The sequence below is a fragment of the Pseudoflavonifractor sp. An85 genome (assembly GCF_002161235.1).
Lineage (GTDB): Bacteria > Bacillota > Clostridia > Oscillospirales > Oscillospiraceae > Enterenecus.
In genome coordinates, this window is sequence record NZ_NFHE01000008.1 from 1 (window position 1) to 57671 (window position 57671).

The 57671-nt window shown below is 59.5% G+C and carries 56 protein-coding genes; 45 read left to right on the top strand and 11 right to left on the bottom strand.

Annotated elements, in window-relative coordinates:
• The 5 genes from B5G37_RS05465 to B5G37_RS05485 form a co-directional block, all read left to right on the top strand.
• Positions 1-264: sigma factor-like helix-turn-helix DNA-binding protein (locus tag B5G37_RS05465; RefSeq protein ID WP_204217864.1), on the top strand; the 264-nt coding region annotated here is incomplete at its 5' end.
• Positions 261-467: a helix-turn-helix domain-containing protein gene (locus tag B5G37_RS05470; protein ID WP_087255129.1), complete on the top strand. Its 207-nt coding sequence runs from the start codon at positions 261-263 to the stop codon at positions 465-467. The genes B5G37_RS05465 and B5G37_RS05470, both read left to right, overlap by 4 nt.
• Positions 468-508: 41 nt before the next feature.
• Positions 509-712, top strand: coding sequence for an excisionase (locus B5G37_RS05475; RefSeq protein ID WP_087255132.1), 204 nt, complete (start codon positions 509-511; stop codon positions 710-712).
• A 73-nt stretch (positions 713-785) separates the two neighbouring features.
• On the top strand, positions 786-1943 hold the full coding sequence (locus tag B5G37_RS05480; protein WP_087255135.1) for a tyrosine-type recombinase/integrase: 1158 nt from the start codon (positions 786-788) through the stop codon (positions 1941-1943).
• Positions 1944-2297: 354 nt separating this feature from the next.
• Complete coding sequence (locus tag B5G37_RS05485; RefSeq protein WP_158099354.1) at positions 2298-3050, top strand: helix-turn-helix transcriptional regulator; 753 nt, start codon at positions 2298-2300, stop codon at positions 3048-3050.
• 49 nt (positions 3051-3099) lie between these two features.
• Here the strand turns inward: B5G37_RS05485 and rpiB are convergent, their stop codons facing one another.
• The 3 genes from rpiB to B5G37_RS05500 form a co-directional block, all read right to left on the bottom strand.
• A complete protein-coding gene (gene rpiB / locus B5G37_RS05490; protein ID WP_087255141.1) occupies positions 3100-3540 on the bottom strand; it encodes a ribose 5-phosphate isomerase B in 441 nt (146 codons plus the stop codon).
• 18 nt (positions 3541-3558) lie between these two features.
• Complete coding sequence (locus tag B5G37_RS05495) at positions 3559-4368, bottom strand: PHP domain-containing protein (RefSeq protein WP_143482876.1); 810 nt, start codon at positions 4366-4368, stop codon at positions 3559-3561.
• Positions 4369-4538: 170 nt separating this feature from the next.
• Positions 4539-6524 (bottom strand): phospholipid carrier-dependent glycosyltransferase, encoded by a 1986-nt coding sequence (locus B5G37_RS05500; protein ID WP_087255147.1) that lies wholly within the window; start codon positions 6522-6524, stop codon positions 4539-4541.
• Between the two features lie 290 nt (positions 6525-6814).
• Between B5G37_RS05500 and hrcA the strand changes: the two genes are divergently transcribed.
• The 4 genes from hrcA (at position 6815) to dnaJ (ending at position 11575) form a co-directional block, all read left to right on the top strand.
• Positions 6815-7879: a heat-inducible transcriptional repressor HrcA gene (gene hrcA, locus B5G37_RS05505; RefSeq protein WP_087255150.1), complete on the top strand. Its 1065-nt coding sequence runs from the start codon at positions 6815-6817 to the stop codon at positions 7877-7879.
• 5 nt (positions 7880-7884) lie between these two features.
• Complete coding sequence (gene grpE / locus B5G37_RS05510; protein WP_087255153.1) at positions 7885-8415, top strand: nucleotide exchange factor GrpE; 531 nt, start codon at positions 7885-7887, stop codon at positions 8413-8415.
• Positions 8416-8467: 52 nt separating this feature from the next.
• Positions 8468-10318: a molecular chaperone DnaK gene (dnaK, locus tag B5G37_RS05515; RefSeq protein ID WP_087255156.1), complete on the top strand. Its 1851-nt coding sequence runs from the start codon at positions 8468-8470 to the stop codon at positions 10316-10318.
• An 87-nt stretch (positions 10319-10405) separates the two neighbouring features.
• Positions 10406-11575, top strand: a complete 1170-nt coding sequence (gene dnaJ, locus B5G37_RS05520) for a molecular chaperone DnaJ (RefSeq protein ID WP_087255159.1) — start codon at positions 10406-10408, stop codon at positions 11573-11575.
• A gap of 372 nt (positions 11576-11947) precedes the next feature.
• On the opposite strand, the gene B5G37_RS05525 is transcribed toward dnaJ, so the two are convergent.
• The 3 genes from B5G37_RS05525 to B5G37_RS05530 all read right to left on the bottom strand — a co-directional run bounded on the left by B5G37_RS05525 (position 11948) and on the right by B5G37_RS05530 (position 13812).
• On the bottom strand, positions 11948-12856 hold the full coding sequence (locus B5G37_RS05525; protein ID WP_158099355.1) for a type II CAAX endopeptidase family protein: 909 nt from the start codon (positions 12854-12856) through the stop codon (positions 11948-11950).
• 47 nt (positions 12857-12903) lie between these two features.
• A complete protein-coding gene (locus B5G37_RS15180) occupies positions 12904-13326 on the bottom strand; it encodes a hypothetical protein (RefSeq protein ID WP_158099356.1) in 423 nt (140 codons plus the stop codon).
• 78 nt (positions 13327-13404) lie between these two features.
• On the bottom strand, positions 13405-13812 hold the full coding sequence (locus tag B5G37_RS05530) for a hypothetical protein (RefSeq protein WP_087255167.1): 408 nt from the start codon (positions 13810-13812) through the stop codon (positions 13405-13407).
• A 136-nt stretch (positions 13813-13948) separates the two neighbouring features.
• On the opposite strand from B5G37_RS05530, the gene B5G37_RS05535 reads away from it, so the two are divergent.
• Positions 13949-14566, top strand: coding sequence for a single-stranded DNA-binding protein (locus B5G37_RS05535; RefSeq protein WP_087255170.1), 618 nt, complete (start codon positions 13949-13951; stop codon positions 14564-14566).
• Here B5G37_RS05535 and B5G37_RS05540 read toward each other — a convergent pair.
• Positions 14545-15129: a uracil-DNA glycosylase gene (locus B5G37_RS05540; RefSeq protein WP_087255173.1), complete on the bottom strand. Its 585-nt coding sequence runs from the start codon at positions 15127-15129 to the stop codon at positions 14545-14547. The genes B5G37_RS05535 and B5G37_RS05540 overlap by 22 nt on opposite strands.
• Positions 15130-15243: 114 nt before the next feature.
• The gene (locus B5G37_RS05545; protein WP_087255176.1) at positions 15244-16143 is read right to left on the bottom strand and encodes an RluA family pseudouridine synthase; all 900 of its coding nucleotides are present in this window, start codon (positions 16141-16143) and stop codon (positions 15244-15246) included.
• Between the two features lie 130 nt (positions 16144-16273).
• Between B5G37_RS05545 and B5G37_RS05550 the strand changes: the two genes are divergently transcribed.
• The 34 genes from B5G37_RS05550 (at position 16274) to B5G37_RS05715 (ending at position 54267) form a co-directional block, all read left to right on the top strand.
• Positions 16274-16549 carry a YabP/YqfC family sporulation protein gene (locus B5G37_RS05550; protein ID WP_087255383.1) on the top strand — a complete coding sequence of 92 codons (276 nt, stop codon included), beginning with the start codon at positions 16274-16276 and terminating at the stop codon, positions 16547-16549.
• 4 nt (positions 16550-16553) lie between these two features.
• Entirely contained in the window at positions 16554-17801 is a 1248-nt protein-coding gene (locus tag B5G37_RS05555; protein ID WP_087255179.1) for a sporulation protein YqfD, read from the top strand.
• 3 nt (positions 17802-17804) lie between these two features.
• Positions 17805-18815 carry a PhoH family protein gene (locus B5G37_RS05560; protein ID WP_087255182.1) on the top strand — a complete coding sequence of 337 codons (1011 nt, stop codon included), beginning with the start codon at positions 17805-17807 and terminating at the stop codon, positions 18813-18815.
• Complete coding sequence (gene ybeY, locus B5G37_RS05565) at positions 18808-19302, top strand: rRNA maturation RNase YbeY (RefSeq protein ID WP_242962771.1); 495 nt, start codon at positions 18808-18810, stop codon at positions 19300-19302. Before B5G37_RS05560 ends, ybeY begins: the two co-directional genes overlap by 8 nt.
• 27 nt (positions 19303-19329) lie before the next feature.
• Positions 19330-19881: a hypothetical protein gene (locus B5G37_RS05570; RefSeq protein ID WP_087255188.1), complete on the top strand. Its 552-nt coding sequence runs from the start codon at positions 19330-19332 to the stop codon at positions 19879-19881.
• Positions 19882-20153: 272 nt separating this feature from the next.
• Entirely contained in the window at positions 20154-21050 is an 897-nt protein-coding gene (gene era, locus B5G37_RS05575; RefSeq protein ID WP_087255190.1) for a GTPase Era, read from the top strand.
• A gap of 35 nt (positions 21051-21085) precedes the next feature.
• Positions 21086-21277, top strand: coding sequence for a hypothetical protein (locus B5G37_RS14945; protein ID WP_143482877.1), 192 nt, complete (start codon positions 21086-21088; stop codon positions 21275-21277).
• A 137-nt stretch (positions 21278-21414) separates the two neighbouring features.
• On the top strand, positions 21415-22191 hold the full coding sequence (recO, locus tag B5G37_RS05585; RefSeq protein ID WP_087255196.1) for a DNA repair protein RecO: 777 nt from the start codon (positions 21415-21417) through the stop codon (positions 22189-22191).
• Complete coding sequence (locus B5G37_RS05590; RefSeq protein ID WP_087255199.1) at positions 22175-24559, top strand: endonuclease MutS2; 2385 nt, start codon at positions 22175-22177, stop codon at positions 24557-24559. The genes recO and B5G37_RS05590 overlap by 17 nt, the downstream gene beginning before the upstream one ends.
• A 174-nt stretch (positions 24560-24733) precedes the next feature.
• Positions 24734-24997: an HPr family phosphocarrier protein gene (locus tag B5G37_RS05595; protein WP_087255202.1), complete on the top strand. Its 264-nt coding sequence runs from the start codon at positions 24734-24736 to the stop codon at positions 24995-24997.
• A gap of 60 nt (positions 24998-25057) precedes the next feature.
• Positions 25058-26878, top strand: a complete 1821-nt coding sequence (gene uvrC, locus B5G37_RS05600) for an excinuclease ABC subunit UvrC (protein WP_087255205.1) — start codon at positions 25058-25060, stop codon at positions 26876-26878.
• Positions 26879-26885: 7 nt separating this feature from the next.
• Positions 26886-27431 carry a 16S rRNA (guanine(966)-N(2))-methyltransferase RsmD gene (gene rsmD, locus B5G37_RS05605; protein WP_087255208.1) on the top strand — a complete coding sequence of 182 codons (546 nt, stop codon included), beginning with the start codon at positions 26886-26888 and terminating at the stop codon, positions 27429-27431.
• 3 nt (positions 27432-27434) lie between these two features.
• Positions 27435-27926, top strand: coding sequence for a pantetheine-phosphate adenylyltransferase (gene coaD / locus B5G37_RS05610; RefSeq protein ID WP_087255211.1), 492 nt, complete (start codon positions 27435-27437; stop codon positions 27924-27926).
• Positions 27927-27939: 13 nt separating this feature from the next.
• Positions 27940-28452 carry a hypothetical protein gene (locus B5G37_RS05615; protein WP_087255214.1) on the top strand — a complete coding sequence of 171 codons (513 nt, stop codon included), beginning with the start codon at positions 27940-27942 and terminating at the stop codon, positions 28450-28452.
• Positions 28453-28679: 227 nt separating this feature from the next.
• Complete coding sequence (locus B5G37_RS05620) at positions 28680-29126, top strand: division/cell wall cluster transcriptional repressor MraZ (RefSeq protein WP_242962772.1); 447 nt, start codon at positions 28680-28682, stop codon at positions 29124-29126.
• 3 nt (positions 29127-29129) lie between these two features.
• A complete protein-coding gene (gene rsmH / locus B5G37_RS05625; protein WP_087255221.1) occupies positions 29130-30062 on the top strand; it encodes a 16S rRNA (cytosine(1402)-N(4))-methyltransferase RsmH in 933 nt (310 codons plus the stop codon).
• Positions 30063-30088: 26 nt separating this feature from the next.
• Positions 30089-30622: a hypothetical protein gene (locus B5G37_RS05630; protein ID WP_087255224.1), complete on the top strand. Its 534-nt coding sequence runs from the start codon at positions 30089-30091 to the stop codon at positions 30620-30622.
• Between the two features lie 135 nt (positions 30623-30757).
• Positions 30758-33178, top strand: a complete 2421-nt coding sequence (locus B5G37_RS05635; RefSeq protein WP_087255228.1) for a penicillin-binding transpeptidase domain-containing protein — start codon at positions 30758-30760, stop codon at positions 33176-33178.
• Positions 33132-33686, top strand: a complete 555-nt coding sequence (locus tag B5G37_RS05640) for a hypothetical protein (RefSeq protein WP_143482878.1) — start codon at positions 33132-33134, stop codon at positions 33684-33686. The genes B5G37_RS05635 and B5G37_RS05640 overlap by 47 nt, the downstream gene beginning before the upstream one ends.
• Before the next feature lie 33 nt (positions 33687-33719).
• Positions 33720-34706 (top strand): phospho-N-acetylmuramoyl-pentapeptide-transferase, encoded by a 987-nt coding sequence (gene mraY / locus B5G37_RS05645; RefSeq protein ID WP_087255234.1) that lies wholly within the window; start codon positions 33720-33722, stop codon positions 34704-34706.
• Between the two features lie 32 nt (positions 34707-34738).
• The gene (gene ftsW, locus B5G37_RS05650; RefSeq protein WP_242962773.1) at positions 34739-35965 is read left to right on the top strand and encodes a putative lipid II flippase FtsW; all 1227 of its coding nucleotides are present in this window, start codon (positions 34739-34741) and stop codon (positions 35963-35965) included.
• A 10-nt stretch (positions 35966-35975) separates the two neighbouring features.
• Positions 35976-37085 (top strand): undecaprenyldiphospho-muramoylpentapeptide beta-N-acetylglucosaminyltransferase, encoded by a 1110-nt coding sequence (gene murG / locus B5G37_RS05655; protein ID WP_087255237.1) that lies wholly within the window; start codon positions 35976-35978, stop codon positions 37083-37085.
• 57 nt (positions 37086-37142) lie between these two features.
• Positions 37143-38396 carry a UDP-N-acetylglucosamine 1-carboxyvinyltransferase gene (gene murA, locus B5G37_RS05660; protein WP_087255240.1) on the top strand — a complete coding sequence of 418 codons (1254 nt, stop codon included), beginning with the start codon at positions 37143-37145 and terminating at the stop codon, positions 38394-38396.
• Between the two features lie 22 nt (positions 38397-38418).
• Positions 38419-39189, top strand: coding sequence for an FtsQ-type POTRA domain-containing protein (locus tag B5G37_RS05665; RefSeq protein ID WP_087255243.1), 771 nt, complete (start codon positions 38419-38421; stop codon positions 39187-39189).
• Between the two features lie 223 nt (positions 39190-39412).
• Entirely contained in the window at positions 39413-40468 is a 1056-nt protein-coding gene (ftsZ, locus tag B5G37_RS05670; protein ID WP_087255246.1) for a cell division protein FtsZ, read from the top strand.
• A gap of 58 nt (positions 40469-40526) precedes the next feature.
• Positions 40527-41453 (top strand): tRNA glutamyl-Q(34) synthetase GluQRS, encoded by a 927-nt coding sequence (gluQRS, locus tag B5G37_RS05675; protein ID WP_087255249.1) that lies wholly within the window; start codon positions 40527-40529, stop codon positions 41451-41453.
• 58 nt (positions 41454-41511) lie between these two features.
• On the top strand, positions 41512-42987 hold the full coding sequence (gene guaB / locus B5G37_RS05680; protein WP_087255252.1) for an IMP dehydrogenase: 1476 nt from the start codon (positions 41512-41514) through the stop codon (positions 42985-42987).
• Positions 42988-43279: 292 nt separating this feature from the next.
• Positions 43280-44278, top strand: coding sequence for a glycoside hydrolase family 25 protein (locus B5G37_RS05685; RefSeq protein WP_158099357.1), 999 nt, complete (start codon positions 43280-43282; stop codon positions 44276-44278).
• 96 nt (positions 44279-44374) lie between these two features.
• Complete coding sequence (locus B5G37_RS05690) at positions 44375-47656, top strand: PD-(D/E)XK nuclease family protein (protein WP_087255258.1); 3282 nt, start codon at positions 44375-44377, stop codon at positions 47654-47656.
• Positions 47646-51203 (top strand): helicase-exonuclease AddAB subunit AddA, encoded by a 3558-nt coding sequence (gene addA, locus B5G37_RS05695; RefSeq protein ID WP_087255261.1) that lies wholly within the window; start codon positions 47646-47648, stop codon positions 51201-51203. Before B5G37_RS05690 ends, addA begins: the two co-directional genes overlap by 11 nt.
• A 108-nt stretch (positions 51204-51311) precedes the next feature.
• The gene (gene rpmE / locus B5G37_RS05700) at positions 51312-51512 is read left to right on the top strand and encodes a 50S ribosomal protein L31 (protein WP_087255388.1); all 201 of its coding nucleotides are present in this window, start codon (positions 51312-51314) and stop codon (positions 51510-51512) included.
• A gap of 105 nt (positions 51513-51617) precedes the next feature.
• Entirely contained in the window at positions 51618-52121 is a 504-nt protein-coding gene (locus B5G37_RS05705) for a flavin reductase (protein ID WP_087255264.1), read from the top strand.
• A 222-nt stretch (positions 52122-52343) separates the two neighbouring features.
• Complete coding sequence (hflX, locus tag B5G37_RS05710) at positions 52344-53633, top strand: GTPase HflX (protein ID WP_087255267.1); 1290 nt, start codon at positions 52344-52346, stop codon at positions 53631-53633.
• A gap of 4 nt (positions 53634-53637) precedes the next feature.
• Positions 53638-54267 carry a YigZ family protein gene (locus B5G37_RS05715; RefSeq protein WP_087255270.1) on the top strand — a complete coding sequence of 210 codons (630 nt, stop codon included), beginning with the start codon at positions 53638-53640 and terminating at the stop codon, positions 54265-54267.
• On the opposite strand, the gene B5G37_RS05720 is transcribed toward B5G37_RS05715, so the two are convergent.
• Complete coding sequence (locus tag B5G37_RS05720) at positions 54242-54898, bottom strand: TIGR01906 family membrane protein (RefSeq protein WP_087255273.1); 657 nt, start codon at positions 54896-54898, stop codon at positions 54242-54244. The two genes, B5G37_RS05715 and B5G37_RS05720, sit on opposite strands and share 26 nt — an antisense overlap.
• Before the next feature lie 87 nt (positions 54899-54985).
• Here B5G37_RS05720 and B5G37_RS05725 point away from each other — a divergent pair, with 87 nt between their 5' ends.
• Complete coding sequence (locus tag B5G37_RS05725; protein ID WP_143482879.1) at positions 54986-56251, top strand: MFS transporter; 1266 nt, start codon at positions 54986-54988, stop codon at positions 56249-56251.
• A 58-nt stretch (positions 56252-56309) separates the two neighbouring features.
• Here B5G37_RS05725 and B5G37_RS05730 read toward each other — a convergent pair whose 3' ends face one another.
• Positions 56310-57026, bottom strand: a complete 717-nt coding sequence (locus B5G37_RS05730; protein ID WP_087255279.1) for a hypothetical protein — start codon at positions 57024-57026, stop codon at positions 56310-56312.
• Positions 57027-57110: 84 nt separating this feature from the next.
• Positions 57111-57530 (bottom strand): helix-turn-helix transcriptional regulator, encoded by a 420-nt coding sequence (locus B5G37_RS05735; protein ID WP_087255282.1) that lies wholly within the window; start codon positions 57528-57530, stop codon positions 57111-57113.
• Positions 57531-57671 lie beyond the last annotated feature (141 nt).

The window sequence follows — 57671 nt, forward strand, 5'->3', positions numbered from 1 at the left end:
ACATGCCCCGCCTGCGGGCACTGCTTCGAGTCGCTGTTCGACGTAGGCGGCGTGGGCGTGACGGTGGCCGATCCGGACATGGCCGACGCCATCCGGGCCTTGGACGCGGACGGACAGGCCATCGTCCTGCTCCATTACTTCGCCGAATGGCCTGACGGCAGGATCGGCACCCATCTCGGCATCCCCCGGTCCACGGTCCAGTTCCGCCGGAACGCCGCGCTGCGGCTCCTGCGCGGCCTGCTGGAAGGGAGGTGCGGGCAATGACCTACGAAACCGTGGTCGCCGCCACCCACGGGGACCCCGTTGCCGCCGAGGAGGTGCTGGAACACTTCGACTCCGCCATCGACGGGCTGTGCACCCACGCCTTCGTCGATGAGGGCGGGCACACCGAATACGGCGTGGACACGCAGATGAAGACCGAGATGCAAGGCAGGCTCCTCGCCGCCATGCTCCACTTCACCCCATAAACCCAGAAAAACAGTATGATAGCAATAGCGGGGGTAACTACATGGCCCGTTCTGATGTTGTTCCCATTTGGGAAAAGGCAAATTTAAGCATGGAGGAGGCCGCCGCCTATTTTGGAATTGGCATCAACAAACTGCGAGAAATGACCAATGAGGACAACTGCCCCTTTGTCCTTTGGAATGGCAGCAAGCGCATGATTAAGCGAAAAGCCTTTGAAAAATTTTTAGAGGCGGCCTACTCAATATAGTGGAAAGCGCAGGTTCGGTGTGGTATAATTAACCATACCCTATCTGCGCTTTTTTAGGAAGGAGAGATAGGTCTTGAGTGAAAAGCGCAGAGACAATAAGGGCCGTGTTCTGAAAGACGGCGAAAGCCAGCGGAAAAATGGCACCTATGATTACAGATATACAGACATTCATAAAAAGCGGCGTTGCATCTATGCAAAGACATTGGCCGAGTTGCGCCGGAAAGAGAGCGATATTCAGCGGGACTTGGCTGACGGTGTGGACTATGCAGCGGGAGAGATCACAGTTGCGGAATTAGTGGACCGTTACATCAAATTGAAACGGGGACTTAAACAAAATTCCATGCGGGCTTATAGCTCCGCCGTCAACCGCGTCCATGCCGCCCCATTTGGACAGCTCAAGATCAGGACAGTGAAGTTGTCTGACGCAAAAGGCTGGTTCGTGGACCTGCATGACAGTGGGATCAAGCAGAACACCATCAGTGTGTTGCAGAGCGTTGTCCGGCCAGCCTTTGAAATGGCTGTGGATGATGACATAATCCGCAAAAACCCGTTCAAATTTAAGTTGGCCGAAGTTGTTCCGAATGACGCTTTTGTTCGTGACGCTCTGACAAAAGAGCAGCAGAAAAAGTATTTGCAGTTCATCCGGGATTACGGCAACGACAATTACTATGACGATATTGTGATTCTGCTGGGAACTGGCCTACGAGTCAGTGAATTGTATGGCCTCACTCGTCCAGACATTGATTTTGAGAGGCGCTGTATCTATGTCAGGCACCAACTTTGCCGAACTGCCGAAAAACCGTACTTCATCACGGAACCCAAGACAAAGAGCGGCATTCGCTGTATTCCCATGACGGACAGCGTGTATATGGCGTTCCGTCGGGTACTGCGTGACAGGGGGTCTCCCAAGGTGGAAATGCTGGTTGACGGATACACCGGGTTTGTCTTTCTGGACAAAGATGGAAAGCCCAAAGTGGGTATGCACTTGCAGAACTACATGAGAGGCATGCAGAGAAAGTATGTCGAGCTATTTGGCAACACACTCCCCAAAGTAACGCCCCATGTTTTGCGGCACACCTTTTGCACCAACGCGCAGCAAGCCGGTTTGGATGTGAAAAGCCTGCAATACCTCATGGGACACTCTAACGCAAGCGTCACCTTGGATGTCTACACCCACAGCAACTATGAGTCCGTCGAAAAGGCGTTTGAACAGGTTGCGGCCAACCTCTGATATGGGCACAAAATTTACGCCACAACTTACGCCAAAAGGCCGTGAACTTGCGTAAAACTGCGTAAACAATCGGCGGATGTACTGACAATTTTTGGACAGCGGAAAAACGGCGTGAACCCTTGAAAAATCTACAAAAATTCACTTTTCTGTTTGCTTCCCGAAAAGGTGAAAATATTGAAGTCCTGAAGGGCGGCATGTACTAAGAATCAGCCTGAATACAGCTTGAAAAGGCCGGTGTCCATGGGACACCGGCCTTTTTTACCTAAATGAGGATGATTTCCCCAACTCTCTTGACGTTCGATTGACAATCCCAGCCTTGCAGGGTACCATGAGGCCCATGGAGGTGTGTGCGCCGTGTATGAATTGGACAAAAAGAAATTCGGCTCCTTTGTGGCCAGCCTGCGCCGGGAGAAGGGGCTGACCCAGAAGGAGTTGGCCCAACGGTTGTACCTTTCAGATAAGGCGGTGAGCAAGTGGGAGACTGGGGTGAGTATCCCGGACACCGCTCTGCTCATGCCTCTGGCCCAGGAACTGGGAGTGACGGTGACGGAGCTGCTCTCCTGCCAGAGGATGGAGCAGCAGACCATGGAGCCGGAGGAGGTGGAGAGTGTGGTGAAAACCGCCATCACCTATGCCCAGCAGCAGCCCCAGAGGGCCTATCAGGAAGCAGGTAGGTGGCCTGTCATCTATGTGCTATCTCTGGTGCTGGCTGGGTTGGGGGGGCTGGCCAATGTCCAGATGGGGCCGATGGTGGAGTCGCTGACGGTACCTGTGCTGTTGGGGGGCATCTTTGGGGTGTGCTTTATCTTTGCGGCCCACTTGCAGCTGCCGGGGTATTACGACCACAACCGCATTGGCGGGGTCGTGGACGGCCCCTTACGCCTGCATCTGCCCGGAGTGGCCTTCAACAACCGGAATTGGCCCTACATTCTGCGGGTGGGGCGTGTTTGGGCGTGCTACGTCTTGGCAGTGTGGCCGTGGGTGTACGCCCTGGGACAATGGTTGCAGCCTCTGGTGTGGCAGGATGTGGCCGAATACGTTGCGCTGGTGGCGTTGCTGGGTGGCCTGTTTGTCCCCTTGTACGTGACAGCAAAACGGCATGAATGAACAAGGAGGTGTGAGCCACGGCTCACACCTCCCTATGTTTTGTATGAGATTATGCGTTCTCGATGTCCATCATCAGGTCCACCCGGCGCTGGTGACGGCCGCCTTCAAACTCGGTGCTCAAAAACACCTCCACGATGCGGTCGGCCATGTTGCGGCCGATGAGAGCGGCGCCCATGGCCAGCATGTTGGCATCATTGTGGCGGCGGGTCATCTCAGCGGAGAGAGGCTCGCTGCACAAAGCGCAGCGCACACCCTTGACCTTGTTGGCGGAGATGGAGATGCCGATGCCGGTGGTGCACATGACAATGCCGCGCTCACACTCACCACTGGCCACCTTTTCCGCGGCGGCCTTGGCAAAGATGGGGTAGTCGCAGCTGTCGGTGGAGTAAGTACCACAGTCCACCACCTCGTGGCCCATCTGGGTGAGGTATTCTTTGAGGTGCTCTTTCAGATCGAAGGCACCGTGATCGCAGCCAAGAGAAATTTTCATGTTGAGGACTCCTTTTCCTTAAATTTTGTGGGGGACAGGGCGGCGGCCCTGGTACGTGGTGACGTAGGAGAAGCCGGCGATTTCCAGTAGCTCCAGGGCTTGGGTGAGGCCCAGAGCCATGTGCTCGGGCACATGGGCATCCGAGCCGATGGTGACGTACTCACCGCCACAAGCTTTGAACCAGCGGAGAATGGGCAGCCATTCGTCCAGAGAGCGACCCCGGCAGGTGTTGACCTCCAAGGCGTGACCGCTGGCGGCCACCTGGCGGAAAATCTCCATTACCTGCTCCTGGAAGGGCTCCAAGGTTAGGGATTCTCCATCCCGCTGCACATAGCGCAGGGGATAGATGATGTGGGCCAGGGCATCGTAGCAGTCACCGCACTGGGTGACCATGGTATAGGTGTGGGTGAGGGCGTTTTCCATGGCCTCACGGCACAGGGTCGGGTTTCCACCAAAGCGGGTGAAGTAGAAGTCCCGGTTTCCCTGGGCTCCAATCCAGTTGTGGAGAGAGCCCAGCACAAAGTCCAGCTCGTCCCCGGCCTGGGCCAGAATCTCCCGGGTGCCCTGGGGATTGTAGGGAATGGAGCCCAGCTCCAGGCCCAGACGCACCGGGAGGGGAGCGTGGAGCCCATAGGTGTGGTGCTGCTCCTTGGCTTGCTGCCAGGGAAAGTGGCAGGTGGGCACGCCGTCCCCGTCCAACAGGTCGCAGTGGTCGGTGACGCACAGTTCCTGAACCCCCGCCTTTTGGGCGGCGGCAATCATCACAGGTAGGGGAGATTCACTGTCATGGGACACCAAGGTGTGGGTATGAAAGTCACATAAGTACACAGTAGATCAGCCTCGCAGAGTTCCGCCGTTAGGCGGAAAATGTGTAATCCATTTTTTCCGGCGACATGTGCGGCGGAAAAAATACTTCTCAGCCCTCAAACGTGCGAGCATAGCGAGTGCGATGCAGAGGGCTGCAAATTTTCTCGGAAACGCTTGCGTTTTCGAGACGTTTAAAGTGGCCAGCTGGGGAACCAGCGCAGGAATACTTCGCTGTACCACAGGGGCATGTACAGACCCGTGAGAGCGGGGTAGAAGATGGCGTACAGGCCGGCCGTACACCCGGTCAGGCCATACACGGCCAGACGGGCGCCCCGGCGGTGGCGGTCCAACATGTCGTTCATCAGGTAGGCGATGGCAAAGACCAGGAACAAAATGGTGGGGAAATAATGATAGGCAAACAGGGTGCGGCCAATGGGCAGCCAGGGCAGGAACTGGGACAGAATGGCGATGAGGATGAACAGGCCCCGTCCGCACCGGCGGCGAATGGTCTGGATGAGCACAGCGAAGAAGGCCAGCAGGCCGGTCCAGGACACCAGGGGGTTATTGAAGGAGGCAAACAGGCTCTTGACCCCTTCGGTGTTGGCCAGATCCAGATCCCGGTAGTAGAGGATGGGGCGGGCATCGAAAATCCACTGGTACCAGTAACTCTCATAGGGGTGAGAGGAGTGGACACCCTGGTGGTAGGAGAGCATAAACTCCTGGTTGCTCCACATCACGTTCAGTAGGTTGTCCAGGGTCAAGCCACCCTGAGAGGTGGCATAGGGAATGTAGGACAGGGTATAGATGACCGAGGGAATGAGCACGAAGAAAATCACCGACAGAGAGGTGGTGCTGAGGAAGAAACTGATAAAGTCGAAGTTTCCAGGGTCGCGCTTCCACTCGCGGTAGCGCAGCCACATCCCCAGCGCCCACAGCACCGCCAGACCGGCCCCGGCGTAGATCACTGTCCACTTGCTGGCGCAGCCGATGCCCCAGAACACCCCGCACAAAAACAGAGGGATGGCCGTCTTGCGCAGGGAGGTGCCCACGGGATGGCACAGCCAGCGATACATAAAGTAGTAGGAGACCAGGATGAAGAACACTCCGTAGGTATCAATGGTGGCAATGCGAGTTTGCACTAGGTGCATGAAGTCAAAGGCGAACAGACAGGTGCCGCAGAAGGCCACCACCGTCTTGCCAAAGAAGTTTTTCAGGAACACATAGAGGATGGGGAGCATGAGCACGCCAAACAGGGTGCCCATAAACCGCCAGCCAAAGGGCACCATGCCAAAGATGGCAATGCCGATGGAGATGATGAGCTTACCCAGAGGAGGATGGGAGACCTCGTAGGGGTAGATGTTGTTCATGTGCTCCAGGGCGGTGCGGGGATGGTAGATCTCATCGAAGTAGGTGGAGTTCATGTAGGTCTGCTTGGTGGTCCATTCATCCGTCTCATCAAACAGAGCCTTGGCCCCCACGTCCACATAGTCGGGTACCAAAGCCTGACCGTTGCTCCACAGGGCCAGCTCCGCCAGCCACACGCCCTCGGTGCGATCGGCAGAGGTGGCGGTGATGCGGAAGGTGGTGGCCTCGATGACACCGGTGTCGATCTGGCTCAAATCCGCCAGTTCCCATTTAAATAAGGAAGCGTAGTTTTGATCCAGGTCCACCCCCTGCCAGTCCGAGCCGCTGTTGGTGTACTCCAGACGGTAGGTACCGGTACCCAGGGAGGTGTAGAAGGAGATTTGATCCACCCGCACCGGCTGGGCAAAGGAGAAGGTGTAGGAGTCCCCCTGCTGGAACTGGACGTAAGTTTCCGGGGCAGACATACTGCCCAGCTGGAAAAAGGCGGTGATGGCGTACACCACCGTCACCAGCACCATGGGAATCCAGTCACACCGCTCCATGGGGGTAAACGGCAGGGTGAGGCTCAGGGGCTTGGGACGGAATCTGGCCTCGGACATGGCGATCCACTCCAGAGAGTTGGGTCGGGGCTTGAGGCACTGCCAGTAGTACACGAAAAAGGCCACCACAATGGCCAGCCCAACCAGGGCGAAGAAAAAGGCGGGGGAGAGGTTGGAGAAGAACCAGTTGACCCCGTAGACCACGCTGTCCCAGGTTTGACTCAAGGTCAGGGCGGTGGTGGGCAATGGGGGAGCAGTGAGGGATAGTGGCATAGGTGATGACCTCCAAAATGTGAGCGTCGTCCAAAGGTGGACATAGATATACATATTTTACTACGAATGGGGTGGAAAGAAAAGAGCCAATTCGCAGACCAGTCCGCTGTTGGGGAATGAATTAGCAATTAACGAGACATACTGCAAAAAACGAGGGGCGTTTTTGCGGCCGCATCCATTCACATTTAATTTACAACTGGACTATTGACAATTCCCAGGGGCGGTGGTACAGTATCATTAGCACTCGGGGATAGTGAGTGCTAAAAGAGAAAACCAAAGGAGGGTGCCGTTTGGAACTGACAGAGCGAAAAAAGAAAATCCTGCGCGCTGTGGTGGAAAGCTACATCCGCACTGCAGAGCCGGTGGGTTCCAAGGCCATTTTGGAACTGGCAGAATTGAAGGTATCCTCCGCCACCATTCGAAATGAATTGGCAGACCTCACCGAGATGGGGTACTTGGAACAGCCCCACACCTCCGCCGGACGGGTGCCGTCCCCCAAGGGATACCGGCTGTACGTCAACGAGCTGATGGAGGAGCAGCGGCTGAGCCTGGACGAGACCCGGCAGATCAACGAGGCCCTGCACCTGAAGATGCAGGAGCTGGACAAGGTCATTGACCAGGCCGGACGCATGGTGTCCCAGCTGACCAACTATCCCGCCTTTGCTGTGGCGGGAGGGCGGCAGCGCACCACCATTCGCCGCTACGATCTCATCATGGTGGATGTCAACTCCTTCATTGTGGTGGTGATGACGGACAGCAACGTGGTGAAAAACAAGCTCATCCGCCTGCCCACCGATCTGTCCCAGCCCCAGCTGCAGCTGCTGACCACCTTGCTCAACACGTCCTTTGTGGGCAAGAGTTTGGAGGAGCTGACCCCGGAGCTGATGCGAGTGGCGGAACACGCCGCCGGCAGCGCCTACGGGCTCATCTCCCTGGTGGTGTCCTTTGCCATGGAAGTGCTGGACTCCCTGGAGCACAGCCCCGTGTACACCGCCGGAACCAGCCACATTTTGGACCACCCGGAGTACCGGGACGTGGACAAGGCCCAGAAGCTGATGTGTTACCTCAGCGAAGACCAGTCCCTGGCCAACGTGCTGGATCTGCCCGCCCTCAGCGGCGACAACACCAAGATACTCATCGGGCCCGAGAATGTGGCCGACGAACTAAAAGATACCAGCGTGGTGCTGGCCAGCTATGACATCGGAGACGGCATGAAAGGCGTGATCGGTGTGGTGGGCCCCACCCGTATGGATTACGCCAAGGTGGCCGCCAAGCTGTCCTATGTGGCAGACGGCCTGTCCAAGCTGTTTGGACAGGGAGAACTTCCCCCCGCCCTTGACGAAAAGGAGGAGTAGACCCCATGGATGAAAAGACCGTAAATACCGAGAACACCGAAAACCTGGAGCAAGAGGTGGAAGAGACCACCGCCGAGCCTCAGCAGGAGGCGCAGGCAGAAGCTGCCCCCCAGGTGGACGAGAAATTGGCCCAGGCCGAGGAGAAATACCTGCGTCTGGCTGCCGAGTACGACAACTATCGTAAGCGCACCGCCAAGGAAAAGGAGAGCGCCTGGACCAGCGCGAAAGCCCAGACCGTGGCCGCCTTCCTTCCCGTGTACGACAACCTGGAGCGGGCCTTGAAGCAGCAGACCACCGACGAGGCCTACGCCAAGGGCGTGGAGATGACCATGAAGGGTCTCCAGGATGCCCTCAATGGGTTGGGTGTGGAACAGATTCCCGCCTTGGGCGAGGTGTTCGACCCCAACCGCCACAATGCAGTGATGCATGTGGAGGATGAAACCGCCGGAGAAAACACGGTGGTGGAAGTGTTCCAGCAGGGCTTTACCTGCGGAGATAAGGTGATTCGTTTTGCCATGGTGAAAGTGGCAAACTGATCCATATATCACATTGTAAACACATATTTCTATATATTAGGAGGAATTCATTATGTCTAAGATTATTGGTATCGACCTTGGTACGACCAACTCTTGTGTATCCGTGATGGAGGGCGGCGAGGCCGTCGTCATCCCCAACGCTGAAGGCAACCGCACCACTCCCTCTGTGGTGGCGTTCTCCAAGGACGGCGAGCGTATGGTGGGCCAGGTGGCTAAGCGCCAGGCCATCACCAACCCCGACCGCACCATCATCTCCATCAAGCGTGAGATGGGTTCTGACTACAAGGTGGACGTGGACGGTAAGAAGTATACTCCCCAGGAGATCAGCGCCATGATTCTGCAGAAGCTGAAGGCTGACGCCGAGGCTTACCTGGGCCAGACCGTCTCCGAGGCTGTCATCACCGTGCCTGCTTACTTCACCGACGCTCAGCGTCAAGCCACCAAGGATGCCGGTAAGATCGCCGGTCTGGAAGTCAAGCGTATCATCAACGAGCCCACCGCCGCTGCTCTGGCTTACGGTGTGGACAAGGAGAGCGACCAGAAGATCATGGTCTACGACTTGGGCGGCGGCACCTTCGACGTGTCCGTGCTGGAGGTTGGCGACGGCGTCATCGAGGTGCTGGCCACCGCCGGTAACAACCGTTTGGGCGGCGACGACTTCGATAAGTGCGTCATGGACTGGATGGCCGCTGAGTTCAAGAAGGCCGAGGGCATCGACCTGACTGGCGACAAGGTTGCCATGCAGCGTCTGAAGGAGGCCGCCGAGAAGGCTAAGATCGAGCTGTCCGGCGTGACTTCCACTTCCATCAATCTGCCCTATATCACCGCTGACGCCACTGGCCCCAAGCACCTGGAGCTGACCCTGACCCGTGCCAAGTTCAACGAGCTGACTGCTCACCTGGTGGAGGCCACCACCGGCCCCGTGCGTCAGGCTATGAACGACGCCGGTCTGAAGTCCAGCGACCTGCACAAGGTGCTGCTGGTGGGCGGCTCCAGCCGTATCCCCGCTGTCCAGGAGGCCGTGAAGAAGATCACCGGTCTGGAAGGCTTCAAGGGCATCAACCCCGACGAGTGCGTGGCCATGGGCGCTGCCATCCAGGGCGGCGTGCTGGTGGGCGACGTCAAGGGCCTGCTGCTGCTGGACGTCACTCCCCTGTCTCTGGGCATTGAGACCATGGGCGGCGTGATGACCAAGCTCATCGAGCGCAACACCACCATCCCTGCCAAGAAGAGCCAGATCTTCACCACCGCCGCCGACAACCAGACCTCCGTGGAGGTCCACGTGCTCCAGGGCGAGCGTGAGATGGCTCAGTACAACAAGACTCTGGGCCGCTTCCACCTGGACGGCATCGCTCCCGCCCGCCGCGGCGTGCCTCAGATCGAGGTGACCTTCGACATCGACGCCAACGGCATTGTCAACGTCACCGCCAAGGATATGGGCACCGGCAAGGAGCAGAACATCACCATCACCTCTTCCACCAACATGTCCAAGGAGGACGTGGAGAAGGCCGTGCGTGAGGCTGAGCAGTTCGCCGCTGAGGACGCCCGCCGCAAGGAGGAAGTGGACACCCGTAACCAGGCCGACCAGATGGTCTACCAGACCGAGAAGACCCTGGAGGAGATGGGCGACAAGCTGGATGCTGGCGACAAGGCCAACATCGAGGGCGAGCTCAACAAGGTCAAGGAGGCCCTGAAGGGCACTGACACCCAGGCCATTAAGGATGCCACCGAGGGCCTGACCAAGGCGTTCTACGCCGTCAGCGAGAAGCTGTACAGCCAGGCTGGCGCTCAGCCCGGCCCTGACATGGGCGGTGCTGCTGGCGGTGCCACCGGCTCCACCAACGGCGGCGACGACAACGTCGTGGACGCCGACTACGAAGTGGTGGACGACAACAACAAGTAAGAACAAGACCGGGTTTCACAAGCGGGGTGTGCAAAACCACCCCGCTTGTGGCAGGTTTGATTATCCTGCCCAGTGAGGTGACATACAATGGCAGAACAAAAACGTGACTATTATGAGGTCCTGGGTGTGTCCAAAACCGCCTCGGACGATGAATTAAAAAAGGCCTACCGCAAGCTGGCCAAGCAGTATCACCCCGACCTGAACCCGGGCAACGCGGAAGCCGAACAGAAGTTCAAGGAGGTCAACGAGGCCTACGAGGTGCTCTCCGACAAGGATAAGCGGGCCAAGTACGACCAGTTTGGCCACGCCGGTGTGGACCCCAACTTCGGAGCGGGCGGCTTTGGCGGCGGCGGCTTCGGCGGGTTCGACATGGGCGATGTGGACCTGGGCGACATCTTCGGCTCCTTCTTTGGCGGCGGCTTTGGCGGCTTCGGCGGTCAGCGCCAGGCCAATCCCAACGCTCCCAAGCGGGGCGCTTCTCTGCGGGCCAACATGACCATCACCTTTGACGAGGCCATGCGGGGGGTGGAGAAGGAGATCAACCTCAACCGCACGGAGAACTGCACCACCTGCCACGGCTCGGGCTGTGCCAGCGGTACCACCGCGGAAATCTGTCCCGACTGCCACGGCACCGGCCAGGTGCGTATTCAGCGTGGAGCAGGCGGCTTTGCCTTCACCACCACCGCCCCCTGTTCCAAGTGCCACGGCACCGGTAAGATCATTCACCAGCCCTGTCCCGACTGTCATGGGGACGGCCAGGTGCGCCGTCAGCGCAAGATCAAGGTGAAGATCCCCGCCGGCATCGACGATGGTCAGTCCATCTCCATGCGTGGCCAGGGCAACGAGGGCCTCAACGGCGGCCCCGCCGGGGACCTGCTCATCAACATCTCCGTCATTCCTGACCCCCGCTTCCAGCGGGATGGGTACGATTTGTACCTGGAGCAGAAGGTGAGCTTCACCCAGGCGGCCCTGGGCGCAGAGCTGCAAATCGACACCATCGACGGCAAGGTCAAGTACAACCTGCCCGCCGGCACCCAGCCCGGCACCACCTTCCGTTTGCGGGGCAAGGGTGTGCCCAATGTCAACGGACGGGGCCGAGGCGACCAGTACGTGACCGTGAAGGTGCAAGTGCCCACCAACCTGACCAGTGAGCAGCGGGATGCTCTGAAGGAGTACGCCCGTGTCATGGGGGAAGGTACCCCCGCCCCGGCCACGCCGGTGCGGGACTTCTTTGAGAAGAAGCGGAAGAAGAAATAAAGAATGAAAACTCCCAGCCTGGGAACAGGCTGGGAGTTTTCAGCGTGTCGAAAAAGTTCGACACGCTTCTCAAAAATGCCAGCATTTTTTCGAGGAGATGCAGCCCGCTGCATGCACCCTTGGGGCAAAGGACGCCCCAAGGCCACACTGGCGGGCTGATAGGTGTTTTTTCCGATGCGCATGTCCCCGGAAAAAACAGATTTTAATTTATTTTCCCGCCCCCGGGCGGGAAAACTCTGCCGAGGGCGTTTTGATGATGCAAGAAAATATATCTTTCTTGCATGCACATGAGGTTTTTTGACAGTCTAAAAACTCCCAGCCTGGGAACAGGCTGGGAGTTTTGTTATGGTTGCCATTTGCGACAGACTTGGCTTATAGAGCCAATGCGAACATCACAGAGCAAAACAGGGCAAACAGAACGAAGCCTATGTTTCCATATACGGCCTTGGCCCGGCCTTCCCGGGGAAGCTCACAGGGAGCGGGAGAGAGGGGAAAGCGTTTCCGGTTGACGGCACCCACCACCAGACCAGCCACCGCCAAGCCCAGGTCGGCCGCCAGCAGATACACCTCCAGTCCGTGGGACATCATAAAGAGAGGTACCGCCGAACCCAGGAAATTGATGATCATGTGGATAAGGACGGGATAGCGGAGGCTGCCCGTGCGCAGATACACATAGGCCAGGATGAGCCCCACCCCGAAGGCATAGAAAAACTGGTAGAAATTCATGTGGAACAGCCCGAATGTCAGGGCGGAGAACACCATGGCGGTTTTCTCTCCATAGCGTCCACAGCGGTCCAGCAGCTGTTTGCGAAAGACAAATTCCTCCACCACGGGAGCCACGATGATGGTGGTAAATAGGGCCAAGAAGCCACCGTCGGTGATATAGGTCTCTATGCCATTCTGAGCCGTCCCCCCAGACAGTGCCGCAGACAGCAGGGAGCCGATGACGTTGCCCAGGTATGTCACCGGGAAACACACCAACAGAAGAACCAGGAAGCGAGAGGCGGGCAGCTTGCTCTGGGGTTGGGGGTGGATGGGGAGCGGTCGAATGATGAGAAGGCAGATTGGGACGCCCACGACATACATGGGGAGGGAACTGGCAGCCCAGAGAAACCACGGGTTGTTCAGCAGGTCTACCCCTAAGACGAACAGGACGCTTGCCACGATTCCCGTTAACAGTTGTATCACGATGGGGAAGAATGTCATGGCAAGCAGGGCTAGGCTCAATTTGCGAAAACAGGATTTTGCCTCTTGTATGGATACCAAATTCTCTTCGTTCATGTGGAACGTCCTCCAATTCTCTCTGGTTGTGATGCAGTTCTGAAGGGTTATAAGGGCCGTCCATGTTCCCGGCGGTGTCCGTCCCGCAGTGCAAAATAGAGACATGCAAAGCAGAGAAATACGTCTAAATAGATCAAACATTGATTGAATATATATTTGAAGTAAGTCAAATCTTCCTCAATGTTGGTGATAGGGAAAATTCCCAGGCAGGACAGAACATGGAGCAGAAACAGGGCCAGGGATAGAAAGTAGACAGCCAGGCGGAACCCCTGGTTCTGGATTTCCTCCCAGGTGAACCGGGCCTTGTTGTACCCCCAAAGGATGATAAGGGGGGCGTACATGCTGTAGAAGAGTAGTTTCACAGAATAGGACATGTCTAGAGTGCGTGGGAGAAGGATAGCAGCCGTAGCCAAGATAATCAGAACTAGGCCAATGTTGTTCTGGGAGAATATCCCATGACTTGATTTCATAAACGACCCTCCTTGATATGGATATTTGCATTGTGAAATAAAAACTTCCACAGTCCTGCGGGGGACTGTGGAAGTTTTTCAATGTTCAATGGTGATGTTTTCGGTGCCGTGGGCCTCAAATTCGTCGATATAGGCGTCCATGCGCTGGATGAGCTCCTGCTGGTTGCTCTCGTCGATGGGCACGTAGTTCATGTCCCGTCGGGCCAGATCTTCCGCCAGAATGTCGAAAAACACGTTGTTTTCATATTCCATGATGGCCTCATGGATGCCGCCCTCGGCAAAGGCTCTGGAGGGGATCACCTCGCCCTGGTACACCTCGGCCAAAGGCTCCATGCCCTCTCGGGCGGCCTGGGCAAAGAGCAAACTCTCCACCTGGTCGTAGTCTGCGAATCGGTCGTCGCCTCGGGTGGAATTGAGCACCCAGTTGCCGATATACACCATGTCCAGCAATCGCCGGAATTGCTTGCGCGTCAGTTGCACCTCCATATACAGCCCTCCTTTGCTTATGGCTATTCAAGGGGTACGCCCTATATTATACCGACGGGGAAAGGAATGTCAACGGTCATACTTGGCCACTTGGGCGCATAGAATCCAACAGATTTTACCCATGGAGTGTGATGTCATGAGCCAAGTAAAAGGAGAAAATCAGGGAATGCTGCGGGGGGAGGTGTTGGCCCTGCCCAAACTTTCCCACCACAACCACGGGGTGGACTACTATCTGGTGCCCTTCCGGGTACCCCGTCTGTCCGGGGCGGAGGACGTGGTGAATCTGGTGGTGTCCCAACCTCAGCTGGAGCTGTGGCAGCCGGGGAACTGGCTGGAGATCGGGGGCGAGGTGCGCTCCTACAACAACCGCTCGGGCCAGGGAAGCCGACTGGTGATCACCATGCTGGTGCGGGAGGCGCTGCCCGCCCACATCCGGGAAGGGGAAAACCACTTGCTGCTGGCCGGAGCGCTGTGCAAGCCACCGGTGGCTCGGCGTACCCCTCTTGGGCGGGATATCTGCGATCTGCTGTTGGCAGTCAACCGCCCCTACGGTCGGGCGGACTACTTACCCTGCATTGCCTGGGGGTCAGTGGCCAGCCGGTGCGCCCAGATGGCGGTGGGGGACCGGCTGCGGCTGGAGGGACGGCTGCAAAGCCGCCAATACCACAAGATGGTGGAGGGGGAGCGGCAGACCCGCACCGCCTATGAGATCTCCATTATGAATCTGCTGCCTCAAATGGAGGAGGATGCATAGACCTGGGGGCACAGCTCCCTGGCCTTGGCCCGGATGGAGCGCAAATCCCCAAAGGTGTCCGGTTTTTTGGAGGGGTCCCGCAGCAGAGCGGCGGGGTGGTAGATGGCGGTCATGGCCACACCCGCCTTTTCCACCCACTGTCCATGCTGCTGGGTGATTTTATAGTTGGGGTCAATGAGCCGCTGGGCGGCGATGCGGCCCAGACAGACGATGATCTTGGGGCGCAGCAGAGCCACCTGGTTGCGCAGATAGCCGATGCAGGCATCTTGCTCGGTATGCAGCGGGTCCCGGTTGTGGGGCGGGCGGCACTTGACGATGTTGGCGATGTATACGTTTTTCTCCCGGCTCAAATCAATGAGGGAGAGCATATCGTCCAGCAGCTGTCCCGCGGGGCCCACAAAGGGGATGCCCTGCAAGTCCTCCTGTTCCCCAGGACCCTCGCCCACCAGTAGAATGGGGGCGTTTTGGGGTCCGACCCCAAACACCACGTGGTGGCGGGTTTCCGCCAGGGGGCAGAGCTGGCAGGCTTGACAGGTCTCGTGGAGCTGTTCCCAAGATAGCATAGACATGGCACCTCTTTTGGTTGCTTTTTTCTCCATTGTATCATAAAGGGGAGGGCATGACCAGAGGGGGCAAAACAGGGATGCAGCCCATGGGCTGCATCCCTGTTGCTTGTCTTATCGGAATACTCGGTTGAAATCCCGGGGCATCTTGGCCTTGAAGGTGGTGGGCTGGCCGGTGACGGGGTGGACGAAGGACAACTCGTTGGCGTGCAGGCACAGCCGCCCAATGGGATTGGTGCGGGCGTCATACTGCTTGTCTCCGGCAATGGGACAGCCCCGCTCCTTCATGTGCACCCGGATCTGGTTTTTCCGGCCGGTGTCAATGGAGATATCCAGCAGGGAGTACCCGGCGCCGGACTTGATGATCTCGTAATTGGTGATGGCCTCTTTGGCCCCAGGGCCGGGGTCGCCGGAGAAGATCATGTGGGTCTTGGTCTCCACCAGGTAGGTGTGGATGGTGTCCCGCTCCGGGCGGGGGGTACCCTCCACCACGGCCAGGTAGCCCCGGCGGGTGATGATGTCGTTCCAACGGGACTGGAACAGCTCCTTGGTCTGCTCGTCCTTGGCAAACATCAGCACACCGGAAGTGTCCCGGTCCAGCCGGTGGATGACGAAGATCCGGTTGTCGATGTGCTGGTTTTTCACATAGTCGGTGACCATGTGGTAGGCGGTGCGCACCTTTTCCTTCTCGTTGCCCACGCTGAGGAGCTTGGCGGGCTTGTTGACCACAATGAGGTGCTCGTCCTCAAAGAGGATGGGGAAGGGAAGGGCGTCCTGCTTGGGGGCGGAGACGGACAAAATGGTCACCACCTGGCCGGGGGCCAGAGGGGTGTCGAATTGGGAGGTGGGACGGCCGTCCACCGTCACCAGCTTGCGGGAGAGCAGGGATTTGACGTTGTTCCGGCTCTTACCTTTGAGGGTGGCCAAAAGGAAGGGGAGCAGGGTGGTGGATTCTGCCACCGTGTAGCTGGGTTCCCGGCTCTTGTCCCGGTATTTGGGGCTCTGATATTGCATCAATGTTGTACCGCCTTTTCTTCACATTTTTCTATACTCTATCACAACCGGGGGCAAATGTCCACGGCAATCCCGGTGGGACAGGCAAGTGAGGGGGAGTTTTTTCATACAGTTTCCAGAGGTGATGGACATGGAGAAAAAGCAGAGCCTGTTGGAGCGGGCCTCCCGGCTGCTGGATGTACCGGGGGATGTGTTGGCGGGGCTGCCCCGGCTGGAACTGATTGGGGACGGGGAGCTGCGCATGGAGCCCCACCGGGGTATTCTGGCCTATGGCCCCGAGGAAATCCACATCTCGGCGGGAAAACTGCTGGTGATGGTGCGGGGGGAGGGGCTGGAACTGCGGGCCATGAATCCCGCCCAGCTGCTCATCACCGGGCGCATCACATCGGTGGAGCTGACGAGGTGAGGGCATGAAAAAATGGCTGAATTTGCTTCTGGGTTACGCCGTCATTCAGGTGACAGGGGCCTTTCCGGAACGATTTCTCAACCTGTGTGCCCAAAACCGGTGCGCCTTTTGGCGTCTGCACTGGCTGGACAACAACACCTTGCAGGTGCGGGTGTATTTGGCCGACCTGACCCAGCTGGAGGACCTGGCCCAGCGGGCGGGGTGTGAAATGGAGGTGCTCTCCCGCCGGGGAGGCACGGCCCAGGCCCGACGGCTGTCCAAGCGGTGGGGGTTTATGGCGGGGCTTGTGCTGTGCGTGCTGGCGGTGAGTATCCTCAGCCAGTTCGTGCTGGTGGTGGAGGTGGTGGGCAATGAAGAGGTGCCCTCCGCGGTGATTCTCACCCAGCTGGAGCGCCTGGGGGTGCACCCGGGGGTATACGCTCCCTCCATTGTCCAAAAGGAGGTGGCCAACGAGGCCCTCACGGCCATGCCTGAGCTGGCCTTTCTGGCCATCAACGTCTACGGCACCCGGGTGGTGGTGCAGGTGGAGGAGGCAGAGCGCAAGCCGGAGCTGCTGGATGAGTCCACCCCGGCGGACATTGTGGCCGCCGCCGACGGCATCATCGAGGACATCCAGACCTCCGCCGGAGAGCCCCTCTTTGCCGATGGAGACATTGTGGCCAAGGGAGAGGTGCTTATCAGCGGCACCATTCCCCTCTACGAGCAGAACATCGAAAAGCCCTACGCCGGGGACCTGGTGGTCCACGCCACCGGCACTGTCACCGCCCGTACCTGGCGCACCCTGGAGGAGCGCTTGCCCCTGACGGTGCCCACCAAGGTGTACGACGGGGAGAAGGAGACCAGCTATCAGGTAAAGCTTTTGGGTCTGGAGTTGGATTTTTTTGAAAAGAGTAGCATTTTCCCCGATGGATATGATAAAATAACCAACACAGAGTCCTTGGAGCTGGGTGGCTACACCTGGCCTGTGTCCCTGACCACCACCACCTACCGCAGTTACACCGTCCAGGAGCAGACGGTGGACCAAAAGCAAGGAGAAGAGTTACTGAAAAAGCTGCTGGTGCAGCGGCTGGAGCGGCTGTTGGACGTGGGGGAGGGGGAAATTCTCCAGCAGGATTTTGTCACCCGGGTGGAGGGGGACACGTTGGTGGTGTCCCTGGTGGCCGAGTGCCGGGAGCAGATCGGCCGCACCGTGGAACGCTCGGGAACCACCGGACATGTGGAACCAGAAACCCAAATCGGGGAGGAATCATAACCAATGACAGAGCAATCCATCAGCATTGAACGGATGGAAGAGGCCATCAATCTCTTCGGCCTCTTTGACGAGAATATTCGCATCATCGAGCAGGAGCTGGGGGTCACGGTGGTGAACCGGGAGTCCAGTTTGAAGATCTCCGGCGACGGAGAAGCGGTGATGTGGGCGGTAAAGGCGGTGCAGGGCCTTTTATCCCTGTCCGCCAAAGGCGAGGCCATCAACCAGCAGAATGTGCGCTACATCATTGAGCTGGTGCGGGCGGGCAACGAGGGCAAGATTGCCCAGCTGGCGGGGGACGTGGTGTGCGTCACCGCCAAGGGCAAGCCCATCAAGGCCAAGACCGTGGGCCAGAAGAAGTATCTGGACGCCATCAAAAAAAACACCGTCACCCTGGGCGTGGGCCCTGCCGGTACCGGTAAAACCTATCTGGCGGTGGCTGCGGCAGTGGCGGCCTTCCGGGAAAAGCAGGTTAACCGCATCATCCTCACCCGTCCCGCCGTGGAGGCCGGGGAGCGGCTGGGCTTTTTGCCCGGCGACCTGCAATCCAAGGTAGACCCCTACCTGCGCCCCCTGTACGACGCCCTCTTTGACATGCTGGGGGCGGAGACCTACCAGAAGTACCTGGAGCGGGGCAACATTGAGGTGGCCCCTCTAGCCTATATGCGTGGCCGTACCCTGGACGACAGCTTTATCATCTTGGATGAGGCCCAGAACACCAGCCGGGAGCAGATGAAAATGTTCCTCACTCGTATGGGCTTTGGCTCCAAGGTGGTCATCACTGGCGACGTGACCCAAATTGACCTGCCCGCCGACAAGACCAGCGGCCTGAAGGAGGCCATGCGGGTGCTCCAGGGGGTGGAGGATATCGCCATCTGCCCCCTCACCGACCAGGACGTGGTGCGCCACGTCATTGTCCAGCGCATCATCAAGGCCTATGACGACTACTATCACACCAACCAGCCGCCCAAGGACAAGGGCGGCGACAAGGAAGGAAGGAGGAAGTCCCGTGGCTGAGGAACATGAGATCTCCATCTCCACCGAGGTGGAGGGGGCGGACGATGAGGCCACCTGCGCCCTCATCCGCTCCACCATTGCCACCGCTCTGGCCCAGGAGGGGGTGGAGGTGCCCTGTGAAGTGGATGTGCTGCTCAGCGACGACGCGGGCATCCACGCCATCAATTTGGACATGCGTGGGGTGGACCGCCCCACCGACGTGCTCTCCTTCCCCATGTTCGACCTGACCCCCGGGGAGAAGCCCCAGGCGGATTGGGCGGACCCGGACAGCGGCTGTGTTCCCTTGGGGGATATGGTGCTGTCCCTGGAGCGGGTGGAGGCCCAGGCCCAGGAGTACGGCCACAGCCGGGAGCGGGAACTGAGCTACCTGGTGGTGCACTCAGTGCTCCACTTGCTGGGCTATGACCACCTGGACGAGGGGCCTCAGAAGGCCCAGATGCGGGAGCGCGAGGACGCAATCATGGAGGTTGTCGGGCTGAGTCGATAACCTGGGAACAAAAAAGGGGGATGCACCATGAAGAAATTGCTGATGGTATCCGCTGTTACCCTGTGCGCCGGACTGCTTCTCATCGGCTGCACGGCCTTTGTGACCCAAAAACAAGTGACCACCCAGGAGCAGGTGACCACCCTGGAGCCCATTCAGACCCCCGCCCCCATGGGGCAGGAGGAGCTGTTTGACGCCCTGGCCGGGGATAGCATTCTGGGCGTGGTGATTTTGAATCCCACCCAGGAGGAGCTGGAACTGGCCAAAAACGTGGATCAAGTCTACCCCGATCAGGAGTACGGTGAGTATATGCTCATTGTGCCCAAGCTGCCGGGGAGCACCATCACCTTGCAGGAGTTGACCTACGATTCCAACACCGGCGAGGTGGTGGAGGTGAAGGACGTGCACACCACCAGCGGCACCGATCCGGTGGCCATGCTGGTCCAACAGGACATTCCCGAGGGCTTTCCCACCCTGCGTGTGGTGGTGGAAGCCGACGGCCGCACCGGGACCTATGACCTGAGCTATTACGGTAAGGGAGACGGGCGGCGAGACTTCTATATTATGTGGAATCGAGAATAATCTCTCGAAAATGCAAGCATTTCCGAGAAGTTGCAGCCCGCTGCAGCGCACCAGCGAAAGCTGGCACGTTTGCGGGCTGAGAAGTGTATTTTCTGATGCGCATGTCCTCAGAAAATACGTGATTACAATTTATTTTCCCGCCGGAGGCGGAAAAACTCTGCGAGGCTTAAAGGCCAGGAGAGATTGAAACGGTTGAAAAGAGGTAAGCCTCTTTCAAATACAAACGGCCATTGTTCAATGCCGATACCAAAGAAAGTTGAGGATCATCTATTATGTCTCAGATCAAGAAAAGTGGAATCATCACTCTGGTGGGCCGCCCCAACGTGGGCAAGTCCACCCTGACCAACACCCTGGTGGGGGAGAAGATTGCCATTGTCTCATCCAAGCCCCAGACCACCCGCAACCGCATCAGTGCGGTGCTCAACCGTGGTGACACCCAGTTTGTCTTTGTGGACACTCCGGGTTTGCACAAGGCCCGCACCCGTCTGGGCGACTACATGGTGAAGGTGGTGCGCCAGTCCGTGGCGGATGTGGACGGGGTGATGCTGCTGGTGGAACCGGTAGATCGCATTGGCCCTGCCGAAGAGGAACTCATCGGCCGCATCAAGGCCCTGGGCGCTCCCGCCGTGCTGGTCATCAATAAAATTGACACCATCGAGAAGGAAAAGCTGCTCTCTGTCATGGCGGTGTATGGCGCGGCCCATAATTGGGACGCCGTCATGCCCATTTCCGCCAAAACCGGAGAGGGTGTGGAAGAACTGCTGGACCTGCTGGCCAAGTGGATTCCCGAAGGACCCCAGCTGTTCCCCGACGACGTGGTCACCGACCAGCCCGAGCGGCAGATCATGGCGGAAATCGTCCGGGAGAAGCTGCTGCGCAACCTGGATAAGGAGATTCCCCACGGCACCGCCGTGGAGGTGACCCGATTCACCCAGCGGGACGACGACATCATCGACTGCCACGTCACCATCTACTGCGAGAAGGAGTCCCACAAGGGCATCATCATCGGCAAGAAGGGCTCCATGCTCAAGAAGATCTCCACCCAGGCCCGGGAGGACATGGAGGCGTTCATGGGCGCCAAGGTGTATTTGGAAACTTGGGTGAAGGTGAAAGAAAATTGGCGGGATAATATCAATTTGATTCACAATTTCGGCTATACCGAGGACTAAAGCCTCGCAGAGTTCGCACCCGCAGGTGCAAAAAAATGAAAACCATTTTCTTCGGCGACATGTGCGGCGAAGAAAATACTTCTCAGCCCGCAAGTGTGGAATTTGTCCTCCCACGCTGGACAAATTATGCGCGCGGCGGGCTGCAACCCACTCAAAAAGATGCTTGCATCTTTTTGAAGGAATTCCCAGTTATAAACGTACACATCCCCTCTCACCCTAAAGGGTAGAAAGGGGATGTGACGTGTGGAGCCTTTAGGAAACTGGGATTTGTTTTGGAAGACCGGGCTACCGGAGGCGTGGCTCATGACCCGCTGTCAGGCAGAGAACGCAAACAAACCGCCTCAGAGAGAAGGAGAGACTGTCCATGTACCTGACCACCACAGCCCTGGTGCTGCGGGAAGTGGAATACAAGGATTCCGATAAATTGCTCACGGTGCTCACCCCCGAACAGGGCAAACTGACTCTGTCCGCTCGAGGGGTGCGCAAGAAAAAGGACGCCACGGCCGCGGCCTGCCAGCTGCTGACCTGGGGAGAGTTCACCCTCTCCCAGCGTCAGGGTCGGTGGCAGGTGAAGGAGGGGACCACCCAGCGCTCCTTTCGGGGTGTGCGGGAAGACCTGGATAAGCTGGCCTTGGGCAGCTACTTTGCCCAGGTCGCCGAGACCTTATGCGAGGAGGAGCAGCCGGAGCCAGAGATTCTGGCCCTCACCCTCAACGCCCTCCACGCCCTGGACCAGATGGCGGTGCCCCTTACCCTGGTGAAAACCGCCTTTGAGTGGAAGGCCATGGCCCTGGCGGGCTATGAGCCCATGCTGGACGGATGCGGGGTGTGCGGCTGTGAGGAGCCGGACGCCCCCTGTATCCACCTGGGGGAAGGGGTACTCCACTGCAAGGGATGCCGGGAGAAGCTGGGGGCGGGGGTGTCTATGCCCCTGACCGGGGCAGCGCTGGCGGCCCTGCGCCACATTGTGTGGGGCAACCCCAAGCGGCTGTTCTCCTTTACTCTGGACGAGAGCTCCTTGCAACGGCTGTCCCAGGCTTCCGAGGCCTATCTCATGACCCAATTAGAACGAGGATTTCATACCTTGGACTTTTATAAGTCCTTGACCATGGAGACGAACACATATGACAGAACTACTTGAAAAATCCATACAGACCCTGGAACTGCCACGGGTGCTGGCTATGCTGGCTGACGAGGCAGTGACGGAGGAGGGCAAAGATGCCTGCCGCAAGGTGCGGCCCCAGACGGTGGTGTCCGACGTGGCCCGGCTGCAAAAGCAGACCTCGGCGGCCTTCCAGATGCTGGTCAAGCACGGCACCCCCTCCTTGTCCGGGGTGCGCCCGGTGGCCGCTGCTCTGCAGCGGGCGGACCGGGGCGGCAGCTTGAACACCCGGGAGCTTTTGGACATCGCCCAGGTGCTGCGCTGCGCCCGCAATGTGCGGGAGTACGGCGTGGGGGAGAGCGGGGAGAAAACCGTGCTGGACGGCTACTTCCAAAGCCTGTCCCCCAACCGTTTTTTGGAGGAGAAGATCAGCGGCTCCATTCTCAGCGAGGATGAGATTGCCGATTCCGCTTCCACGGAACTGGCGGATATCCGCCGCCACATCCGGGCGGCGGCGGGAAAGGTGCGGGATGTGCTCAACCGGCTCATCTCCTCCAACCAGTCCAAGTATTTGCAGGAGTCCATCATCACCATGCGGGGTGGCCGCTACGTGGTGCCGGTGAAGAGCGAGCACAAAAATGAGATTCCCGGCCTGGTCCACGACGTGTCCGGCTCCGGCGGCACCTTCTTCATCGAGCCCATGGGGGTGGTGAACGCCAACAACGAGCTGCGAGAACTGCAAATGAAGGAGCAGAAGGAGATTGAGCGCATTTTGGCGGAGCTGTCCGCCGACTGCGCCGGATTCCGGGAGGGCATCGAGGACAACTACCGCACCCTCATCGCTCTGGACGTGATCTTCGCCCGGGCCAAGCTGTCCACCCACATGGGGGGCATGGAGCCGGTGCTGGGGGATTACATCGAGCTTCACAAAGCCCGTCACCCCCTGTTGGACCCCAAGACCGCCGTGCGCAACGACCTGTACTTGGGCCGTGATTTTGATACCCTGGTCATCACCGGCCCCAACACCGGCGGTAAGACGGTGACCTTGAAGACCTTGGGCCTTTTGACCCTCATGGCCCAGTGCGGCCTCCACATCCCCGCCATGGACGGCTCCACCATCCGGGTGTGCTCGGCGGTGCTGGCAGACATCGGCGACGAGCAGTCCATTGACCAGTCCCTGTCCACCTTCTCCTCCCACATGGTGAACATCGTGGCCATGCTGGAAAAGCTGGACGAGGACACCCTGGTGCTCTTTGACGAGTTGGGGGCGGGCACTGACCCGGTGGAGGGTGCGGCTCTGGCTGCCGCTATCATCGAGTCCGCCCGCCAGCTGGGCGCCCGAGTGGCGGCCACTACCCACTACGCCGAGTTGAAGGTGTACGCCATGACCACCCAAGGGGTGGAAAACGCCTCTTGCGAGTTCAACGTGGACACCTTGGCCCCCACCTACCGGGTGCTCATCGGCATCCCCGGCAAGTCCAACGCCTTTGCCATCTCCCGCCGTCTGGGGCTGCCCGACTACATCATTCAGCGGGCTGCCGACCGGATCGACGCGGAAAATGTCCGCTTTGAGGACGTCATCAGCCAGCTGGAACAGCAGCGTCAGGCTATGGAGCGGGAGAAGGAGCTAGCCCAGGAGCTGCGCCGGGACATGGAGCGCACCAAGGCCGAGGCGGACCAGTACCGCCAGCGTATCGAGGAGGAGCGGCGGAAGGCCACGGAAAAGGCCCAGGCCGAGGCCCGTGCCATCATCCAGGAGGCCCGGGACACGGCCGACGCCGTGTTCAAAGAGCTCAACGCCATGCGCCGCCGCCAGGAGAAGGCCAAAGAGTGGGTGGACGACAACCAGCAACGGTCTGACCTGCGCCGTACCCTTAATGAGGCGGAAAATGCCCTGGGCGCCAGACAGCAGGAGATGGAAGCCCCTGCCCCCACCCGTCCGGCGGTGAAGGGTGACATGGTGGAGGTGCTGAAAACCCACACCCAGGCCCAGGTGGTGGATGTGAACAAGGACGGCACCCTCCAGCTTCAGGCGGGCATCTTGAAGTTGAAGGCCCGCCAGGACGAGGTGCGAGTGATGGAGGAAGCCACCGCACGCCACAAACAAAGCCAGCGGGACAAGGCCCGCAATGCCACCGTTACCCGCCCCTTCCGGGCCGCTGCTGCCAAGGCGGAGCTGGACCTGCGGGGCATGATGGTAGACGAGGCCCTGGCAGCCGTGGACATGTTCCTGGACAACGCCCTTATGGGCAAATTGGAGACGGTGACCATCATCCACGGCAAGGGCACCGGTGCGCTGCGCAAGGCCGTGCGGGAGCACGTCAAGCACAGTCGATACGTGAAATCCGCCCGACCCGGCGCCTATGGCGAGGGCGAGGACGGCGTCACCGTTGTCACCTTGAAGTGACTTCCAGCACAGAATAGACCGGGGGAAAGGTGCTTTTCCACAAATGAAACCCTGCGATTTGTACAAATTGCTGTTGACGATGCCTTTCAAATTTGATATGCTATTGATGCAAATATTTTCGGGGAAAGCGCGGGATAGTACTCCCCCAATCCTAGATTATGGAGGGACTCTCTTATGGTAACGAAAGAGACTGTTGTGAACAATCAGGTTGGTCTGCACGCTCGTCCGGCCACCTTCTTTATCCAGAAAGCCAACGAATTCAAGAGCTCCGTGTGGGTGGAGAAGGAGGAGCGTCGCGTCAACGCCAAGAGCTTGCTGGGCGTGCTCTCTCTGGGCATTGTCAAGGGCACTGCCATCACCCTCATTGCCGACGGCCCCGATGAGGAAGAGGCTGTCAACGCTCTGGTGGAGCTGATTAACTCTGATTTTGCCGAGTAATCTGCAACCATGAAAAAGCGTCGCAGTAGCGACGCTTTTTTTTATTCAGGGAGGGTAGCTATGACCTTTGAAGAGCTGCGGGACAAAGCCCACGGACTGCCGTTGAAGCCGGGGGTGTATATCATGCAAAACGCCGCCAGCGAAGTGATTTACGTGGGCAAGGCCAAGGCGCTGAAAAACCGGGTGAGCCAGTATTTTCAGGACCAGAGCCGCCACAACGAAAAGACTCGGGCCATGGTGGCCCAGATTCACCACTTTGACGTGATTGTGGTGGAGTCCGAATTTGAGGCCCTGGTGCTGGAGTGCGCCCTCATCAAGCGCCACCAGCCCCGGTACAACATCCTGCTCAAGGACAGCAAGGGCTACCCCTATATCCGGCTCAGCGTCCAGGAGGAGTACCCGCAATTCTCCCTGACCACCAAGGTGGCCAGGGATGGGGCCCGGTACTTTGGCCCCTACGGCACCCGGGGAGCCAGCCAGGGTATCATTGACGCCCTGCTCTCTGCGTTGCGTCTGCCCACCTGCCGGCGGAAGTTCCCACGGGACATCGGCAAGGAGCGGCCCTGTCTCAACTTTCACATGGGCACCTGCGACGGCTATTGCCGCCCGGACATGGACCAGAGCCAGTACCGCCAGGGCATCGACCAGGCGGTGCGGCTGTTGGAGGGCAAGCTGGATGAGGTGGTGGGCCAGTGGACGAAGGAGATGGAGCAGGCCGCCGAGGACCTGCGCTTTGAAAAGGCCGCCCAGTACCGGGACCGCATCCGGGCCGTGCAGCTGCTGGCCAAGCGGCAGAAGGCGGTGGTGGGCTCCCTGGCGGACACCGACGTGATGGGGTATTACCGGGGAGAGGCCAAGAGCTGCTTTGTAGTGCTCCACTATGTGGATGGGGAACTGGCCGCCAAGGACTGGCAGCTTCTGCCTCTGCCCATGGAGGAGGACGAAGGGGAGAGCGTGGCCACCCTCACCGCCCAGTATTACCAGGGTCGCCAGGCCCTGCCCCGGCAGATTCTCCTCCCCTTGGACTTTGAGGGGCAGGTGGAGCTGGCCCGGATGCTCACCCAGGCGGTGGGCCGGAAGGTGGAGCTGCTCACCCCCCAGCGAGGGGCTAAAACCGAGCTGGTGGCCCTGGCCAATCAAAACGCCGCCGAGGAAGTGCAGCGGGCTACCACTGCCCAGGAGCGCACCTCCAAGCTCATGGAAGCTTTGGGCCGCCTCATGGGGCTGGACCAGCCGCCCCACCGTATGGAGGCCTTTGACATCTCCAACAGCGGTAACGCAGACATTGTGGCCTCTATGACGGTGCACGTGGACGGCAGACCCTTGAAGCGGGACTACCGCCATTTTATCTTGAAGGATATGGAGCATGCCGACGACTACGCCTCCATGGAGCAGGTTATCACCCGGCGGTTCCGGCGCTACCTGGATGGAGACGAGAAGTTCGGGGAGTTGCCTGATGTGCTGCTGATGGACGGCGGCGTGGGCCAGGTGCGGGTGGCGGCAACTGCCCTGGAGAGCCTGGGGCTGTCCATTCCCATTTTCGGCATGGTCAAGGACGACCGGCACCGTACCCGGGCCCTGGTGGACCGGGACGGGCAGGAGATGGGCTTGCAGCAAAACCAGGCCCTGTTTGCCCTCATTGGCCGCATTCAGGAGGAGACCCACCGGTTTGCCATTGAATTTATGCGCTCCCGCCAGGGCAAGCGGATGAAAGGCTCGGCGCTGGACGAGATTCCCGGGGTAGGGCCTGCTCGCAAGACCGCGCTGCTTAAACATTTCAAGAGCATCAAGGCCATCCGAGGGGCCAGCTTGGAACAGCTGGGAGAAGTGGTGCCCACCAACACGGCCCAGGCCATATACGACTATTTTCAAAAGGAGTGAGACTCCCATGCGCGTGATTACTGGAAGCGCCCGGGGTAAGCACCTCAAGGAGCTGCCCGGGATGGACACCCGCCCCACCACCGACCGGGTGAAAGAGGGGCTTTTTAACATCATTCAGTTTGACATTCCAGGACGACGAGTGTTGGATTTGTTTGCCGGCACCGGCCAACTGGGCATTGAATGCCTGTCCCGGGGGGCGGCCTGGTGTGATTTTGTGGATCGGGCTCCTGCAGCCATGGCCATTGTGCGGGACAATGTGAAGGGGTGTAACCTCTCTGACCGGGCGGGATTCCACCAAAAGGAGTTTGACGCCTTTTTGACCACCGCCAAAGGCCCCTATGATCTGGTGTTTCTCGACCCGCCCTACGCCTCTGACTGCATTCAGCGGGCCTTGCAGCAGATGACGGTAATTGACATTGTGTCGAGAAATGGTATAATAGTGTGTGAAACGCCGGTGGATGCCCAGTTGCCGGAGTTGGACGCCCCCTATGAGAAGGGGCGGGAGTACCGGTACGGAAAGATCAAGCTGACCCTGTACCGCAGGAGTGTGTGACCCATGAAACGAGCCATCTACCCCGGCAGCTTTGACCCGGTGACGCTGGGGCATTTGAATATCATCAAGCGAGCAGCCGCGATTTTTGACGAACTGATTGTGTGCGTCATGGTCAATTCCAGCAAAAACGGACTGTTTACCCCGGAGGAGCGGGTGGATTTGATTCGACAGGTGACCGGAGAGCTGCCCAACGTGAAGGTGGACTGTTCCCGGCAGCTGTTGGCGGATTACGCCCGGGAGCATGGAGCCAAGGTGCTGGTCAAGGGCCTGCGGGCGGTGTCCGACTACGAGTCGGAGATCCAAATGGCCATGATCAATGCCAAGCTGTACCAGGAGCTGGATACGGTATTTTTGTACACCAGCCCCAAGTACGCCTATCTCAGCTCCACCGTTGTGAAGGAAATGGCACGCTACGGGGCAGATCTTTCGGATTTTGTCCCCAGACAAATTATAGATCAGGTTCAAAACAGGGTAAATGGAACCCTGGAACGGTAAGGAGGAATCATCCATGGCAACCACAGTGGAAGAATTGCTGAATATGCTGTTTGATATGATTGATGAGGCCAAGAATGCGCCCTTGAGCTCGGAGAAGTGCGTCATCGAGCGGGACAAGGCCCTGGACTTGGTGGAGGACATCAAGGCCCAGCTGCCCGTGGAGCTGGCTGAGGCCCGCAAGGTGCTCAACAACCGCAATGAGTTGGTGGCCAGCGCCAAGCGTGAGGCGGAGGAACTGCACAAGCGCGCCGAGACTGAGGCCCGCCGCCTGGTCAGTGAGACCGAAGTCATGGCGGTAGCCCGACAGAAGGCCACCGAGATGATGGCCCAGGCCGATCAGAAGGCCAAGGAAGTGCGCAATGCTGCCAACCAGTATTGTGACGATGTGATGCGCCGTGCCGAGGAGGCATTGGGTGACGCCCACACGGAAATGCGCCGGGTTCAGGCCAAGTTCCGGGAGGCTATGGGTACTCCCAGCACCACAACCTCTGCCAATCGCATGTACGACGCTGAGGCAGACGAATAAGCAAGATGTGAATGGAGGACCGCAGGATGGCGCACATTCTGTGGTCCTCCATTTTACTCCACGCCCGGAGCACGACGGATTGAAACCGTCGAAAAGTGAATGAATTTGTGGTAACAATCTAAAATGATGGCTTAATTCACGAAATTATTCATGAAAACTTCATATTTTTCCAGGAAAAAAGTCCTTGCAATTTCACACAGGGGGATGTATACTAGGAATACATTGGAGTGAAATGGAGTGAAATGGAGGGACGCAAGATGACTGGCACCTACGAGCATAGTCTTGACAGCGCTGGTCGTCTCATTGTGCCGTCCAAGCTCCGGGAGGAATTGGGCTCCCAGTTTTACCTGGCTGTGGGGGTCAAGGAGAACTTGACCTTGTACCCCATGGCGGCGTGGAACAAGCTCCAAGAGCGGGTGGCCAGCCTGACCACCGCGCAAGCAGCCTCCATGGATGTATTCTTTGCCGCTGCCCAGCTGTGTGAGCCGGACAAGCAGTGGCGGTTTCAGGTGCCCTCTTATTTGAAGGACTATGCCAAGATTGATCGGGATGTGGTCATCACCGGCAACAATGACCGGGCTCAGATTTGGAGCGCGGAGAATTGGAAGGCCAAGACCCAGCAACAGCTCAACCCCGAGCATATCTCGGCCTTGCTGGAAGGATTGGGGATTTGATCCATGGAATATACGCATAAATCTGTGCTGCTCCAGGAGTGCCTGGACGGCTTGAACATCAAGCCCGATGGCATCTATGTGGATGGCACGTTGGGCCGGGCGGGGCATTCGAGAGAGATTGCCAAACGCCTGACCGGTGGCCGACTCATCGGCATCGACCGGGATGCCGCCGCTTTGGAAGCGGCGCCTGCCCGCTTGGAAGGGCTCATGGACCGGGTAACCCTGGTGCGTGGCAACTTCAGCCAGGTGGGAGAGATTTTACATCAGCTGGGCATTGCCCATGTGGATGGAATGCTGTTTGACCTGGGTGTGTCCTCTCCCCAGCTGGATGAGGCGGCCCGTGGTTTTTCCTATTTGCAGGATGCTCCCCTGGACATGCGGATGGATCAATCTGCGGCCCTCACTGCCTATGACGTGGTCAACGGCTGGTCCCAGGAGGAATTGAAACGAATTTTATGGCAGTATGGGGAGGAGCGATACGCCGGCCCCATCGCCGCTGCCATTGTGCGCCGGCGCGGTCAGGCCCCGGTGGAAACCACTCTGGAGCTGGCGGAAACCATTCGCAGCGCCATGCCCGCCAAAGCCTGTCGGGAGAAGCAGCACCCCGCCAAGCGTTCTTTCCAGGCCATTCGCATCGCCGTCAACGACGAGTTGGGCGAGGTGGAGCGGATGCTGGACACCGCTTTGGATCTGCTCAACCCCGGTGGACGACTGGCCATCATTTCCTTCCACTCCCTGGAGGATCGGCTGGTGAAGACCGCCTACGCCGGGTGGGCCAAGGGATGCACCTGTCCCCCGGATTTTCCCGTGTGTGTGTGTGGAAAGACCCCCAAGGTGCGTCTGGTGGGGAAAAAGCCCATTGTGTCTACCCCAGAAGAATTAGAAGAGAATCCAAGAGCTCGCAGCGCCAAGCTTCGCGTGGCGGAGAAGCTGTGAGAAGAAGATAAAAGGAGACGTTCGCCATGGCAACCCAGCGGAAAGTCAGATCCTATGCCACGTACGGAAATGTGGCTTATAAAGTGGACAGCAGCGCACAAACCAAGGAGCGCAGAAGGGTCGAGCAGCCTCGTCGTCCCCGGGTACAGCCTCGGGAGCGGGTGGCATCCCGGCCCCAGGTGCAGGTCCGACAGCAGAGCGCTGTGGCTCCCTTCACCATTGTGGGCTTTGTGGCTGCCATTGCCTGCGCCCTGCTGCTGGTGATTTCCAGCGCCCAGCTGGCCATGGTCAATGCCGAGACGGTGGAGCTGCGTTCCACCCTGTCTGGCCTGCAGGATGAGAAAAAAACACTGATGGCCCAGTATGAAAAGACCTTCGACCTGTCTGCGTTGGAGCAGCTGCTCACCGCTGACGGTTCCATGGTGGAGGCGGGTGCAGGCCAGACGGTTTACCTGGACTTGTCCCAGGGAGACAGTGTGGTGTATTACGAGGAGGCCCGTCAGGGCATTTCCGGCCTGGTTCGCCAAATTGAGGAATTTCTGAGCGGCATGCTGTCATAATCGCCGCCCCAGAAGACATACATTGAAATGCGGATATAGAGAGAATGAGGGGCGTAAGAAAACTTCCAGTGGTTTCTTACGCCCTTCTTGTCCCGATAGGCCGCCACGCCAAACCCGAACATAGGAGCGAAAATCATGCAAAAACCGAAACAAAAACAAGGCCGTACTCCTGGCCAGGGAAACCGAACCCTGTTCCGCCGTACCATTTTTCTCATGGCGGTGGTGGGGGTCTTGGCGTTTGTGCCCCTGGTCACCCAGCTGGCCAAGCTTCAAATCTTCCAGCACGACTACTGGGAGGAGCGGGCCGCCAACCAGCAGACCAAAGACGTGGCAGTGAATGCTGGACGTGGTTCCATTTACGACGCCCAGGGCCGTACCTTGGCCCGCTCTGGCACCGTCTACCAGCTCATCCTCTCTCCCCGGGACGTATTGGTCTCGGTGGATAAAGGGGACTACGAAAACGAGGACGGCACCACCAATGAGTCCGCCTATCAGGCGGCGTTGCGGGAAAAGCGGGCTTTGATCGTCAATGGCCTGGTGAGCCTGCTGGGGCTGGACGAGGACAATCTGTGGAAGCGCATTGAGTACACCAATTCTGCCTACGAGGTGTTGGCCTACGAGATGGAAGAGGAGGATACCACGGCGGTGCGGGAGTTTATCAGCGAAAATAAATTCTCGGGTATGCTCTATTTCGCCCCCTCCAGCAAGCGATACTACCCCTATTCCTCGGTGGGTGCCCATCTGTTGGGCTTTATGGCCTACACCGAAAACAGCGGCAGCGTGAAGGTGGGCGCTCAAGGTTTGGAGGCGCTCTACCAGGATGTGTTGTCCGGAGCCACCGGCCGCGTGGTGACCTCCAAGACTGGCGCAGGCACCGAGATGCTCTCCTCTTATGAAGAGTACATCGACGCCGAGAATGGCTCCAACCTCCACTTGACCATCGATTCCTCCATCCAGTCCATGCTGGAGCAGACCTTGGCGGAGGGTGTCGAGACCTACAATGTGAAAAAAGGTGGCTTCGCCATCGCCATGGACCCCTCCACCGGTGCCATTCTGGGCATGGCCAGCAGTCCCAACTTTGACCCCAACAATTACGCCAGTGTCTTTGATCAGACCCTGTTGGATGAGCTGAAGGCTCTGGCGGAGGAATACGGGGAAGACAGCGACGAGTACAACCAGGCAGTGTCCGACGCCCTTAACCTCCAGTGGAGAAACAAAGCCCTGTCTGACACCTATGAGCCCGGTTCTACCTTTAAACCTCTGGTGGTGGCGGCAGCCCTGGAGGAGGGGGTCATCTCTCCCAACGACCACTTTTACTGTGACGGCGGCCAACAAGTGGCCGACTGGTTCATTACCTGTCATAAGCGGGCAGGACATGGAGATCAAACATTGACCCAGGTGCTGGAGAACTCCTGCAACGACGGTATGATGCAGATTGTCCAGAAGTTGGGAGCAGACACCTTCTGGGACTACCTGGAGAATTATGGCCTGTTTGACTCCACCGGTATCGACCTATTTGGCGAGGGAACCAGTGTCTTCTGGCCCGGCGGCAAGGACTTTTTCACCAGCATCTACGGTGAGACTTCCGTGGCCACCGCCTCCTTCGGTCAGACCTTTAAGATTACCCCCATTCAGATGGCCACTGCATTTGCCTCTATGATCAACGGCGGCCATTTGTTGGAGCCCTACGTGGTGCAGTCGGTGAGCGACGACGACGGCAACAGCACCTACTACCACCAGGTGCAGGAGGTGCGCCAGGTCATCAGCGAGGAGACCTCTTCCACCCTCCGCGGTATGCTGGAGAGCGTGGTGGCTGGCCCCTCCGCCTCTGGCCGCAACGCCTATATGGCGGGCTACCGCATCGGCGGTAAGACCGGTACCTCCCAGAAGCGAGATGAAAAGACCGGCGACCTGATCTGTTCCTTCATGGGCTTTGCCCCGGTGGATAACCCCAAAGTGCTGGTGCTGCTGGCCTACGACTCCCCCGAGCAGTCGGCCTCCAACTCCAACTACACCCCCTCCGGCACCTACATCAGCGGTGGTAACATTGCCGCCCCCATGGCCGGGCAGCTGCTGGCCGACATTCTGGACTACATGGGTGTGGAGAAGCAGTATACCACCGACGAGCTGGAAGCTTCGGACACCACCATGATCAACGTCACCGGCTATGAGCTCACCGTGGCCAAGGGCCTGCTCACCGACCGCGGCATCCGCTGCCGTACGGTGGGTACCGGCAACACCGTCACCGGCCAGCTTCCCGCTGCTGGTGTGACCATTCCGGGCAGTTCCACCGTCATTTTGTACCTGGGCGAGGAAGTGCCTACGGCCAAGGTGAAGGTGCCCGATCTCTCTGGTCTGAGCCCCTCGGAGGCCAAAAATACCCTGGAAGAAATGGGACTGTTCTTGCGTGCCACTGGCGTCACCGACGATGGCGGAAACATGGAGGCCATGAGCCAGACCATCGCCGCCGGCACCGAGGTGTCCCCAGGTACAGTCGTGGAAGTGAGGTTTGTCAGCAGTGTTATCGACTACGCCGATCAACAACTCCCAGATTGACGAGCCCATCGCTGTGGTAGGGCGGGGCCATACGGCCACCGCCCGACTGCTGCGGCGGATGATTGGTGCCCCGGTGGTGGAACTCACTCCCTATGAGGCAGTGATGGGCCGCCACCCCCATTCCCGGTATCGTGCGGTGGTGGTGGAAAACTTTGAGCCCCGGGATCGCCGCAGCCTTTCCCCCTGTGCCGTGGCTCGGTGGGAACTGGCCCAGCGAGCAGGAGTCACCGTGGTGGCTCTGGACGACGGGGAGGGGCGGCGCTTGGCGGGAGCCATGCCCCGGCAGGTGTTTGCCTACTCCGACGGAAAGCCCCAGGCGGATTTGACGGCAAAAAACGTGTGCATGCGCCACCAGCGTGTGGAGTTTGAAGCCCTTACCCAAAGAGATTTACTCCGGGTGCGGGTGCCCCAAGGCCAAGGCGGCCTGTATGAGAGCTTGGCTGCCCTGGCGGCGGCTGTGGCGCTGGGTATGCCCCTGGAGCAGGCGGCCCGGAGTCTGGAAGACTAAGAGATACGAAAGAGCGTGTGGAGGTTTTTGACCATGATGAGTTTAGCAGCAGCGGCAACGGCATTTCTGGTGTCGGCGGTGGTGGGAAAGTTTCTCATTCCCGTTCTCCGCGCCATGAAGGCGGGACAGTCCATCAAGGAGATCGGTCCCAACTGGCATATGACCAAGCAGGGCACCCCCACCATGGGTGGCATCATGTTTATGGTGGGCATCACGGTGGCAGTCTTGGTGTTCTGTTGGCAGGACATGGCCCGGGGGGACTGGTCGGCCCTCATCGTGCTGGGTCTGGCCCTGGTATACGGGGGCATCGGATTCATTGACGACTTCGCCAAGGTGAAGAAAAAGGAGAACACCGGCCTCACTGCCGGATGGAAGCTGTTGTTGCAGCTGGCTGTGGCCGTGGCTTTCCTGGCCCTGATGCGCCACCACGGCTACCTGTCTCCCAACTTGTACATTCCCTTTGCCAACATTACCATCCCTCTGCCTTGGGCGCTGTATCTGGTGTTTGCCGCCTTTGTCCTGGTGGGGTGTGTCAACTCGGTGAACCTCACCGACGGTCTGGACGGTCTGGCGGGTTCCGTGACCCTGCCTGTGGCCATTTTCTTCTCCCTGCTGGCTGCCTGGTGGGAGAAGGGGAGCGTGGGCGTGTTTGCTGCCGCTCTGGCCGGAGGCATTTTGGGCTTTCTGATTTACAACTTCTATCCCGCCAAGGTGTTCATGGGAGACACCGGATCCCTGTTTTTGGGTGGAGCGGTGTGTGGCATGGCCTTTGCTGTGGATGCCCCTTTGATTCTCGTCCCGGTGGGCATCATCTACATCGCTGAGACCATGAGTGACATCATCCAGGTGGGCTACTTCAAGCTCACCCACGGCAAGCGGATTTTCCGCATGGCCCCCCTCCACCATCATCTGGAGCTGGGCGGATGGAGCGAGGTGCGCATTGTGCTCACCTTTGCCGCCATCACTGTGGCCTTCTGCCTGCTGGCCTTTGCGGGCGTGATGTACCGCTACGGCGTGTAATGCAACCATTTCCCTAGGAAGGAGGCGCACCAGTGCGCAAGAAAGCAAAACGAGATCTGACCATAGAGCAGCAGCTGGCCCGGGGCCCGCTGGATCTGCCCTATTTGGCCCTGGTGCTGCTACTGACCGCCATTGGCCTGATTATGCTTCTCTCCGCCTCCTACGCTTCGGCCTATTATAACCTGGACCCCAGCGTGGACACCGGCGGAAACCCCTACTACTATTTTATGGGCCAGTTGAAGATGGCCATTCCCGGCATTATCATCATGATCCTGGTGTCCAAATTCGATTATCAGCGGTGGCGTCTGCTGTCGGTGCCTGCCATTATAGGCAGTATCTTTTTGCTGCTGCTGATTTTCACCCCTCTGGGCCGAACCAGTAACGGCGCACGGCGCTGGCTGGACATCGGTTTTTCCTTCCAGCCCTCGGAGCTGGTAAAAGTGGCGGTGATTTTGTTCTTTGCCGCCCGCCTGTCCAAGCGGAAAGACCAGATCAAAGCTCCTCCCAAGAAGTGGGATCGCCGCACTTTGCGGGGCCGCATGGGGGAGTTTGCGGAAAACATCGGCTTGTTGGAGCTGGTGCCCTACGGCCTGATCTTGCTGGTGATTCTGTTCCTGCTCTACAAGCAGCCCCATATGTCGGGCATGATCCTGGTGTGTTCGGGGGCAGCGGCGGTGCTGTTTGCCTCAGGCATCCGTCTGTACTGGTTTGTGGGCGGCGGCAGCCTGGTGGCGGCGGCTCTGGTGTTCTTGATTACCCAGACCGAGTACATGACAGCCCGTATTCAGTCCTGGCTGGACCCCCTCAGCGACTTGCAGGGAGACGGCTATCAGCTGTGGCAGTCCCAGATTGCCATCGGTTCCGGTGGCCTGCTGGGGCTAGGGCTGGGCAACAGCCGCCAGAAGTACATGTTCCTTCCTGAAGAGCACAACGACTTTGTGTTTGCCATTGTGTGTGAGGAACTGGGCCTCATTGGCGCCTGCCTCATCATCGTGCTCTTTGCTCTGCTCATCATCCGGGGCTACTGGCTGGCGCTCCACGCCCGGGACCGCTTCGGCAGTCTGCTCATTGTGGGCATCAACACCCAGCTGGCCGCCCAGGTCATTTTGAACATCGGCGTGGTCACCGGCGCTCTGCCCACCACCGGCATTTCGCTGCCCTTCTTCAGCTACGGCGGCACGGCCTTGGTGGTGCAGCTGGCGGAAGTGGGCATCATATTAGCGGTGTCCAGGCAAATTGTAGCGCCAAAAGCAGAGTAGGAGGAGCGGCATGAAGGTACTGTTTACCTGTGGGGGCACGGCAGGGCACGTCAATCCCGCCCTGGCCGTAGCCCAAACCTTTGAAAAATATCACCCGGGCTGTCAGATTCTCTTCGTGGGTGCGGAGAAGGGAATGGAGAAACGCCTGGTGGAACAGGCGGGCTATCCCATCCGCTGTGTGAAGGTGTCCACCTTTGAGCGGCAGCTGAGTTGGAAGGTCATCCGCCACAACTTCAAAAGCGTGTTTAAGGTTCCAGTGGGCCAGTGGCAGGCATCCCGGATTCTCCGCCAGTTCAAGCCCGATCTGGTGGTGGGCACCGGGGGCTATGCCTCTTTCCCAGCTGTGCGGGAGGCCACCCGCATGGGCATTCCCACCGCCATCCACGAGTCCAACGCCTTTCCGGGCCTCACTACAAGGGTGCTGGCCAAACGGGTGGATTTGGTGATGGTGGGATTCCCGGAGGCGGCGGAGTACTATACCAATGCCAAGCAAGTGGCGGTGACAGGCACCCCGGTGCGGGGCGCCTTTTTCCGCCTGGACCGGGAAGAGGCCCGGCGGGAGTTGAGAATTACCGACGACAAGCCCTTGGTGGTGTCCTTCTGGGGCTCCCAGGGAGCCCGGGACATGAATCTCATGACCGAGGACTTTGTGCAGCAGTGGGTGGAGGGAGGCCGACCCTTCCACTACATCCACAGCGCTGGACGAGACTACCAGGCCATGAGCGAGCATTTGAAAAACCGTGGGGTGTCGGTGACAGACCAAGAGGTGCGCCCCTACATTGACAACATGCCCACGGTGATGGCCGCCGCCGATCTGGTGATTTGTCGGGCGGGAGCTTCCACCCTGGGAGAACTCACCGCCATGGGCAAACCGGCGGTGTTGGTGCCGTCCCCCTATGTGGCGGCCAACCACCAGTTCAAAAACGCCAAGGTTCTGGCGGACCGTGGCGCGGCGGAACTGGTGGAGGAGAAGACCTGCACCGGCCACAGCCTGTACGACACAGCTGTGGAGTTGCTGTCCAACGGCCAGAAGCGCCGGGAGATGAGTCGGGCCATGAAAGAACTGGCTACGCCCCGGGCGGCTGAGGACATTTATCAGGCCCTCATGAAGCTGCTTTAACCGAAATACCCTCCCTTTCATAGAATGTTCCAAGGTAATAGAAAGGGAGGCGTTTGCATGAGCGTCATGTACATAGAAGGTGGTGTACCTCTGGAAGGAACCTGGCGGGTGCAGGGGGCGAAAAACAGCGTGCTGCCCATTCTGGCCGGATGCCTTCTGACCCGGGAGCCGGTGCGCATTTCCAACTGTCCTCGCCTGTCCGATGTGGATGCGGCGGTGGACATTCTCCACCACTTGGGGGCAAGCTGCTCCTGGGAGGGAGAGAAGCTGGTGGTGGACGCCCGGGGGGCTTGTGAGACCAGCATTGACCAGGGGCAGATGCGTGCCATGCGCTCCTCCATTATGTTTTTGGGCCCCCTGGTGGCCCGGATGGGGGAGGCCCGGGTGAGCTATCCTGGCGGGTGTGAATTGGGGCCACGGCCTATAGATCTGCACCTGGAGGCCCTGTCCACCTTGGGGTGTCAGGTGCAGGAGCAGGAGGGGGAGATCCTCTGCCGGGGCAGGCCCCGGGGTGGGGTGATCCACTTTCCCTTTCCCAGTGTAGGAGCCACGGAAAACGCCATGTTGTGCGGAGTGGGTGCCGACGGAGACACCACCATCGTCAATGCGGCCCGGGAGCCGGAAATTGTCCAGCTCCAGCAGTTCCTCAACGCCCTGGGTGCCAAGGTCACGGGGGCTGGGGGGAGTGTCATCACCATTCAGGGTGGGCACACCCTCCACGGGGGTGAGGTGTCCGTTCTAGGCGACCGCATTGTGGCGGCCACCCTTCTGGCCGCAGTGGCGGCCGCCGGCGGAGAAGTGCGGGTGGAAGGGGTGGACTGGCGGCATCTGTCCACGGTGCTCCAGCTGTTGGAACAGGGCGGGTGCCGGGTGCGCAGTGGGGTGGATTCCGTTTGGCTGCGCCGGGACCGATACGTGCCGCTGCGAGGCGGAGGCTGTATTACCACAGCCCCTTATCCCGGATTTCCCACCGATGCCCAGGCGCCGGTGATGGCGGCGTTTGCCACCGCCCGGGGCACCACGATTTTTCAAGAGACCATGTTTTCCCGCCGCTTTGGCCATGTGGTTGGTCTGCGGGAGATGGGAGCCGATATCTCCATCCGAGACCAAGCGGCCTGGGTGCGGGGGGTGCCACGGCTTCACGGAGCCCGGGTCACTGCCACCGATTTGCGGGGTGGAGGCGCCTTGGCGGTGGCGGCTTTGGGGGCCCAGGGCCAGACGATACTGGACGGCCTGGAGCACATCGACCGAGGCTATCAGGACATGGAGAAGATGTTTGGGCACTTGGGTGCCAAGATGATACGCAGATAATTTTACCAAAGAGGTGATTGGCATGGCGCGTGAGCGGAAACATCCGCCCCGAAGAAAGCGGCGGGGTCGGTTTCGATGGATCTATAAATTGATCTCCCTGGTGGCGGTGGTAGCGGCCTTGGTCACCGCGTGCGTCATATTTTTTCGGGTCAATGGCATCCACGTGGTGGGAAATTCTCACTACACGGCCCAGGATATCATTGCCGCCTCAGGCCTTGAGACCGGCGACAACCTGGTGACTATGTGGGAGCCGAGCATCAACCAGCGCATTTGCGCCCAACTGCCCTACGTGCAGCGGGTGGTGCTCCGGCGCGCATTGCCCGATCAAGTCACCTTGATGGTGGTGGAGCGCACGGTGGCGGCCACCATTCAGGGGGATGGCAGCTCGTGGCTGTTGTCTGGAGATGGCTATCTCCTGGAGACCACATCCCAGGTTCAGGGCCTGGAAGTGACAGGCTTGCAGGCCACAAGCCCCAAAGCGGGACAGGAGCTGCAGGTGGAGGAGAGCAGCCAGTCCAAAGCTCGCGCTCTGACCCGTCTGATCTCTGCTTTGGAAGAGGCGGAGAAGCTGGGTGAGTGCACCAAGGTGGACTGTTCGGCGGCGTCCTCTCTGGCGGTGACCTACGGCCAGCATCAGTTGAAATTTCCTCTCTACGGAGACTACCCCTATATGCTCCAGCTGTTCCAAGCTGCCTTGGACAGCGGAAAGGTGCCAGAGGGAGAAGCGCTGATTTTTGACTTCACGGTGGCAGACCGGGAGGTCTATGTCCAGCGGCCTAAGGCCACATCTTGAATGTTCAACCCCCTCCTTTGTGCTGGAAACGGCACAAAGGAGGGGGTTTGTTGCCTAAGACCCTGTGCTGAAATTGCCAAAATCCTTCGACAAAATTCTCTAAAAAAACTTTCATTTCACTATTGACCACTTGGTAAAAAGAAGCTAAAATAAAATATGATTTGTAGTTTGGAACATTGCAGGCATTTACAGAAACTGTTTTGATAATAGGAGGGTCATATTTATGGCTTTTGTCATGGATTCTGCGGTAAAAAGTGATGACACCTTGAAGGTGATTGGCGTTGGCGGCGGCGGCTGCAACGTGGTCAACCGCATGGTGCGTGTGGGAATGCAGGGTGTGGAGTTCATTGCGGTGAACACCGACCGTCAGTGTCTGGCCTCTTCCGAGGCCACCCAGAAGCTGCCCATCGGTGAGAAGCTCACCGCTGGCAAGGGCGCTGGTGCCAACCCCGAGGTGGGCCGTGAGTCTGCCAAGGAGAGCAAGGATCAGATTTCCGCTTTGCTGGACAACACCGACATGGTGTTCGTCACTGCCGGTATGGGCGGCGGCACCGGTACCGGCGCTGCTCCCGTGGTGGCTGAGATCGCCAAGTCCCGGGGTATCCTCACGGTGGGCGTGGTCACCAAGCCCTTTAGCTTTGAGGGCCGTCGCCGCATGGATCAGGCCATGAAGGGCATCGAGGAACTGCAGTCCAAGGTGGACTCTCTGGTTATCATCCCCAACGACCGTCTCCAGTATGCCACCGACGAGAAGATCACCTTTGCCAATGCCTTCGCCATTGCCGACGACGTGCTGCGTCAGGCTGTGCAGTCCATCTCTGACCTGATTACCACCACTGGTCTCATTAACCTGGACTTTGCCGACGTCACCGCCGTTATGAAGGATGCCGGTCTGGCTCACATGGGTGTGGGCCGTGCCGCTGGTAAGAACCGTGCCGAGGAGGCCACCCGTCTGGCCATCAACAGCCCCCTGCTGGAGACTTCCATCCAGGGCGCCAAGGGCATCATCGTCAACATCACCGGCCCCATGGACATCGGTCTGGACGAGGTGGAAGTGGCTGCCGAGATGGTCAAGGACGTGGCTGATCCCGACGCTCTGTTCATGATGGGTGCCGCCTTCGACGACTCCCTGCAGGATGAGATCCGTGTCACCGTCATTGCCACCGGCTTTGGCGGCGTGAGCAACCCCACTCCCGGCCAGGAGAAGGGTGAGGAAGTGGCAGCTGAGAAGGAGAAGGATCCCTTCGACGACATCTTCAACATCTTCCACAACAAGTAATTAGCTTTCTATCGTGCCGCTGCTTTGCAGCGGCACGAATGTTATAGGGGGAATATCCATGACGGTACGGGGGCGGTTTGCGCCCAGTCCCAGCGGGCGGATGCACCTGGGCAATGTGCTGGCGGCGCTGCTGGCCTGGTTGGATGTGCGCAGCCAGGGGGGCGTGATGGTGCTGCGCATCGAGGACTTGGACCCGCAGCGCTGCTCCCTGGACAAGGCGGCCCAACTGGTGGACGACCTGCAATGGCTGGGCCTGGACTGGGACGAGGGGGGATTGGAGCCGGAGTACTGCCAGTCCCGTCGCTCCCACCATTATGAGGAAGCCTTCCGCCGTTTGGAGAGCCTGGGGCTTATCTATCCCTGCTATTGTACCCGGGCGGAGCGTCTGGCCGCCTCTGCGCCCCACGCCTCGGATGGGGCGGTGGTGTACACGGGCCGCTGCGCCCACCTGACGGGGGAGCAGCGGCAGGAGTTGGAGGCACAGGGCAGACACCCAGCTTTCCGGGTGCGGGTACCTCGAGAGAGTGTCACCATAGAGGATGGACATATGGGCCCCTATACCCAGCGGCTGAACACCGATTGCGGGGACTTTATTGTCCGCCGTTCCGACGGGGTGTGGGCCTATCAGCTGGCAGTGGTGGTGGATGACGCCCTCATGGGGGTCAACCATGTGGTGCGAGGGTGCGATCTGCTCTCCTCGTCTCCCGCCCAGGCGTGGCTCCACCGCACCCTGGGTTTTGAGCCGCCCCAGTTCTACCATCTGCCTTTGCTGGTGGACCAGCAAGGTCGGCGCCTATCCAAGCGTGACCGGGACCTGGATCTGGGAGTCTTGCGGGCCAAATACACCTCCCAAGAGGTAGTGGGCTGGCTGGGGTGGCTGGCAGGACTGCAAAAGGAGCCGAAAAGTGCCACACCGGAACAGCTGATTTCCCGGTTCCAATGGTCAAAAGTACCGAAAAAACCCGTTGTTTTCGGTTCAACTTGACACCCTTTTTTCCAGAGCGTAAAATGAAATATCAATACAATTTTGGAGGAGTGGTAACATGTCGCAGATTCAGTACAATGACAAGTTTGTAAAAATGGGTCTGACCTTCGACGACGTGCTGCTGATTCCCGCCGAGAGCAACGTGCTCCCTGCGGACATCGACCTGCACACCCGTCTTACCCGCAAGATTACCCTGAACATCCCTGTGGTCAGCGCCGCCATGGACACGGTCACCGAGTCCCGGATGGCCATCGCCCTGGCCCGTGAGGGCGGTCTGGGTATCATCCACAAGAATATGTCCATCGGCGCTCAGGCCGAGCAGGTGGACATGGTCAAGCGCAGCGAGAACGGCGTTATCACCAACCCCTTCTTCCTCGGCCCAGGCCACACCCTGGCTGAGGCGGACGAGCTGATGGCCAAGTACCGTATTTCCGGCGTACCCATCTGCGACAATGGCAAGCTCATTGGTATCATCACCAACCGCGACATGAAGTTCGAGACCGACATGTCTCAGCTCATTGACAACGTCATGACCAAGGAGAATCTGGTCACTGCCCCCGAGGGAACCACCCTCCAGGAGGCCCGTGAGATCCTCCGCCGCCACAAGATCGAGAAGCTGCCCATCGTGGACAGCGAGAACCACCTGAAGGGCCTGATCACCATCAAGGACATCGACAAGGCCCAGGTGTACCCCAACTCCGCTCGTGACGAGAAGGGCCGCCTGATGGTGGGTGCCGCCATCGGTGTCACTGCCGACGTGCTGGACCGTGTGGCCGCTCTCGTGGAGGCTGGCGCCGACGTTTTGTGCCTGGACTCCGCTCACGGCCACTCCCAGAACATCCTCAACTGCGTCAAGCGCATCAAGAGCCTGTACCCCGACGTGCAGCTCATCGCTGGCAACGTGGCCACTGCCGAAGGCACCCGCGCCCTCATCGAGGCTGGCGCCGACTGCGTGAAGATCGGTATCGGTCCCGGCTCCATCTGCACCACCCGTGTGGTGGCTGGTATCGGTGTGCCCCAGATCACCGCTGTGTACGACGCCGCCCGTGTGGCCGCTGAGTACGACGTGCCCATCATTGCTGACGGCGGTATCAAGTTCTCCGGCGACATCGCCAAGGCCATTGCCGCTGGCGGCAACGTGGTCATGCTGGGCTCCCTGCTGGCTGGCTGTGAGGAGTCCCCCGGGGACACCGAGGTCTACCAGGGCCGTCAGTTCAAGGTCTACCGTGGCATGGGCTCTCTGGGCGCTATGGCTTGCGGCTCCAAGGACCGTTACTTCCAGCAGAACAACAAGAAGCTGGTGCCTGAAGGCGTGGAAGGCCGCGTGCCTTACAAGGGACCTGTGGCCGACACCATCTATCAGATGATGGGCGGTCTGCGCGCCGGTATGGGTTACTGCGGCTGCGCCACCATCGACGAGCTGCGCACCAAGGCCCAGTTCACCCAGATCACTGCCGCCGGTCTGCGGGAGTCTCACCCCCACGATATCTACATCACCAAGGAAGCTCCCAACTACACCGTCAGCCCCCAATAATTACTTCTCGAAAATGCAAGCATTTTCTCGAGGGGATGCAGCCCGCTGCATGCATAATCGGGTCAAAGGGCGACCCGATTCCACACTGGCGGGCTGAGATGTGTTTTTTCCGATGCGCATGTCCCCGGAAAAAACGTCATTCCAATTTATTTTCCCGTCCCTGGGCGGGAAAACTCTGCCGAGGGCTTTTAGAGCGTCTGAATCTGCCACAGAGTTTCACTCTGTGGCAGATTTTTTGTGTTGCTTTTCGGGGGAAAAGCCCATATAATGTGGGAAAAAGGAGGGAATGACCTTGCTAAACCAGAACTTGGAACAGAAGACAGAGGGTGTGGAGAAGCGGTGCGGCCCCAAACATAAGTTGGTGACGGGGTTGGCCCTGGCCCTGTGTGTGGCGTTGGCCGTCAGCGGATTTCTGGGCTTCCGGGTCATTCAGCTGCAACAGCAAGTGGAGAATTTGCTGGGGAGCACTGTGGCCAAACGCACCGTGCAAAACCTGGCCACCCAGTACGGCCTGACCACCACCTTTTTGCAGCAGCTGTTCCCAGACACCTATGTATATATGGGAAAGCAGGGAATCAGCTTTGCTCCATTGAGTGAGGATTTGCAGCCGCACAGCTACGACTGGGCTGGGCTGAGCACAGAAAACGGACGGTACAGTTATACTGCCCCAGACGGGACAAAGGCTTTGACAGGGGTGGACGTGTCCACCTACAACGGGGACATCGACTGGGCGGCGGTAAAAGCCGACGGTATTTCCTTTGCCATGATCCGCCTGGGCTTCCGGGGCTATGGAGAGTCGGGGAAGCTGGTGCTGGACGACAAGTTCCTGCAAAACATCCAGGGCGCCACCCAGGCGGGCCTGGATGTGGGAGTGTACTTCTTCTCCCAGGCCATCACCGTAGAGGAAGCGGTGGAGGAGGCGGAGTTTGTTCTTTCCGCCCTGAAGGACTATTCCATCACCTACCCGGTGGTGTTTGACCTGGAGACCATAGAATATGACGCTGCCCGCACCGATGACCTGACGGTGGAGACCGCCAATCAGGTTACCCAGGCCTTTTGCCAAACCATTGCCCAGGCGGGCTATCAGCCCATGATTTACGGCAATGTGGCGTGGCTCATGGACTGGGTGGACTTGAAGCAGCTCACCGAATATGATGTGTGGCTGGCCCAGTACCAGAGCACCCCCACCTACCCCTACCAGTTCCACATGTGGCAGTACAGCCACCAGGGGACCGTGGCGGGCATCGAGGGCAACGTGGACCTGAATTTGCTACTGACACCCTTGTCTTGAGACATATTCAACCACCCATCCGGTGAGGATGGGTGGTTTTCTTATGGTACCGGGTATGGTAAAATAGGAGAAAATCACGTAAAGGAGTGAGAGACTTTGCTCACCCTATTGTATGCCCGGGCGGGGCAGGAAATACGAAAAGAATTGCTGGAGCGGCTGGGGGCCTCCCCGGCCCAGCGCCGGCTGCTGCTGGTGCCCGAGCAGTACTCCCACGAGAGCGAGCGGGCCATGTGCCAGGTGTTGGGCAACGGAGCCTCCCGCACCTGCGAGGTGCTCTCCTTCACCCGCTTGGCCGGACGGCTGCGGGAAGTGGCAGGGGGTGGAGCCGCCCCGGTGCTGGACGGAGGCGGGCAGATGCTGCTGATGTATGCCGCTCTGCGTCAGTGTGCCCCTCAGCTGCGCATCTACCGCTCTCCCTCCCGCAAGCCCGCTTTCCTCACCCATGTGCTGGCCACCATTGACGAGTGTAAGAGCTGCTGTGTGCAGCCCCAGCAGCTCTTAGAGGCCGGGGAGGAGCTGGGAGGCCAGCAGGGAGACAAGTGGCGGGATATCGGCCTTTTGTATGCCGCCTATGAGGCTCTGGCCGCCCAGGGAGCCGCCGACCCCCGTGGCCGTCTGGACGTGCTCACCCAGCAGCTGGAGGACACCCAATGGGCTAAGGGCAAGGAAATCGCGGTCTTCGGCTTCACCGACTTCACCCCCCAAGAGGAGCGGGTGCTGGAAAAACTGATACACCAGGCCCACGTCACCGTGGCCCTGGTTTGTGACCCGGACAACGACCCTGAGGGCATCTTTGAGCCCGCTTTGCGGGCAGCCTCTCGGCTGAAACGTCTGGCCCGACAGGGAGGGACCAGGGTGGAGGAACAGACCCTCCGCCGTCCTCAGCCCAGTCATCCCGCCCTCACTTGGATGGAGGGGCATCTGTACGGCCCTCTGCCCACCCCTTGGACAGAAGGCTGTCCCGTGACCCTAGCCCAGGCGTCCACCCCCCGGCAGGAGGTGGAGTGGGCCGCCAGCCAGATCGTGGCCCTGATGCGTACGGGGCTTGTGCGGTGCCGGGACATTGTGGTGTGTCCCCGTCGACTGGAGGGGTACGGGGAGCTGGTGGAGAGCGTCTTTGCCCAGTACGGCATCCCCGTCTACCTCAGCGCCATGGAGGACGTGCTGCGCCACCCGGTGCTGGCTCTGGTCACCTCCGCTTTGGCGGCAGCTGCCCAGGACTACCCCTATGAGGAGCTGTTCCGCTACCTGAAAACCGACCTCACTCCTCTGACCCAGGAAGAGCGGGATACCCTGGAGAACTACGTTCTCACCTGGAACATCAAGGGAAGCCTGTGGACCAGAAAAAAGCCCTGGAACATGCACCCCCAGGGGTACGGTCTCACCTTCTCGGAGGAGGATACCGCCCTGGTGGGGCGGCTGGACACCCTGCGCCGCCAGGTCATCGCCCCCCTGGAGCGGATGCGGAAATGCCCCGACCAGACGGGAGCAGGGCGTGCCCAGGCCCTCTATCAGCTGTTGGAGGACATCGACCTGCCCAAACGTCTGGCTGAGCGAGCGGAAAGCCTGGAGAGCCGGGGCGACCTGAACACCGCCGCCCAGTACCGCCAGTTGTGGGACATTGTGGTGGGGGGCCTAGAGCAGTGCGCCCTGCTGCTGGGAGATACCCAGCTGGAGATGGAGGAGTTTGCCCGCCTCTTTGCCCTGGTGCTCAGTCAGTACGACGTGGGAGCTATCCCTGTGTCCCTGGACCGGGTCACGGTCGGCGAGGCCCCCCGCATGGCCCACAAAGAGTGCAAATACCTGTTCTTCCTAGGGGCGGACTCCACCGCCATTCCCAGCTGTGCTCCCGCTGCGGGCCTGTTCTCCGACCAGGATCGGGACGCCTTGGCAGCCCTGGAGGTGGAGCTGGCCTCCCGGCAGGAGGAGCAGCTGCGGCGGGAATTGACCATTGTTTACGAGACCTGCGCCCGCCCCACCCAGGGGCTGTATGTCAGCTACGCCCAGCAGGACGGGGCGGGGCAGGAGCGGGGGCCCAGTTTCCTCTATGAGCGCTTGACCCAGCTCTTCCCTACCGCCCACCACGGTGACCCCGCCGACGTGTCCTGTCGTCTGGCCGCCCCGGTGCCTGCCCTGGAGGCGGCGGGGGGCGTGTCCCAGGTGCGGGCGGCATTGTCTGAGCTGCCCGATATGCGGGACCGGGTGCAGCGCCTGCAAGAGGCGGGAACGTGGCGGCGTGGCCGCCTGTCCCCCCAGGGGGTGCGCACCCTGTACGGGAAAGCGGTACCCATGTCTGCCACCCGGCTGGACCTGTACCAGTCCTGTCATTTCTGCCACTTCCTCCGCTTCGGCCTCAAGGCCCAGCCCAGGAAACGGGCCAAGTTCGCCCCTTCCGACTACGGCACCTTTGTCCATGCGGTGCTGGAGGAGGTGCTGGGACAACACCCCGAACCCCAGCAGTGCCGAGCTTTGGCCAAGGCGGCGGCGGACCGGTACGAGCAGGAGGTGCTCCAGGGCCTGGAGGATGAGAGCGCCCGGTTCCGCTGGCTCTTTGCTCGCATGAAACAGGCGGTGCTCACGGTGGTGGACAGCGTGGCGGGGGAGCTGGCCGCCTCCCAATTTGTCCCCGTGTGGTTGGAGCTGGGCTTTGGCCGCGGGGAGCAGCTGCCCCCGGTGGAGGTGGAGCAGGACGGCATCACCCTGCGCCTGTCCGGCTTTGTGGACCGGGTGGACAGCTGGGAACATGAGGGAAAGCGCTACCTGCGGGTGGTGGACTATAAGACCGGAAAGAAGGCCTTTGACTTTGCGGATGTGGAGGACGGGCGGGGCTTGCAAATGCTCCTCTACCTTTTCGCCCTCAGCCGCAACGGAGAGCCCCTGTTTGGCGACCAGGACCTGGTCCCCGCCGGGGTGCTGTATGTACCCGCCCGTACCGCCCTGGTGGATGGAAGCCGCAACACCGATGCCAGAGAAGTGGCCCAGGAGCAGGAAAAACAGCTGCGCCGCCAGGGACTGGTGTTGGACGATCCGGCGGTCATCGACGCCATGGAGCAGTCCGAAGACGGGAAATACCGTTACCTGCCCCTGTCCTCCCGCAGCAAGGACTGCTTGGTGAATGAGGAGCAGATGCGGGAGCTGGACAAGTACGTCACCCAGGTGTTACGCCAGGCCGCCAGCCAGGTGGCTGGGGGCAACATTGACGCCGACCCCTATTGGCGGGACGCCACCCACAACGCCTGTCAGTGGTGCGAGTTCCGCTCGGCCTGCCACTTTGAGGAGTGCCTGGGAGACACCCTACGCCGGAGACGGGGCAAACGGGCCGCGGAATTCTGGGCCTGGATGGAAGATCGAATGAGAGGTGAGAAGGATGGGAATTGAACTCACCCGCCAGCAACAGGCGGTGGTGGACAACCGGGGAGGCGACCTACTGGTGTCCGCAGCCGCCGGTTCCGGTAAGACGAGGGTGCTGGTGGAGCGGCTGATGCAGCGCATCCAGCAGGGGGAGGACGTGGACCGGTTTCTGGTCATCACCTTCACCAACGCCGCCGCCGCCGAGCTGCGGGACCGTATCGCCGCCGCCATCCACGCCCGCCTGGCCCAACAGCCCAACAACCGGCACCTGCGCCGCAACGCCACCCTGGTCTATCAGGCCCAAATCTGCACCATCGACGCCTTTTGTCTGGATTTCCTCCGCCAGTGGGGCCACTTGGCGGGGCTGGACCCGGACTTTCGCCTGTGCGACCAGGGCACCGGGGAGGAGCTGCGGAGTGAGGCCCTGGAGACGGTGCTGGAAGGGCGGTACGCCAATATCTCCAATGACCCAGGCTTCCAGGCTCTGGCCGACAGCATGGCGGGGGACCGGGACGACCAGACCTTGGAGTCTGTCATCCTGGATATTCACGCCAAGGTGCAAAGTCAGGCTAGCCCCCTGGACTGGCTCATGGCGCGCAAGGCCGACTTCAATTTGACCGGGGAGACCGCCCCGGAGGATACTCCCTGGGGCAAGCTGCTCCTCTCTGATGCCCGGGAAGTGGCCCAATACTGGGCGGACACCCTGCAAGGGGTGCTGAGTGAGCTGGAGGACGACCTGGTATTGTGGAACAATTATGGTGGTACCTTGGGCACCACCATTGGAGGCCTGGAGCGGGTGGCCGGTGCCCAGAGCTGGGACGGGATGGCCCAGATGCTGGATGGGGTGGCCTTTGAGCGCCCCAAAGCCAAGCGGGGAGATTGCGACGAGGCCCTAAAGGAGCGGGCCAAGGGGGTGCGGGAGGCCTGCAAAAAGCAGATGGAAAAACTCAAACAGCGCTTCCAGGTGGCGGCAGCGGAGGCCATGGAGGATCTGCGAGCCATTGCCCCTGCCATAACCGCCCTGCTGGACGTGGTGGCGGAGTTTGACCGGGCCTTTGTGGCCCTCAAGGGCCGCCACCGTCTCATTGACTTTGCCGACGGGGAGCATCTCACCGCCGCTTTGCTCACCGATGGAGAGGGAAATCCATCTCAGCTGGCCCTGGAGTGGCGCAAGCGGTATGTGGAGATTATGGTGGACGAGTACCAGGACACCAACGGGGTGCAAAACGCCATCTTTGACGCTCTGTCCCAGGGGGACAACCTGTTTTTGGTGGGAGATGTGAAACAGTCCATCTACCGCTTCCGTCTGGCAGACCCCACCATCTTTTTGGACAAGTACCGCCGCTTTGCTCCCTGGGAGACCGCGGAGCAGGGGCAAGGGCGTACCATCCCTCTGTCCCACAACTTCCGATCCCGGCCCGAGGTGCTGGACGCCACCAACTTTGTCTTCCGCAACGTGATGACCCAGTCGGTGGGGGAACTGGACTACGACGAGAACCAGGCCCTGCGCCATGGGCGGCAGGATTTGCAGCCGGACGGGCAGTATGCCACTGAGCTGTGCTGTGTGGACCTGTCCCAGCTGGAGGACCAGGAGGACAAGGGAAACAAGGACCTCATCCAGGCCCGGATGGTGGCCAAACGCATGAAGGAGCTGTTGGCCTCGGGCCTTCCCATCGGGGACCGTCCCCTGCGCCCCGACGACATGGTGATTTTGCTCCGCTCCCCCGGCTCCACTCTGCGGTGGTATGCCGCCGCCCTGGATGAGGCGGGCATCCCCTGGAGTGCCGAGGGGGGCAGGGAGTTTTTCGGCACCACCGAGATTGCGGTGGCCATTTCCCTGCTGCAAGTGGTGGACAACCCCCGGCAGGACGTGCCTTTGCTGGCTGTCCTCCGCTCTCCGGTGTTTGCTTTTACCCCCGACCGGCTGGCCCAGTTGCGCACCGGCTGTTCCGGCTGCGTGTACCAGGCGGTGGAGGCGGGAGCAGAGCGAGGCGAGGAAGACTGTGTGTCCTTCCTCACCCTCTTGGGAGAGTTGCGGGCTCTGGCCGCCGAGGAGAGCAGCCACAAGCTGCTGTGGTACATCTACCAGCGCACTGACCTGCCCGCCATCTTTGCTGCCATGCCCCAGGGGGGAGCCCGTAGGGCCAACCTCATGGCCCTGTACGAGGAGGCCCGGCGGTTTGAGTCGGGGGGCCACAAGGGCCTGATGGCCTTCCTCCTCCACCTTACCCGCATGGCGGACAACGGCCTGCCCATCCCCGTGGAGGGGGAGAGCGTGGGAGGCGTGCGCATTCTGTCCATTCACCGCTCCAAGGGCCTGGAGTTTCCCGTGGTGTTCCTGTGCGGCCTGGAGCACCAATTCAACACGGAGGACACCCGGTCCACCATCCTCTTCCACCCGGACCTGGGACTGGGCCCCAAGCGGGTGGACCGGGAGCGGATGCTGCGCTACTCCACCATCGCCCGGGACGGGGTGGCCCTGCGGCTGCGCCAGCAGCTTATCGCCGAGGAGATGCGCCTTTTGTATGTAGCCATGACTCGAGCCGAGCACAAGCTGGTGATGTTCGCCAGCGTCAACGGCAAGAATTTGAAGCTGGACAAGCTGGCTGCCCAGGCCCAGTGTCCGCCGCCGCCCCGCCAGGTGGCAGGGGCTTCCTGCATGGCCGAGTGGGTGCTCACCCCCGCTTTGTGCCGTGAGGATAGCCAGCCTCTATGGGACGAGCTGGGGCTGCAACGGCCCTGCAGCGCCCCCCAGCAGGGGTACCGCTGGGAGGTCAAGCTGCTCACCCCCACCCAGGCGGACGCGGGGCGGGTGAGCCCGGACCTGGGCCAGGAGGCAGAGGGGGGCGTGGAGCTGCCCAAGGGGTGGCAGGATACCCTCACCTGGACCTACCCCCATGGGGTGTCTGCCCAGATGCCGTCGAAGCTCACTGCCACCCAGCTGAAAGGGCGGGACAAAGACAACGAGGCGGCCCAGGACGGGGTGGAGTATGCCCCCGCCAAGCCCACGGTGACCTTGCGCCGCCCGGTGTTCCAGGGGCAAAAGCCCCTCACTCCCGCCCAGAAGGGCACGGCCCTGCACATGGTGATGCAGTATCTCAATTTTGAGCGCACCAACACCCTGGAGGAGATTCAAGAGGAGATTGCCCGACTGGTGGCCATGCAGTTTATCACCCCCCAACAGGGGGAGGCGGTGGAGCCTCAGCGCATCCTGGACTTTTTCCACTCGCCCTTGGGGCAACGATTGGTAAGTGCCTCCCAGATGGAGCGGGAGTTCAAGTTCTCCATGCTGGTGCCCGCTTCCGACTACTACCCCAACGCCGAGGCGGGGGAGGAGGTGCTGCTCCAGGGTGTGGTGGACTGCTGGTTTGTGGAGGAGGACGGCACGGTCACGGTGCTGGACTTCAAAACCGACCGGGTCACCCACAACACCGTGGAGGCCCACGCCCGGGAATATCGCCCCCAGCTGGAGGCGTACAGCCGCGCCCTTTCCCAGGCTTTGGAACTTCCCGTGGGCCGCTGTACCCTGTGGTTTTTTGCCCTGGGGCAGGGAATGGGCTGGGAGATAAAATAATTTGAAAAACCCCTTGCTTTTTCTTGACAGGCGTGGTAAGATACATGTTGCGTTTACATGGAGTTATTATGCTCCTGGACTTATTTTGAAATGAAAGAGGTGAATTCCATGAAGGAAGGCATCCATCCCAACTATCAGCAGACCACTATTACCTGCGCTTGCGGCAACGTGATCGAGACTGGTTCTACCAAGAAGGACATTAAGGTGGAAGTCTGCTCCAAGTGTCACCCCTTCTACACCGGTAAGCAGAAGATGGTGGACACCGGCGGACGTGTCAGCCGCTTCAACAAGAAGTTCGGTCTGGAATAATCTTAGGTTTCTTCAAGGAGGCGTTGCGTCACGCAACGCCTCCTTGTCTTTTTTTGCATTTTTGCATATAATGGAATGTATCAAAGACATAAGGAGGCTACCATCATGTTGAGAAAAGTGGATCCCAAGGAGTTGGACTTCAACGTCTTTTCCGCCATTGGAGACCAGTGGATGCTCATCACCGCCGGAGACAAGGAGCAGTGCAACACCATGACCGCCTCCTGGGGTGGGCTTGGCGTGTTGTGGGGTTCCCCCATGGCCATTGCCTATATCCGGCCCCAGCGGTACACCAAAGAATTTGTGGATCGGGAGGAGTACTTTACCTTGGCATTCTTCTCCCAGGAGTACCGCCAGCAGTTGAGCCTGTGTGGAACTAAGAGCGGCAGAGATGTGGACAAGGTGGCCGAATGCGGCTTTACCGTGGCCACCGGGGCAGGGGGTGCCCCCTATTTTGAGGAGGCAGAGATGGTGCTGGTGTGCCGCAAGCGCATGGCCCAGCGGATGAACCCCTCCTACATCCCCGAAGATGTGAAGGAAAAATGGTATCAGGAAGGGGATTACCACACCATGTACCTGGGTGAGATCGTGGAGGCCCTTATCCACCAGTGAATGGGCTTTTGTGCCCATTCACTGGTGAGGGGATTGCAGCCCGACTGCGCGCAAGATTTTGCCCTTTCGGGTAAAATCTCACACTTGCGGGCTGAGAAGTGTTTTTCCCGATGCGCATGTCCTCGGGAAAAACGGGATTTCCATGGATTTCCCCGCCTGCGGGCGGGGAAACTCTGCCGAGGGCTTTTGATACCGTCTGGCGTAAACATTAAAGGAGTTTCTATGTTCGAAGATACACAAGTCAAAGAAATCAACCGGGCGATTCTGGTGGGCCTCAACGCCGCCAGTCTCAGCCGTGAGGAAAACGCCACCGATGAGACCTTGGAGGAGCTGGCCGCCCTGCTGGACACCGCCGGAGGCACTTGCCTGGGCACCGTACTGCAAAATCGGCCCACGCCCGAGCCCCGCACCTTCATCGGCGAGGGTAAGACCGCTGAGGTCAAGGAGCTGGTGGGGATGCTGGGGGCGGATATCGTCATTTTCGATAACCCCCTGTCTCCCTCCCAGCAGCGGGTACTCACCGAGGAGCTGGGGGTGACGGTGATGGACCGGGCCGCCCTCATTCTGGACATTTTCGCCAAGCGAGCCCGCACCAGTGAGGGCCGCTTGCAGGTGGAGCTGGCCCAGTACAAGTACCTGCTGCCCCGCCTCACCGGTATGTGGAAGCACCTGGAGCGGCAGGAGGGCGCCATTGGCACCCGTGGCCCTGGTGAGACCCAGCTGGAGAGCGACCGCCGCCACATCCACCGCAAGATTGCCAAGCTGGAAGAGGAGCTGAAGGACGTGCGCCGGGTGCGAGCCACTCAGCGGGAGCGCCGGGAGAAAAACGAGGTGCCGGTGGTGGCCATTGTGGGCTACACCAACGCGGGTAAGTCCACCTTATTAAATGCCCTCACCGGGGCGGATATCCCCGCCAACAACCGCCTGTTTGACACTCTGGACACCACCACCCGCATGCTGGAGATTTCGGACACCTGCACGGTGCTCATTTCCGACACCGTAGGCTTCATCTCTAAGCTGCCCCACCAGCTGGTGGACGCCTTCAAGGCCACCTTGGAGGAGCTGACCTTTGCAGACCTCTTGCTCCACGTCATCGACACCTCCGACCCCCTGTGGCGGGAGCAGGCGGACGTGGTGGATAAGCTGATTTTGGAGCTGGGTGCCGCCGAGACTCCCCGCCTGGAGGTCTTTAACAAGTGCGACCTGGCCCCGGCGGAAATTCTCCCCCATGGGGAGGACATTGTATCCATTTCCGCCCGTACCGGTGCGGGACTGCCCGAACTGCTGGAGGCCATTGGCCGCCGTCTGGACACGGGGGCCCGTCGGGTGACCATCCATCTGCCCTACGACCAGGGTGGCCTGCTGGACACCCTGTACCGGGAGAGCAAGGTGGAGAAGGTGGACTACACCGAGACCATCGACGTGGTGGCGGTGTGTACCCCCAAGACCATCGGACGGCTGGGCCCCCTGGTGGAGGGCTGGCAGCCCCACAAAGAGGAGTGGGAGGATTGACGCCATGAGTGAATACCTCATCCCCACCGGGGAGGCCCAGGCCACCCTGGTGGAGAAGCGTTCTGAGTTCATCGGCCACGTGTGGCCCATTGAGACGGAAGAGGAGGCCCGGGCCTGCATCGAGTGGGCCAAAAAGAAATACCACGACGCTCGGCACAACTGCTGGTGCTACATCGTCAAGGACGGCGCAGTGCGTTACTCCGACGACGGGGAGCCCCAGGGCACGGCGGGCCAGCCTATGCTGGGGGTATTCCAAAAAGAAGGAGTGACCAACGTCTGCTGCGTGGTCACTCGCTACTTTGGCGGTATTCTGTTGGGAGCCGGCGGCCTGGTGCGGGCCTACACCCAGGCCTCCAAAATGGCCCTGGACGAGGCGGGCATCTCGGTGGTGCGCCGCTGGGTGGAGGTGTTGGTGGACTGCCCCTATAACTTCTTCGAGCGGGTGAAGCTGGAAGTGACTGCCCTGAACGGGGTGGTGGGGGATGTGGACTACACCGACCACGTCACCGTCCACGCCCTCCTGCCCGAAGGGCAGGAGGGCCCCTTTGGAGCTCGCATCACCGAACTTTCCGCAGGAAGCTTTTCAGCTGTGGAAGTGGGAGAAAGTTTCAAAGCCGTGCCTTTGGCCGAATAAAGTCCCAGAGAATCATCAGAATACATCCCCCCAGCAACAGCCCTAAAATCAATAGGGCGCAGTTTCGGAAAAACTCCTGGGGGAGAATGAAAATAATGGGGTCGGTGTTGGGGTCAAAGAGCCAGTTGGTCTTACCGGGGAAGAACAGCTGGTGAAAAATCACAAAGGCCCGCTCAAAGTCCAGGGCGGCCAAACCGCCCACGAGGGCAAAGCTGCCGCCCAGCCCCAGCCCGGCCCAGAACCCAGGGCCACGGCCTAAGATGGGGGCACAGCGGCGGCTCACTAGGCGGGTGAGGATAAAGAGTACCACGCACGCCCCCACGGATGCGGCCAACAGCCGCAGATCCAGCAAAAACAGACTCCGGACATCGGCAAAATGGCTGGCCCCCTGAGGTGAATGGGGGAGCACGCCGGTGGAAAAGGTGTCGCCCCCGGTGCAGTAGTCCATCATCTCGTCATAGGCCCGACGAATTTCAACCTCGGGCAGACCCACCCGATCGGTGAGGTCTAAGGCGTCGATGTGGGCATAGTAAAAGGGACGGCACAAAATGGGGGTGGCGATGGCTCCGGTGAGCAGCACCAAGGCTGCCAGCACCGCCCACAAAAGAGTGAGTATTTTACTGCGTTTCATTGGAAACCCCTCCTTGGTGGATTCCCTGACAGTATACCACGCATCGAGGCGTTTTCCAATCGTATTGTTCTACGAGAGAGGAGAGTTTTGAGTACCCCGTCTACGTTGTGGACCCGGGACTTCACCATCATCACACTGGGCAGTGTGGTGTCCATGGTGGGAAGCAACATGTCCGGCTTTGCCATGAGCATTATGGTGCTGGATTACACCGGGTCCACCCTTTTATACGCGATTTTCAACATCTGTTTTCAGCTCCCGGTTCTCATCGTCCCCCTGTTGGCGGGGCCGTACCTGGACCGCATGAGCCGAAAGAAAGTCATTTACCGGCTGGACTTTTTGTCCGCCACCCTGTACCTGTTGATGTTCCTGCTGATGTGGCAGGGATGGTTTAACTATGTGTTGCTGCTGGCCTTCTGTCTGGTGACCGGCGCCATCAACAGCGTGTATTCCGTGGCCTACGACAGTTTCTATCCCAACCTCATCACCGAGGGGAACTTCTCCAGGGCCTATTCCATTTCCAGCCTGCTCTGGCCCCTGGCGGCCATGACAGCCCCCATTGCGGCCCTCATCTATGACAGCATGGGCAGCATTTTGCCCTTGCTGGCCATTGATGCGGTGAGCTTCTTTGTGGCGGCCTGTTTCGAGCGCACTATTCGGTATCAGGAGACCCACATGGCCCAGGCGGCCCCGGTGCAAAGCCGCAATGTGCTGCGGCAGTTCGGTACCGACTTTAAAGAGGGCCTGTCCTACATCATCTCCGAGAAGGGGCTGCTGGCGGTGACCTTATACTTCACCGTAGGTAGCTTCGCCGGTGGAGGTGGGGGAACCCTGCACCTGCCCTTCTTCCGTAGCCACGCATACCTCTATGCCATGTGGCCAGTGGCGGCGGTGACCCTGTACGCCATCGTCTCCAACGCCTCGGTGGTAGGGCGGCTCATCGGTGGGCTGTTCCACTACAAGGTGCATTTCCCCACCGACTGGAAGTTCCGCATTGCCGTGACGGTGTATTTTGTGGTAGCTCTTATGGCGGCAATTTCCTTGTACCTTCCCATCCCCCTCATGGCCTTAGCCTTTTTCATCACCGGGGTGCTGGGGGTCACCAGCTACAACATCCGCATTGCCGCCACCCAGTCCTACGTGCCGGACACGAAACGGGCACGGTTCAACGGCACCTTTCAGATGCTGTGCTCTCTGGGCGGCGTGGTGGGTACCCTGTTGGCCGGTACGCTGGCCGAGGGCATGGACGAGCGCCACGTCATCCTCCTGTTTGAGGCGGTGGATGTGGCAGCCATCCTGTTCTTCATCGTTGGAGGCCGGAAATTCGTGGCCAAACTGTATAATCGAGATCTATAAAACAAGCACCCCATGAAAGTGGTTTGGTTCCACTTTTATGGGGTGCCTTTTATGTGGATTATGGTTGCAGTGCCCCATAATCCAGGGTTACCGAGGTAGCCTGATCTGCGCCAAGGGTTAAATCACAGGCAAGTACAGACGAAATGCTGCTGATCTGGCCAAAGGTGGTACCTTGCCAGGACTGCTGACTGGTTTGGGGGTCCTGGGGTGTATCGGTGACATAGGAATAGATGGTAATCTTGGAGGTGTAGCCACTCCAGAGCAGTTTGCCGTCCTGATTGGTATAGAGAACCCGACCGTCCACCTCCAGGTTGCTTACCTGATGGGTGTAGTCCGGCTCTTCCGGATTGTCTTGGAAGGTGGTGCTGGACGTAGAGATGGACAGCAGCACGGGAATCACATTGGTGCCTTCCTGGGGCTGGCCTTGCTGCTCCTGTCCCTCGCTTTGCCAGCTCAGATAACAGGTGTCGGGGGATTGGGGCAACCGATCCTCCTGTTCCAACCATCTCCATTCATACAGGCTTGCATCCAGGAGGTTGGAGAAAAGATAGCGGTGAAGGGAAGAAAAACCGTGGGCCAGCTGCAAGGACCCATCTTGCTTCTGGGATAGAAGGTGGCCCACATCCTGCCAGACCTCTGCCACACTCCCGCAGGTTTTCTTTTTCTGCTGCTGTATCACCACACTGGATGCCAGAAAGACCAGAAGGAGGACAAGCAACACAAGACAAACCGCTGTGATACCTTTGTGATGGGACGTTTTGAACTTTCGTTTCATGGTTTGTTCGCCCTCCTTATGTTACCACTGGCCTTCCCGATCACTCCAAATCAAAATAATCATCAGGGGAAGGTGTTCCGCCATTCAACATGTCTTCATATCGTACCGTATCGTATCGTATCCATCGTCATTTTTTTGAGCATGTTGAGCATTCCATAGCTCAATGGCCAGCAGGCACAAGAAAACCAGACACACCGCAGCGCAAGCCAAGTAAAGTCGTTTCTTTGGAATGGCAAAGACGGAGGTGCACTCCGATTGAGGGGCGGCATCCGGAGGTATGGTTTGATCTTCTGGCGCGAGTTCCTTTGCATCATGCCCCACCAATTCATCCAGAGACACGTCGTACAGGCGGCTCAGCTCCATCAGATTTTCGGTGGAGGGCATGGAACTGCCCACCTCCCACCGGGAGATGGCCTGACGGGAAACATTCAAACGCTCTGCCACATACAGCTGAGAATACCCGTGCGCTTTCCGCAATGCGGCTAGCTTTTCTGACAGTACCATATGGACACCTCAAATCTATCTGATTTTAAACCCAAAGGAAACCACATTGTGGTTGCATCCGGGCAAGTTTCGGTTGCAATGACTAGTTTACACGGTCTGGTCATGTTTGTCCACTTATGTAAAAGCCCAGGCAGCATATGC

What these genes read in the sequence shown, in the direction of transcription:
- B5G37_RS05470 (WP_087255129.1), top strand. Translation starts at nt 261, where the DNA reads ATGACCTACGAAACCGTGGTCGCCGCCACCCACGGGGACCCCGTTGCC.
- B5G37_RS05475 (WP_087255132.1), top strand. Translation starts at nt 509, where the DNA reads ATGGCCCGTTCTGATGTTGTTCCCATTTGGGAAAAGGCAAATTTAAGC.
- rpiB (WP_087255141.1), bottom strand. Translation starts at nt 3,540, where the DNA reads ATGAAAATTTCTCTTGGCTGCGATCACGGTGCCTTCGATCTGAAAGAG.
- B5G37_RS05500 (WP_087255147.1), bottom strand. Translation starts at nt 6,524, where the DNA reads ATGCCACTATCCCTCACTGCTCCCCCATTGCCCACCACCGCCCTGACC.
- grpE (WP_087255153.1), top strand. Translation starts at nt 7,885, where the DNA reads ATGGATGAAAAGACCGTAAATACCGAGAACACCGAAAACCTGGAGCAA.
- dnaK (WP_087255156.1), top strand. Translation starts at nt 8,468, where the DNA reads ATGTCTAAGATTATTGGTATCGACCTTGGTACGACCAACTCTTGTGTA.
- dnaJ (WP_087255159.1), top strand. Translation starts at nt 10,406, where the DNA reads ATGGCAGAACAAAAACGTGACTATTATGAGGTCCTGGGTGTGTCCAAA.
- B5G37_RS05525 (WP_158099355.1), bottom strand. Translation starts at nt 12,856, where the DNA reads ATGAACGAAGAGAATTTGGTATCCATACAAGAGGCAAAATCCTGTTTT.
- B5G37_RS15180 (WP_158099356.1), bottom strand. Translation starts at nt 13,326, where the DNA reads ATGAAATCAAGTCATGGGATATTCTCCCAGAACAACATTGGCCTAGTT.
- B5G37_RS05530 (WP_087255167.1), bottom strand. Translation starts at nt 13,812, where the DNA reads ATGGAGGTGCAACTGACGCGCAAGCAATTCCGGCGATTGCTGGACATG.
- B5G37_RS05535 (WP_087255170.1), top strand. Translation starts at nt 13,949, where the DNA reads ATGAGCCAAGTAAAAGGAGAAAATCAGGGAATGCTGCGGGGGGAGGTG.
- B5G37_RS05540 (WP_087255173.1), bottom strand. Translation starts at nt 15,129, where the DNA reads ATGCTATCTTGGGAACAGCTCCACGAGACCTGTCAAGCCTGCCAGCTC.
- B5G37_RS05545 (WP_087255176.1), bottom strand. Translation starts at nt 16,143, where the DNA reads ATGCAATATCAGAGCCCCAAATACCGGGACAAGAGCCGGGAACCCAGC.
- B5G37_RS05550 (WP_087255383.1), top strand. Translation starts at nt 16,274, where the DNA reads ATGGAGAAAAAGCAGAGCCTGTTGGAGCGGGCCTCCCGGCTGCTGGAT.
- B5G37_RS05555 (WP_087255179.1), top strand. Translation starts at nt 16,554, where the DNA reads ATGAAAAAATGGCTGAATTTGCTTCTGGGTTACGCCGTCATTCAGGTG.
- B5G37_RS05560 (WP_087255182.1), top strand. Translation starts at nt 17,805, where the DNA reads ATGACAGAGCAATCCATCAGCATTGAACGGATGGAAGAGGCCATCAAT.
- B5G37_RS05570 (WP_087255188.1), top strand. Translation starts at nt 19,330, where the DNA reads ATGAAGAAATTGCTGATGGTATCCGCTGTTACCCTGTGCGCCGGACTG.
- era (WP_087255190.1), top strand. Translation starts at nt 20,154, where the DNA reads ATGTCTCAGATCAAGAAAAGTGGAATCATCACTCTGGTGGGCCGCCCC.
- B5G37_RS14945 (WP_143482877.1), top strand. Translation starts at nt 21,086, where the DNA reads ATGAAAACCATTTTCTTCGGCGACATGTGCGGCGAAGAAAATACTTCT.
- recO (WP_087255196.1), top strand. Translation starts at nt 21,415, where the DNA reads ATGTACCTGACCACCACAGCCCTGGTGCTGCGGGAAGTGGAATACAAG.
- B5G37_RS05590 (WP_087255199.1), top strand. Translation starts at nt 22,175, where the DNA reads ATGACAGAACTACTTGAAAAATCCATACAGACCCTGGAACTGCCACGG.
- B5G37_RS05595 (WP_087255202.1), top strand. Translation starts at nt 24,734, where the DNA reads ATGGTAACGAAAGAGACTGTTGTGAACAATCAGGTTGGTCTGCACGCT.
- uvrC (WP_087255205.1), top strand. Translation starts at nt 25,058, where the DNA reads ATGACCTTTGAAGAGCTGCGGGACAAAGCCCACGGACTGCCGTTGAAG.
- rsmD (WP_087255208.1), top strand. Translation starts at nt 26,886, where the DNA reads ATGCGCGTGATTACTGGAAGCGCCCGGGGTAAGCACCTCAAGGAGCTG.
- coaD (WP_087255211.1), top strand. Translation starts at nt 27,435, where the DNA reads ATGAAACGAGCCATCTACCCCGGCAGCTTTGACCCGGTGACGCTGGGG.
- B5G37_RS05615 (WP_087255214.1), top strand. Translation starts at nt 27,940, where the DNA reads ATGGCAACCACAGTGGAAGAATTGCTGAATATGCTGTTTGATATGATT.
- rsmH (WP_087255221.1), top strand. Translation starts at nt 29,130, where the DNA reads ATGGAATATACGCATAAATCTGTGCTGCTCCAGGAGTGCCTGGACGGC.
- B5G37_RS05630 (WP_087255224.1), top strand. Translation starts at nt 30,089, where the DNA reads ATGGCAACCCAGCGGAAAGTCAGATCCTATGCCACGTACGGAAATGTG.
- B5G37_RS05635 (WP_087255228.1), top strand. Translation starts at nt 30,758, where the DNA reads ATGCAAAAACCGAAACAAAAACAAGGCCGTACTCCTGGCCAGGGAAAC.
- mraY (WP_087255234.1), top strand. Translation starts at nt 33,720, where the DNA reads ATGATGAGTTTAGCAGCAGCGGCAACGGCATTTCTGGTGTCGGCGGTG.
- murG (WP_087255237.1), top strand. Translation starts at nt 35,976, where the DNA reads ATGAAGGTACTGTTTACCTGTGGGGGCACGGCAGGGCACGTCAATCCC.
- murA (WP_087255240.1), top strand. Translation starts at nt 37,143, where the DNA reads ATGAGCGTCATGTACATAGAAGGTGGTGTACCTCTGGAAGGAACCTGG.
- B5G37_RS05665 (WP_087255243.1), top strand. Translation starts at nt 38,419, where the DNA reads ATGGCGCGTGAGCGGAAACATCCGCCCCGAAGAAAGCGGCGGGGTCGG.
- ftsZ (WP_087255246.1), top strand. Translation starts at nt 39,413, where the DNA reads ATGGCTTTTGTCATGGATTCTGCGGTAAAAAGTGATGACACCTTGAAG.
- gluQRS (WP_087255249.1), top strand. Translation starts at nt 40,527, where the DNA reads ATGACGGTACGGGGGCGGTTTGCGCCCAGTCCCAGCGGGCGGATGCAC.
- guaB (WP_087255252.1), top strand. Translation starts at nt 41,512, where the DNA reads ATGTCGCAGATTCAGTACAATGACAAGTTTGTAAAAATGGGTCTGACC.
- addA (WP_087255261.1), top strand. Translation starts at nt 47,646, where the DNA reads ATGGGAATTGAACTCACCCGCCAGCAACAGGCGGTGGTGGACAACCGG.
- rpmE (WP_087255388.1), top strand. Translation starts at nt 51,312, where the DNA reads ATGAAGGAAGGCATCCATCCCAACTATCAGCAGACCACTATTACCTGC.
- B5G37_RS05705 (WP_087255264.1), top strand. Translation starts at nt 51,618, where the DNA reads ATGTTGAGAAAAGTGGATCCCAAGGAGTTGGACTTCAACGTCTTTTCC.
- hflX (WP_087255267.1), top strand. Translation starts at nt 52,344, where the DNA reads ATGTTCGAAGATACACAAGTCAAAGAAATCAACCGGGCGATTCTGGTG.
- B5G37_RS05715 (WP_087255270.1), top strand. Translation starts at nt 53,638, where the DNA reads ATGAGTGAATACCTCATCCCCACCGGGGAGGCCCAGGCCACCCTGGTG.
- B5G37_RS05720 (WP_087255273.1), bottom strand. Translation starts at nt 54,898, where the DNA reads ATGAAACGCAGTAAAATACTCACTCTTTTGTGGGCGGTGCTGGCAGCC.
- B5G37_RS05730 (WP_087255279.1), bottom strand. Translation starts at nt 57,026, where the DNA reads ATGAAACGAAAGTTCAAAACGTCCCATCACAAAGGTATCACAGCGGTT.
- B5G37_RS05735 (WP_087255282.1), bottom strand. Translation starts at nt 57,530, where the DNA reads ATGGTACTGTCAGAAAAGCTAGCCGCATTGCGGAAAGCGCACGGGTAT.